The sequence below is a fragment of the Isoptericola cucumis genome (assembly GCF_014635665.1).
In the GTDB taxonomy this organism is placed as follows: domain Bacteria; phylum Actinomycetota; class Actinomycetes; order Actinomycetales; family Cellulomonadaceae; genus Isoptericola; species Isoptericola cucumis.
Window position 1 is genome coordinate 170,157 of record NZ_BMDG01000003.1, and the last position, 56,214, is coordinate 226,370.

Sequence of the window (56,214 nt, forward strand, 5' to 3'; positions counted from 1 at the left end):
ACCATCGCCTGCAGGTACCCGGCCGCCCGGAGGTCGGCCAGGTCGTCCGCGAAGAACGCGTTCTCGCGGTCGTAACCGGCGGCCCGGCCGCGGATCGTGGTGAGCAGGTCGTCGGTGAGGATCTGGCGGGGCACGGCGAACGGCGAGGGCGACATGCCCTCACCGTACGCCGCGCTCCCACCGCCTGCCCCGCACGGTCGTCGCAGGTCAGGCTGCTGCGCTCAGTCGGCGGCCGCCCCGGCCGGGGCCTCGTCGGCGGGCCGCGGCAGCAGCCTCCGCAGCACGTCGGCCAGGGTCACGACGCCCAGCATCCTGTCCCCGTCGCGCACCAGCGCGAGCTGCTCCCCGGCCTCCCGCATGCGGGCCAGGGCGGCGTGCACCGTCGTGCCGGCGTCCAGCACGAACGGCCGGCGTGCCACGTCGGCCACCGGGGCGTCGTCGTCGAGCAACAGGGTGTCGCGCACGTGCACGACGCCCGTCACCTGGCCCTGCACGTGGTCGCCGGTGCCGAGCAGGATCCGCAGGTGTCCCGACGTGACCGACGCGGCCCGCACGTCGGCGGCGGTGGCCCCGGCCGCCACGGCGGTCGGCGCGGACCCCTGCGGGACGAGCGCCTCGACGGTGAGCGTCTCCAGCTCCAGCGCGCCGGCGATCTGCGACGAGTACGACGCGTCGAGCGCGCCGACGTTCGCCGAGTGCTCCACCAGGTGGCGCAGCGTGGCCGGGTCGTGACCGACCTCGACGTGGTCCACCGGCTCGACCCCGACCGCCCGCAGGCACCGGTTCGCGAGCGCGTTGAGCCAGCGCAGCACGGGGCGGGTGAGCCACATGAAGCCGCGCATCGGCAGCGCGAGCAGCGTGGCGGACGTCTCCGGGTGGGCGATGGCCCACGACTTGGGCGCCATCTCGCCCACCACGAGGTGCAGGAACGTGACGATGATCAGGGCCAGCACGAAGCCTGCGACGTCGGCGACCCAGTACGGGGCGCCCCAGGTGGCGAACACCGGCGTGAGCCAGTGGTGGACGGCGGGCTTGGTCACGGCGCCGAGCGCCAGCGTGCACGCGGTGATCCCGAGCTGCGAGCCCGCGAGCAGCAGCGTCAGCTCGGAGGAGCTGCGCAGCGCGGCACGGGCGGAGCGGCTGCTCGGCGCCGCGTCCTCGAGACGGTGGCGCCGGGCGCCCAGCAGGGCGAACTCGACGGCCACGAAGAAGGCGCTGAGGGCGATGATCGCCACCGTCGCGCCCAGCACGACCCAGGGGTTGCTCATCGCTGCTCCTCCTCGCTCGACGTGCCGTCGCCGGCGTCCGCCGGTGCGCCCTCGGCCTCCACCAGCCGGACCCGCACCAGGTGCGGGACGTGCCGCTCGACCGAGAGCACGTCCACCTCCAGGCGCCGGACGACGGGCTCGTCGTGGACGAGGTCCGCCGGGTCGGGCGGCAGCTCGACCGTGATCGTGTCGCCGGCGTGGGGCAGCGCGCCGCGGGCCGCGATGAGCAGCCCCGCGACGGTCTCCTGGTCGGCGCGGGGCAGGTCGTGCCCGATCGCGCGCTCGGCCTCGTCCAGGTGGACGTCGCCGCCCATCACCCAGGCGCCGTCCTCCTCCGCCGTCACCGTGACGGGCAGCCCGGGGTCGTGCTCGTCGGTGATCTCGCCGACGAGCTCCTCCGCCAGGTCCTCGACGGTCAGCACGCCCGTGAAGCCGCCGTACTCGTCGACGACGACGGCGAGCTGGTTGCGCGAGCGCGTCAGCTCGGCCAGCGCGTCGGGCAGGGCCATGACGGTGGGCAGCACCGTGACGGGCCGCATGAGGTCGGTGACCGGCGCGCCGTCGGGCAGGCCGGTGCGCAGCAGGTCGGCGAGCTGGACGACGCCGAGCGCCTGGTCCGCGTCGTCGACCACGGGGTAGCGCGAATGGCCGCCCGCCATGAGGCGGCGCAGCTCGCCGACGGTGACGCCGGGCTCGACGGTGCCGACGCGCGAGCGCGGGATCATCGCGTGCTCGACGTCCTGCTGCGGGAAGTCGAGGATCCGGTCGAGCAGCACCGACAGCTCGTCGGGCAGGTCGCCGCTGGACCGGGACTCGGCCACGATGTGCTCGAGGTCACGGGCGGTCGCGGAGTGCTCGACGTCGTGCACCGGCTCGATGCGCAGCACGCGCAGCAGGGCGTTCGACGCCTTGTCGAAGACGGCGATGAGCCAGCCGGTGATCGTGAGGTAGACGGTCGTCGACCCTGCGAGGCGCAGGGCCGTGGGCTCGGGCCGGGCGATCGCGAGGTTCTTCGGGAACAGCTCGCCGAACAGCATCTGCACCAGCGTCGAGACGACCAGGGCGGCCACCGTGCCGACGGCGACGCCGACCCCGGTCGGGACGCCCACGCCGCCGAGCAGCGTGCCCAGGGAGCTGCCGACGAGCGGCTCGGCCACGTACCCGACCAGCAGGCCGGTGACGGTGATGCCGAGCTGGGCGCCGGACAGCATGAAGGACGTGCGACGGGTCACGGCGAGCGCCCGGCCGGCAGCGGCGTCGCCCGCCTCGGCCCGGGCGGCCAGCCGGGACCGGTCCACCGTCATGTAGGCGAACTCCTGGGCGACGAAGTAGGCCGTCGCGGCGGTGATCACACCGATCACGAGGAGTCCGAGGAGGAGGGTCAGGGCAGCGGTCACCGGTGGTGCACCGCCCTGCGCCGGAGGGCCGGCGACGCTGCTCGTCCCGAACGGGGGAGCGTCGCCGGGCCGGGACTATGACTGGGGTCGTCGGGCGCGGGCGGCTCGTCCGCCGCGGCGACCGGGATCTCGATCGTGGTTTCCACGGACCCATTAACGCACGCCCCGCGCGACGGGTTCCCGGCGCTACGCTCCGGTGGCACACGGTCGACGAGGACCGTGCACCGCACGAGAGGGGCCCTCATGTCCGACAGCAGCGCCGACGCCAGCGTCATCCGCAGCCCGCACCCCGACGTCGAGATCCCGGACGTCAGCCTGTACGACTTCCTCTTCGCCCCGCTCGCCGGCGCCGACCTGGACCGGGTCGCCGTCGTCGACGGCCCGAGCGGCGAGCAGACGACGTATCGCGCGCTGCGCGACCAGGTCGACGCGATCGCCGGCGCGTTCGCGGCCCGCGGCCTCGGCGTCGGCGACGTGGTGGCCCTGCACAGCCCCAACGTGCCGGCGTTCGTGAGCGTGTTCCACGGGCTCCTGCGCGCCGGGGTGACGGTGACCACCGTCAACGCGCTGGCCACGGGGGCGGAGGTCGGCAAGCAGCTGCGGGCCTCGGGAGCCCGGGCGCTCGTCACCGTCTCGCCGCTGCTGGCCGCCGCCGAGGCCGGCGCGGACGCGGCCGGGATCGGGCCCCACGACGTCGTCGTCCTGGACGGCGCCGACGGGCACCCCTCGCTCGGCGAGCTGCTCGCGGGCGGGCACCCGGCCCCCGACGTCGCGTTCGACCCGGCCACGCACCTCGCCGTGCTGCCGTACTCGTCCGGCACCACGGGCCTGCCGAAGGGCGTGATGCTCACGCACCGCAACCTCGTGGCCAACGTGCTGCAGACCGAGGCGTACATCCCCCTCACCCCCGACGACGTGATCCCGGCGGTGCTGCCGTTCTTCCACATCTACGGCATGACGGTGCTGATGAACGGCGCGGTGTACCAGCGCTCGACGCTCGTGACGCTGCCGCGGTTCGACCTCGCCGAGTACCTGCGCGTCGTGGAGCAGCACCGGTCCACGGTGCTGTTCGTCGCCCCGCCGATCGCGCTCGCGCTGGCGAAGCACCCGGCGGCGGCGCAGCGCGACCTGTCGAGCGTGCGGATCCTCATGTCGGGCGCGGCCCCGTTCGACGAGCACCTCGCCGGTGCCGTCGCGGCCCGGCTGCCCGGGGCGCGGGTGATGCAGGGCTACGGCATGTCGGAGATGTCGCCGGTCTCGCACGTCATCCCGGTCGACCGCACGGACGTCTCGTCGGGCTCGGTGGGCATGCTCGTGCCCAACATGACCGCGAAGATCGTCGACCCGGCGACGGGCGCCCCGGTCCCGCTCCCCGCCGAGGGCGTCAGCGCCCCGGGAGAGCTGCTGTGCGCGGGCCCCAACGTCATGGTCGGCTACCTGGCGGACGAGGCGTCCACCCGCGACACCCTCGAGCCCGACGGGTACCTGCACACGGGCGACATCGTGACGGTGGACGCGGACGGCGCGTTCTTCGTCGTCGACCGGCTCAAGGAGCTCATCAAGCACAAGGGCTACCAGGTGGCGCCCGCCGAGCTGGAGGCGCTCCTGCTGACCCACCCGGAGATCGCCGACGCCGCCGTGATCGGGGTGCCCGACCCGGAGTCGGGGGAGGTGCCGAAGGCGTTCGTCGTGCGCGCCGACGGCAGCGCGCTCACGGCCGACGACGTGCAGTCGTTCGTCGCGGAGCAGGTCGCGCCCTACAAGAAGGTGCGTGCCGTCGAGTTCGTCGACGCCGTCCCCAAGTCGGCCGCGGGGAAGATCCTGCGCAAGGAGCTGCGCCAGCGCTGAGCCCGACCGGCGAGGGGTCGATCCTCCGGTAGGTTGGGCGGCGATGTCCGACGCCACCACAGCTCCGTCCACGAGCCCCGTTCCCCTCGTCCCCGCGCCGGACGGCGACGCCCGGCGCAAGACCCGCGTCGCCGTGCTGTTCGGCGGCCGCTCGGGCGAGCACGCCGTCTCCGCCGCCACGGCCGCGGGCGTGCTGCGTGCGATCGACCGCGACCGCTACGAGGTCGTGCCCGTGGGGATCACCCGCGAGGGCCGCTGGGTGCTCGCGGAGGACGACCCCGAGCGCTGGCAGATCGCCGACGGCCGCCTGCCCGAGGTGACGGACGGCTCCGGCGCCGAGGTGGTGCTGTCGCTGGCCCGGGGCGAGCGCACGCTGCGGGTGCTCGAGCCGGGACAGGTGCCGGCCGTGCTCGGCGCCGTGGACGTCGTCTTCCCCGTGCTGCACGGCCCGTTCGGCGAGGACGGGACCGTCCAGGGCCTGCTCGAGCTCGCGGACGTGCACTACGTGGGCGCGGGCGTGCTCGCCTCGGCCGTCGGCATGGACAAGCACTTCATGAAGCTCGTGCTGGCCGGGCAGGGGCTCGCCGTCGGGCCGTACACCGTCATCCGCCCCGCGGACTGGGAGCGGGACCGCGCCGCGTGCGTGGACGCCGTCCGGGCGCTCGGGCTGCCGCTGTTCGTCAAGCCGGCGCGGGCCGGGTCGTCGCTCGGCATCACCCGGGTGGACGACCTCGCGGACCTCGAGGCGGCCCTCGAGGCGGCCCGCGAGCACGACCCGAAGGTGATCGTCGAGGCCGGGATCGACGGGCGCGAGATCGAGTGCGCCGTCCTCGGCGGTCGCGGGGGAGCGGCGCCGCGCGCGTCGCTGCCGGGCGAGATCGTCGTCGACCACGACAGCCACACCTTCTACGACTTCGAGGCCAAGTACCTCGACGAGGCGCACGTCGACCTGCGCTGCCCGGCCGACCTGCCGGAGGCGCTGATCGAGGAGATCCGCGACGTCGCGGTGCGCACCTTCGAGGCGGTCGGCGCGGAGGGCCTGTCCCGGGTGGACGTCTTCGTCACGCCCGACGAGCGCGTCGTGGTCAACGAGATCAACACCATGCCGGGCTTCACGCCGTTCTCGATGTACCCGCGCATGTGGGAGGCGTCGGGCATCACCTACCCCGAGCTGGTGGACGAGCTCGTCCAGCTCGCCCTCGAGCGCCCCACCGGCCTGCGCTGACCGCGCGGCAGTCCCGGTCGCGCCGAGGTCGCGGTCGAGGTCGCGGCTACGGCAGCACGCTCGCGCCGATCTCGCCCGGGTTGTACGCGACCTCCCAGCGGAAGCCGTCCGGGTCCGCGAAGTAGCCCGAGTAGCCGCCCCAGTCGCGCCGGACGGCGTCGTGGACCTTCGGCGCGCCGGCGCGCCGGGCGTCGTCGAGGACCTCGTCGACCTCCGCCGTCGTCGCGACGTTGTGCGCGAGCGTCACCGGCGGGGTCCCGCCGCGCGTGACAGGGCCGATCTCCTGCGTGGCCTCCGCCTCGTCCCACAGGGACAGGACCACGTGCTCGCCCACGCGGAACATCAGCACCTCGCCGGACGCCTCCAGGGCCGGTACCCAGCCGAGGCCGTCCAGGTAGAAGCGCCGGGTGGCCGCGAGGTCGGCGACGACGAGGGTCACGAAGCTCAGCCGTTGATCCATGGGACGACCCTGCCACGGCACGGCCGCGGCGACCTCGGGAAGCGGGTCAGGTGCACTCGGCGGTGGGCTCGACGTTGCCGACCGCCTGCGCGAGGTCGCCGATGAACGACGTCGAGTGACCGGCGGTGACGGCAGGCGGCACGACGACCTCGACGGCGGGCTCGCGCCCGTAGGTGGTGAAGCGCCAGGTGCCGTCGTCGGAGGCCTCGACGATCCAGTCCACGGTGCCGGTGGGCGACTCCACGCGCTGGCAGTCGGGCGACGGGCCGGGCGGGGTGACGCCGCAGCGCAGCGTCACGGCGGCGCCGGGGTCGCCCCAGGCGGTGGTCGCCTGGGCGTTGGTGTCCCGCTGGGGCAGGTCGCCGGCCAGGGTCTCCGGCAGGGCGAGCATCACCGGGGCGCAGGCGGGGTTCGCGGCGTCGTCGGCCGGGACGGCGCCGATCGACGGGGCGCACGCTGCCAGTCCGGCGACGGCGAGCGCGGCGAGGGAGGCGGTCGCGACACGACGCGACGTGGGGCGGCGGAGCACGCGCCCACGGTACCCGGCCGACGAGGGTCGGCGAGGTGCTCGGACCGCCTACAGTCGTCCTCGTGACCGACGCCACGGACCCCGCCGCCGAGCCGACAGCAGCCGACCCGACAGCAGCCGGCCCGACAGCAGCCGACCCGACAGCAGCCGGCCCGAGCCGGATCCGCGTGTGCGACCTGTCCGAGACCGAGCTCCTGGACAGGATCTTCCCCCTCCTGCCCCCGGGCCGGGCGACCCTGCTCGGCCCCGGCGACGACGCGGCGGTGGTCGCGGCGCCGGACGGGCGCTTCGTCGTCACGACCGACGTCCTCGTGGAGGACCGGCACTTCCGGCGGCGCTGGTCGTCCGGGTACGACGTCGGCGTGCGCGCGGCCGTGCAGAACCTCGCGGACGTGGCAGCGATGGGCGCGGTGCCGACCGCGCTGGTGGTGTCCCTGGTCGTGCCGGGGACGGCGGAGCTCTCCTGGGTGACGGGCCTCGCCCGAGGGCTGGCCGAGGCGTGCGCGCCGGTCGGCGCGACGGTCGTCGGCGGGGACCTGTCCGGCGGCGACTCGCTCGTCGTGGCGGTCACGGCGCACGGCGACCTGGAGGGTCGCGACCCGGTGACGCGGTCCGGCGCGCGGGCGGGGGACGTCGTCGCGCACGCGGGGGTGCTGGGGGTCTCGGCCGCCGGGCTGGCGCTGCTCGACGCGGGGGCCGCCGCGCCCGGCGCCGGCGCGCCGGGGGCGGGCGGCCCGACGGCGTCGTTCGTGGCGGGCTACCTGCGGCCGGGCTCGCCGCTGGCGGCCGGGCCGGCAGCGGCGAGCGCCGGGGCCACCGCCATGCTCGACGTCTCCGACGGGCTGCTCCGCGACGCCGGCCGGCTGGCCCGCGCGAGCGGCGTGGTCCTCGACCTGCGGGCCGCGGCGCTGGGCCCGGACCTCGCGGCGCTCGCGCCCGCGGCGCGCGCGCTGGGTGCCGGGGCCGACGGCGGGGGCGACGCCTGGACCGGCATGGAGCGGGCCTGGGTGCTGTCCGGGGGAGAGGACCACGGCCTGCTCGCCACGTTCCCGCCCGACGCCCCGCTCCCGGCGGGGTTCCGGCCGATCGGCACCGTGCGCGCGCCCGACGGCAGCCCGCACGACGACGTGCGGGTCACCGTGGACGGCGCGGCGCCGTCGACCGGGCCGGGCTGGGACCACTTCGGCGGATAGCCGACGAGGCCCGCCGGAACCGGACGCGCCGGGACCTGCCCGAGGGGCCCGCGCTCAGTCGCGCCGGAAGCGCACCTCGGTCACGGGGGTGTCCGCGATGTCGTCCATGCGCTCCACGCCGTCGAGCTGGAACCCGTGACGGCGGTAGAAGTGGTGGGCGTGCTCGTTGTTCGCGAGCACCCACAGCGACATCGGGACGCCCGCGGGCACCTCGGCGAGCACGGTCCGCATCAGGTCGCGGGCCACCCCGCGGCCCCAGGCTTCGGGGTCGAGGTAGATGGCGTACAGCTCGAGGTCGCCGTCCTCGGCGTCCTCGTCGCGCGAGGGCCCGTAGCTCGCGAAGCCCAGCACGCGCTCGTCACCTTCGGCGACGAGCGTGGTGCCGCGGCCGGAGGCGAGGATCTGCTGCCACTGGCTGGTGCGTTCGCCGACGTCGAGGGAGTCGAGATACTCGGCGGGGAGGATGCTCGTGTAGGCGCTCTTCCACGAGATGAGGTGCACCCGAGCGATGCTCGCCGCGTCCGAGACATCGGCGGAACGGATCACCACGTCGTTGTCGGTCTGCACCATCATGGCCTCAGCGTGCCACGGCCGAGGCCGCTCGGCCAAGGTGAATTGGTGAATGCTTCACGAACTCTTTGCGTTTGCCGTCCCTGCGGCCGTGACCCGGGTCGACCCCGGACAGCGCGACGCCCGCCGGGCGGACCCGACGGGCGTCGTCGACTGCGGTGGCACCGGTCGGTCCGGTGCCGGGAGGCTCACGCCTGGCGCGTGACCTTGCCGGCCTTGAGGCACGAGGTGCACACGTTGACACGCTTCGGGGTGCCCGCGACCACGGCACGGACGCGCTGGATGTTCGGGTTCCAGCGGCGCTTCGTGCGGATGTGGGAGTGCGAGATGCTGTGCCCGAAGCTCGGGCCCTTGCCGCAGACGTCGCAGTTGGCAGCCACGGTGTCTCCTGATCGTCGAGCACGTCCCGCGCTTGGGCAGCAGAACGTGGAGGGGTGGTCGGGGGGAGCCCGGAGATTATCCGGGCAACCACACGAGGATAGCCGATCTTCGAGGTGCGCCTCAACGTGTGCCGGGTCACCGCTACCGTGGAGCCCGACCGGCCTGCTGATGGACCCGCGAGATGGAGGTGACGTGGCGCACGACGTGCCCCCCGGCGAGCTGCTCGAGGCCGAGGTGGTGCGCGCGTGGGTGCCGCTCGCCGTCGACGCTCTCGGGGGAGCCCGACAGGCGCTCGACAGCGCGAACGTCTTCCCGGTCCCGGACGGGGACACGGGCACCAACATGTACCTCACCCTCCGCGAGGGAGCCCACGCGGTGCGGGGCGAGCACGAGGGGGCCGACGGCGCGCGGCTGCTGCGCCTGCTCGCGCGCGGCGCGCTGCTGGGGGCGCGGGGCAACTCGGGCGTCATCCTGAGCGAGTGGCTGCGCGGGCTCGCGGCCGCCGCCACCCGGCGCGAGACGCTCGCCGCGGGCCTGGGCACGGCGGCGCGCACCGCCCACCGCGCCGTCGCCAGCCCGGCACCGGGCACGATCCTCACGGCGGCGCAGGCCGCGGCGGACGCGGCCGGTTCGGTGGCCGCCCCGCCCGGCGCCGTCCGCCCGGGCCCGCGCGGTGGTGACCGGCAGAAGGTGCTCGACGCCGCGCGGCGGGGCGCCCGGCAGGCGGCCCTGGACAGCGCCGGGTCGCTGGCGGCCCTGCGCGACGCGGGGGTCCTCGACTCGGGCGCCGGCGGGCTGGTGCTCGTGCTGCAGACGCTGGGCGTCGCGCACCGCGAGGTCACCTCGCGCCGCGCGCGGCCGCCGCTCGCGGGCGCGATGTCGGAGGGGCCGGGCACCATGGCGGCCGTGACGCTGGACATCGACCTGCGCGGCCCGGGCGCCCGCGGCGCCCTCGTCGCGGGCGCGGCCGAGCACGCCGCCCACCGCGCCGGCGACCCCGCGGGCCCCGCCGCCGACGAGCTCGAGCTCATGTTCGTGCTGCACCGTCCGGCGACCGCCGCCGACTACTCGCCGGGCGAGGTCGCGGACGCGCTGCGGCGCGACCTCGCGACCGTCGGCGGGTCGGTGGTGGTCGTGGGCGGGTCGGGCACCGGCGACGAGGACGGCGCGGCCGGCGGCGACCCCGACTCCCTGTGGCAGGCGCACGTGCACACCGCCGACCTCGGCGCCGCGCTCGACGTCCCGCGGAGGTGGGCGGCCCGCGCCCGCGTCTCGCACGTGCACGTGCGGCACCTCGCCACGCACGACGTGGCGGGCTGCTCCTGGGGCGCGGTCGTGGCCACCACGTCCCCCGGTCTCGCGGCCGAGCTCGCCCGTGGCGGGGCCACGGTGCTGGTGGGTCTCGACCGCCCCGTGACGGCCGAGGACCTGGCCGCCGCGGCCGTCGGCGACGCGCACGGCCGGGTCATGGTGCTGCCGGGAGAGGTCGCACGGCGCGAGGTCGAGGCCGCGGTCGACGCGTACCGCGCCGCGGACCCGGACCCTGCGGCCGCCGAGCCGTCGATCGTGGTGCTCGACGCGCCCACCGACGCGCACCTGGTGGTCGCGCTCGGGGTGCTGGCCGAGTCGGCCGGGGCCGGTGCGGACGACGTCCTGGAGGGCGTACGGGCGGTGCTGGGCGCGCTGCGGGTCGCGCGGCACCCGGCGGACCGGGCGTCGGCGGCCCTGGGGTCGCTGCTCGGCCCGGGGCGGGGTGCCGGGGTCGTGACCGTGCTCGCGGACGACGGCGTGGACGCCGCGGTGACCCACGCGCTCGTCGGCGCGGGGGAGGCGGCGGGGTCCGACGTGCTCGTGCTGCCGACGGGCCGGCCCGGGGACGGCGTCGTGCTCGCGGTCGAGCACGAGGCGGGGACGACGGAGGGCGGACCGGAGGTCGAGGGATGAGCACACGGACGGATGCGGCGCCGGGGCGGGAGAGCGAGCTGCTGACCAAGGTGCTGGGCACCCGGAGCGCCACCCCGCTCGCCAAGCTCGGCCTGGAGACGGTGGGCGACCTGCTGCGGCACTACCCGCGCCGGTACGGCGACCCGGGCACGCTGACGGACATGGACCGTCTCGCGCTCGGCGAGCACGTCACGGTGATGGCGCGGGTGTCCCGCGCGACGGTGCGCTCGATGCGCGCCCGCAGCGGGGCGATGCTGCAGGCGGTCGTGACGGACGGCCACCACGAGCTCGCGCTGACGTTCTTCGCCAAGCGCCCCGGCGCGCTGCGGCCCCACGAGGACAAGCTCCGCCCGGGGCGGGTCGGGCTCTTCACCGGGGTGGTCAGCGAGTACCGGGGCACGCGCCAGCTCACGCACCCCGACTACATCATGGTGGGCCTCGACGCGGACGACGCCGAGGAGGCGATGGTCGAGGCGAGCCGTCCGATCCCGATCTACCCGGCGTCGTCCGCGGTGCCGAGCTGGCGCATCCAGCGCGCCGTGCGGACCGTCCTCGACCCGTTGGCGGAGGACGACGTCGTGGACCCCGTGCCCCTCGAGGTGCGGGCCCGGCTCGGGCTGGCGGGGCGCCTCGACACGCTGCGGTCCGTGCACCGGCCCGCCGACGCGCGCGAGTGGCAGCGGGCGCGGGACCGGCTGCGCTTCGAGGAGGCCTTCGTGCTCCAGGCGGCGCTCGCGCAGCGCCGGGCCCGCGCGGCCGAGCAGGAGGCGACCGCACGCCCGCCGGTGGCCGACGGCCGGGCGAGCGTCCTTGCCGACTTCGACGCGGCGCTGCCGTTCACCCTTACCGAGGGCCAGCGCGCGGTGGGCGAGGACATCGCCGCCGAGCTCGCCGAGGCCCGGCCCATGCAGCGCCTGCTGCAGGGCGAGGTCGGCTCGGGCAAGACGGTCGTGGCGCTGCGCGCGATGCTGCAGGTGGTCGACGCCGGCGGGCAGGCCGCGCTGCTCGCGCCCACCGAGGTGCTCGCCGCGCAGCACGCCCGCACGCTGCGCCAGCTCCTCGGGCCGCTCGCCGAGGGCGGCCTGCTCGGCGGGGCGGAGCACGGCACCCGCGTGGCGCTGCTCACCGGCTCGCTGGGGGCGGCGGCGCGCAAGGAGGCGATGCTGCAGGCCGCGAGCGGCGAGGCGGGCATCGTCGTCGGGACGCACGCGCTGCTGTCCGAACGGGTGCAGTTCGCGGACCTCGGCCTCGTCGTCGTCGACGAGCAGCACCGGTTCGGCGTCGAGCAGCGCGACGCGCTGCGGGCCAAGGGACGCGCCGCGCCGCACCTGCTCGTCATGACGGCCACCCCGATCCCGCGCACGGTCGCGATGACCGTCTTCGGCGACCTCGAGACGTCGTCCCTCACCGAGGTGCCGGCCGGGCGCGCGGGCATCACGTCGCACGTCGTGCCGGCCGACAACCCGCGCTGGATGGACCGCACCTGGACCCGCGTGCGCGAGGAGGTCGACGCCGGCCACCGGGTGTACGTCGTGTGCCCGCGGATCCACCCCGACGCCGACCTGCCGTCCGGCGGCGCGGCCGCTAAGGACTTCGACGACGTGCCGGACCTGCTCGAGCTCGTCGACGCGGACGGCGCCGGGGACAAGCCGCCGCTGCGGGCGGTGCTCGAGGTCGCGGAGATGCTGCGCGAGACGCCGCAGCTCGACGGGCTCGAGGTCGCCGTGCTGCACGGCCAGATGGCCCCGGCGGACAAGGAGTCGGCGATGGCCCGCTTCGCGTCCGGCGAGGTGCAGGTGCTCGTCTCGACGACGGTGATCGAGGTCGGGGTCGACGTGCCCGAGGCCACCGTGATGGTCGTCTTCGACGCCGACCGGTTCGGGCTCTCGCAGCTGCACCAGCTGCGGGGGCGCGTGGGGCGCGGCAGCGCGCCGGGGCTGTGCCTGCTGGTCTCCACCGCGCAGCCGGGCTCCCCGGCGGCGACCCGCGTCGAGGCGCTCGCCGAGACGACCGACGGCTTCCGGCTGGCCACGCTCGACCTCGAGCTGCGGTCCGAGGGCGACGTGCTCGGTGCGGCGCAGTCGGGCCGGTCGAGCTCGCTGCGGCTGCTGCGGGTCGTGCAGGACGCCGACGTCATCGCCCAGGCCCGGAAGGAGGCGACGGACGTCGTGGCGTCCGACCCGGGCCTCGACGACCAGCCCGGCCTGCAGGCCGCCATCGCCGCCCAGCTCGACGACGAGCAGGAGGAGTTCCTCGAGCGGGCCTGAGCCACGGCCGGGTCGCCGCCTGCCCGGCCGCCCGGCCGCCCGGCCGCCCGCCCGGCCGCCCGCCCGGCCGCCCGCCCGGCGCCCACCGGAGCAGCGGATACGCTCGGCCGCATGACGAGGATCGTGGCCGGGACCGTCGGCGGGCGCACCCTCGCGGTCCCGCCCCGGGGCACGCGACCGACGAGCGAGCGGGTGCGGGAGGCGATCTTCTCCCGGCTCGAGCACCTGGACGTCCTCGAGGGCGCGCGCGTGCTCGACCTGTACGCGGGGTCCGGCGCGCTCGGCCTCGAGGCGGCGAGCCGCGGCGCGACGGAGGTCGTGCTGGTGGACTCGTCGCGCAGGGCGGCCGACGTCGCACGCAAGAACGTCGCGGCGCTCGGCATGGGGCGCACGGTGCGCGTCGTCGCCGACGCGGCCGAGCGGTTCGCGGCGCAGGCCGGCGGCGGGCCGTGGGACCTCGTCCTCCTCGACCCGCCGTACGACCTGACGGACGCGCAGCTCGCCACGGTGCTCGAGAGCCTCGCCGCGCCGGGGGTGCTGGGCGCCGACGCGGTGGTCGTCGTGGAGCGCTCGACGCGCAGCCCGGAGCCCGGATGGCCCGCGGGCCTGGCCGCGTTCGCCCGCAAGGACTACGGCGAGACGGCCGTGCACTACGCCGAGCCGGCCGACCCCGGGGCGTAGCGCTCCGCACCCTCCAGCACCCCGGCCGGCACGGTGCCGAACGCCTCGGCGTCGGCAGGGTCGACGAGGCGGACGGTGTCGCGCGACGCCGCGGCGAGCAGGCGGCGGGTCGCGCCGTCGTCGGCGAGCGTGCCCTCGCACGCCACCAGGTGGTCCGTGAGGAACGCGCGCACCGGCGCCGCCGGGACACGGTCCGCGCCCGCGCCGGCGGTCTGCGCGGCGAGGGCGACCAGCAGGAGGGCGGGGACGCGCGGCGAGCCGGGGCCCGTCATGCCGGGCTGGAAGTAGGGCAGGTCCAGCACGCGCCCGCCGTGGCGGGCGTAGAAGCGCAGCCGCGCCGCCGGGTCGCCGTGCCGCTCGCTCGCCTCGTGGTGGGCGGGATGCTCGACCTCGGCGACGACGAGCGCGGGGTCGAGCCCGTCGCCCCACCGGCGGACGGCCTCGGTCAGCAGCCGGCCGCCGGTGCCGCCGCCGCGGCCGCCGGGCGCGATCGCGAGGTAGTCGACGAGCAGCACCCGGCTCGCCGGCGACCACGACCCGACGATGCCGGCGACGACCCGGCCGTCGCGCACCACCCCGAGGGCCGCGTGCCGTCCGTCGCTCCCGTCCGCCAGGAGGACGTCGAGGGGCACCAGCTCCGCCGGTGGGAACGACGGGGCGAGGACGTCGTGCCACAACGACGTGAGCAGCGCGGGCGTGTCCAGCGGGACGACGGCCGTCTGCTCGGTGCTCGGGTCGGCCATGGCCCCATCGTCCCGCGGGGTCGGCGGTGCGGCACCCGCGACGGGCCGGGCCAAATCCCCGGCGCCGGCGACCCGGCGTCCTACGGTGGGGCCCGTGAGCATCGCCGTCTGCCCCGGGTCGTTCGACCCGATCACCCTCGGCCACCTCGACATCGTCCGGCGTGCGCGCCGGATGTTCGACGTCGTGGTGGTCGGCGTCGCCCGCAACGCGTCCAAGAACGCGCTGCTGACGCCCGCGGAGCGGGTCGAGCTGGCCCGGACCGCGCTCGCCGAGGACCCCGCGACGGCGGACGTGCAGGTGGCGGAGGTCCCGGGGCTGCTCGTGGACTTCTGCCGGCAGGTGCGCGCCGTCGCCGTGGTCAAGGGGCTGCGCGGCGGTGCGGACTTCGACTCCGAGCTGCCGATGGCGCTGATGAACCGGCACCTGACCGGCGGCTCGACGGGGATCGAGACGGTCTTCGTCCCCGGGGACCCCGCCTACGCGCACGTGGCGTCGTCGCTGGTCAAGGACGTGGCCCGCTTCGGCGGGCCGATCGACGACCTCGTGCCGCCCGGGGTCGCGGACGCGGTGCACGCGGCACTGGCACGCTGAAGGAGCGAACGATGAGCGAGACGACTGCCCACCACCCCCAGGCAGGAGCGTCCGTGGGGGAGAACCCGACGGCGGGGCTGCTGGAGATCCTCGACGACCTGGCGGCCCTCGTGGAGAACGCGCGGTCCACGCCGCTGTCCACGAACGTCAAGGTCGACCGGGACCAGGCGCTCGGGCTGGTGGACGAGCTGCGCGACGCGCTGCCCACCCAGGTGGCCCGCGCCGACGAGGTGCTCGCCGAGGCGCAGGAGTCGCTGGAGGCGGCGCACCGCCGGTCGGAGGAGATCGTCGCGTCCGCGCGGGCGCGGGCGATCGAGCTGGTGCAGGCGGAGCAGGTGGTGGTGCAGGCCGAGTCCCGTGCCGCCGAGATCGTGGCGGAGGCGGAGCAGAAGGCCGCCGCGCTGCGCAACGACGCCGACGAGTACTGCGACCGGCGGCTCGCGGACTTCGGCCAGGACCTCGAGGCGCTGGGCGCCCAGGTGCAGGCCGGGCGCGACAAGCTCGCCGAGCGCCTCGACCGCGCCGCGCCGCGCGTGCGGTGGGACGCGGTGCAGGACCCGGCCTGGCCGCAGCAGGAGCCGCAGCAGGCGCGCTGAGACCACCGCGGGCGCCCTCGGCCGGACGCCGTCCCGGGGCGGGCCGGTGTAGCCGGGGTGCGACGGATGAGAGACGGGTCACTGTGCGGTGTCGTGCGCACGGCCCTGGCGATGGCCTAGACTGGACCGCTGGCCCCGAGTCCGGGCCGCCACCCCTTAGCACCGTTCAGACCTGGAGCCTGCCATCAGTACCGAGAAGCGTTCGCCGCTCGTGCTCGACACGCACGAGCTCACGCGGCGACCCGGCACGATGGCGGAGGTCGCGCGAGTGGTCCCCGCCCCGGCGGACCTGGGCACCGTCGTCATCGGCATCCCCGAGGGCGCCGACCTCACGCTGGGCCTGCGTCTGGAGTCCGTGCTCGAGGGCGTGCTCGTGACGGGCGTCGTGCGCGGCACGGCGGTCGGCGAGTGCGTCCGTTGCCTCGACGAGGTCTCGGAGCAGGTGACGGTGCGGATCCAGGAGCTCTTCGCGTATCCTGAGCGCGCCCAGGCGGCCGAGGAGTCCGGTGACGAGGACGCCGAGGACGAGTCGGTGCTGGTCGACGACCAGGCCGACATCGAGCCGGCGGTTCGGGATTCGCTGGTCACTGCACTACCATTTCAACCGCTGTGCCGTCCGGACTGCCCCGGCCTGTGCTCCGTCTGCGGGGCGCGGCTGGCGGACGACCCGGACCACCATCATGACGTTGTCGACCCTCGTTGGTCGGCGCTGCAGACCATGCTCGAGCAGTCGAGCGTGTCCGACGAGACGAAAGAGAGCTAGCCGTGGCTGTTCCGAAGCGCAAGATGTCGCGCAGCAACACCCGTGCGCGCCGTTCGCAGTGGAAGACCTCCGCGGCGACCCTCACGACGTGCCCCAGCTGCAAGGGACAGAAGCTGTCCCACGCCGCGTGCCCCACCTGCGGCGCGTACAAGGGCCGCCAGTACGCCGAGGCGCTGCGCACCGAGCACGCGGGCTGACATGTCCGCACGCGGCACCCGGGAACGCCCGGAGCCGACGGCTCTACTCGAGAAGCTCGGGGTCCACCTGGACCCCGAGCTTCTCGTGCTAGCGCTGACGCACCGCTCGTTCGCCCACGAGGCCGGCGGGATCCCCACCAACGAGCGGCTCGAGTTCCTCGGCGACACCGTCCTGGGGCTGGTCGTGACGGAGGCGCTGTACCGGCGTCATCCCGACCAGCCGGAGGGCGAGCTGGCGAAGATGCGCGCCGCGACCGTGTCGCAGCGCGCCCTCGCCGCGATCGCGCGCCGCCTCGAGCTCGGCGGCTACGTCCTGCTCGGCAAGGGGGAGCTGCGGACGCGGGGGTTCGAGAAGGACTCGATCCTGTCGGACACCGTGGAGGCGCTGATCGGCGCCACCTACCTGTCGCACGGTCTGGAGCCCGCCCGCGAGCTGGTGCACCGTCTCGTCGACACCACGCTCGAGGCCGCGGCGGGCCTCGGCGCCGGCCTCGACTGGAAGACGTCGCTCCAGGAGGCGGCGGCCGAGCGGGGCTTCGGCGCGCCCGTCTACGAGGTCACCGGCGAGGGCCCGGAGCACGCCCGCGTCTTCCACGCCCAGGTGCACGTCGGCCCGGTGCTGGGGATCGGCACGGGCTCGGCGAAGAAGCACGCGGAGCAGGCCGCGGCCGAGGAGGCCTACCGGGCGCTGCAGTCGCTGCCCGGCACGACCTCGGCGGACGAGGCGGTCGAGTCGCCGGCAGACGGGCGGCCCACGGCCGACGACGTCGCCGATGCCTGAGCTGCCCGAGGTCGAGACCGTCCGGGACGGTCTCGAGAGGCTCGTCGTGGGCGCCGTCGTGCGCGAGGTCGAGGTCTTCCGCGACTACTCGGTGCGCCGGCACGAGGGCGGTCCGGCAGGGTTCGCCGACCAGCTGCGCGGCCGGCGGCTGGTCGCCGCCGCCCGCCGGGGCAAGTACCTGTGGCTCCCGCTCGCCGGCGAGCGCGCCGGCGTCGAGGACGCGGCGCTGCTCGCCCACCTGGGCATGTCGGGACAGCTGCTGGTGCGCGACCCGGCGGTCGCGGGGGACTGGGCGCACCCGCACCTGCGCGTGCGCCTGCATCTCGACGACGCCCCCAGCGGAGCGCGGTACCTCGACTTCGTCGACCAGCGCACGTTCGGGCACCTGTCGGTCACCGACCTCGTCCCGACGTCCGACGGCGCGCCCGGCGGCCGGGGGAGCGACCTCGCGGCCGTCCCGGAGCCGGTGGCGCACATCGGCCGTGACCTGCTGGACCCGGCGTTCGACGCCGCCGCCACGGTCGCCGTGCTCCGTCGTCGTCGCACCGGGATCAAGCGGGCCCTGCTCGACCAGACCGTCACGTCGGGCGTCGGCAACATCTACGCCGACGAGGCCCTGTGGCGGGCGCGCCTGCACTACGCGCGGGCCACCGACCGCCTGCGGCCGGTCGAGGTGCGCCGCGCGCTCGAGGCCGCAACCGAGGTCATGACGGAGTCCCTGGCCCAGGGCGGCACGAGCTTCGACGACCTGTACGTGAACGTCAACGGCGAGTCCGGCTACTTCGCGCGCGGTCTCGCCGTCTACGGCCGCGAGGGCGAGCCGTGCCCGCGGTGCGGGACGCCGGTGCGCCGGGACGTGTTCATGAACCGCTCGTCGTTCACCTGCCCCGTCTGCCAGCCGCGGCCCCGCCAGGGGCGCTGGTAGCCCGCGTCGACCGGGTGCTCAGCGCTCGACGACGTTGCGCAGCCCGGAGGGGCCGTCCGCCAGCCACGCCCGCACCTGCTCGGTGACGAACCGGGCGGCGCCCTGCGGGCGCCCGCCCGCGACGTGCGGCGTGAGGACGAGGTGCGGCGCGTCCCACAGCGGGGACCCGGCAGGCAGCGGCTCGGTCTCGGTGACGTCGAGCGCGGCCCCCGCGATCGTGCCCTCGCGCAGCGCCGCGACCAGCGCGCCCTCGTCCACCGTGGCGCCGCGCCCCGCGTTCACGAAGCGCGCGTGGCGCGGCAGCAGGCCCAGCACCCGCGCGTCGAGCGAGTGCGTCGTGGCGGGCGTCGCGGGCAGCAGCGAGATCAGCAGGTCCGTGGTCGGCAGGATCTCGTCGAGCTGCGACGACGCGACCACGGGGAACCCGTAGCGCTCGCCCGCCGACGACGCCACCCCGGTCACCTGCGCGCCGAGCGCCGCCAGCAGCGGCGCGAGCACCGCGGCGATCGACCCGAACCCCCAGACCGTCACGCGGGCACCGTGCAGGGTGAAACGGCCCTCGTCGTTCGCCTGCTCGCGGCCCAGGTCACGGTCCCAGACGTGGTCCCGCTGCGCGGCGAGCGTCCGGTCCAGCCGGCGCACCGACGCGAGGACCAGCGCCAGCGTGTGCTCGGCCACGGTCGCGTCGTGCAGGGACCGGCCGGAGGAGATCACGACGTCCGGCGCGAACCCGGACGCGAGTGCCTGGTCGGGCCCGGCGTTGAGCGTCTGCACCCAGCGCAGCCGGGTGAGCCGGCGTGCCGCGTCGTCCAGCACCCGCTGCGGGCTGGACCAGGTGACCAGCGCGTCGGCGTCGACGTGCTCCTCGGGGATCTCGTCGCGCATGACGTAGCGCGCCACCTCCACCCCGGGGACGTCGATCGTGAGGTCGAAGGGCACGTTGCCAGGCGCGAGGATCTTCACGGCTCGGGACGCTACCAGCGGCACCGTCGCCGCGGCAGGATGTGCCCATGACGACGACGTCCCCGGCACCGCTCGCCGCCCGCTACGACGCCGTGGTCGTGGGCGGCGGCCACAACGGCCTCACGGCCGCCGCCTACCTCGCGAGGGCGGGCCGCAGCGTGCTGGTCCTGGAGCGGCTCGACCACGTGGGCGGGGCAGCGGTCTCCGCGCGGGTGTTCCCCGGCGTCGATGCGCGGCTGTCCCGGTACTCCTACCTGGTGAGCCTGCTGCCGCGCCGGGTGGTCGACGAGCTCGGCCTCCGTCTCACCCTGCGCCGGCGGCGCTTCTCGTCCTACACCCCGGTCGGCGACGCCGGGCTCCTGGTGGACGCCGGGACCGAGCCGGCGGCCGCGGACGCCACCCGCGCGTCCTTCGCCGCGGTCGGGGCGCCCGCGGTGGACCACGAGGCCTGGGCGCGGCTGGGCGCGGCGACGGGCCGCCTCGCGCGACGCCTGTTCCCGACGACGACCGAGCCGCTGCTGTCGCGGTCCGACGCCCGCGCCCTCGTGGACGACGACGAGACGTGGCGCGACGTCGTCGAGCGTCCGCTCGGCGCGATGCTGCGCGACCGGTTCGCCTCGGACGTGGTGCGCGGCGTCGTCGCCACGGACGGGCTCATCGGCACCTTCGCGGACCTCGACGACCCGTCGCTCGTGGCGAACCGGTGCTTCCTCTACCACGTGATCGGCGGCGGGACGGGGGACTGGGACGTGCCCGTAGGCGGGATGGGCGCGGTGTCCGGGGCGCTGCGCGACGCGGCGCTCGCGGCCGGCGCGACCCTCGTGACCCGCGCGGAGGTGACCGCGGTCGAGCCGGGGGCCGAGGGGTGGGACGCGGAGGTGTCGTGGACCGACGACGACGGACGCCCCCGCGGGGTGCGGGCCGGGGCGGTGCTGTCCGGGGCGGCGCCCGCGACGCTCGACCGCCTGCTGGTCGCCGGCGGCGGCGCGCCGTCGGGGCGCGCGACCCCGGCGGCGCCCGAGGGCGCCCAGCTCAAGGTCAACATGCTGCTGCGCCGGCTCCCCAGGCTGCGCGACGGCGTCGACCCGGTCGCCGCCTTCAGCGGCACCTTCCACGTCAACGAGTCGTTCAGGCAGCTCCAGGCGGCGCATGCGCAGGCCGCGGCGGGACGGGTCCCCGACCTGCCGCCGTGCGAGATCTACTGCCACTCGCTGAGCGACCCCTCGATCCTCGGCGCGTCGCTGCGGGAGGCGGGGGCGCACACGCTCACGCTGTTCGGCCTGCACATGCCGGCCCGGCTCTTCCGCGACGACCCGGACCGCTCGCGGGAGGAGGCCCTGCGCGCGACGCTCGCGTCGCTCGACTCCGTGCTCGCCGAGCCGGTCGCCGACGTCCTGCTGCGCGACCCGGACGGCCGCCCGTGCCTCGAGGCCCGCACCCCGGTGGACCTGGAGGGCGACGTCGGCCTGCCGGGCGGGCACATCTTCCACCGCGACCTGTCGTGGCCGTGGGCCGCGGACCCCGGCGCGGACGGAGACGGCGTGCCCGACGGTCTCGACGCCCCGGGGTCGTGGGGCGTCGAGACCGTGCACCCCCGCGTCCTGGTGGCGGGAGCGGGAGCCCGGCGCGGGGGCGGCGTGAGCGGCATCCCCGGCCGGGCGGCGGCGATCGCCGCGCTGGACGCGCGCCCGGCCGGACGTCGCTAGCGGATCTCGACCCGCAGCAGCCGGCGCACCCCGAGGACGAACGGGAGCACGAGCCACAGCAGCGACGCGGTGCCGAGCTGGGCCCACTGCTCCGCGGTCATCACGTCGCCGTAGAGCTCGTACTGCGCGGAGGTGAGCTCCACCCACGGCCCGGCGTCCCGGTACCAGTCCAGGCTCGCCGCCAGCGCGCTGGACAAGGACGGGACGACGAGCACGAACAGCAAGTAGGCGACGAGTGCGGCGGGCGAGCTGCGCAGCACCACCCCGACGACGAAGCCGACGGCCATGGAGAGCAGGCTGAAGGCCAGCATGCGCAGGTGCTCGTCGAGGGACATGTCCCACACCGCGTCGACGCCGCCGGTCGCGGCGCCCACGAGGGTGGCCACGACCCCGCACGCGAAGGTGAGGAGCATCGTCGCGACGGCCACGCCGGCCAGGGGGAGCGCCTTGGCGGCGAGCACCCGCCCGCGCCGGGGGACCAGCGCGAACGTGGTGAGCGCTCCGCGCTGGCTCCACTCGCTCGTCACGGCGAGCACCCCGAGCATCGGCATCAGCAGGTGCACGGGGTAGTCGATGCTGTGCACGAAGAACTGGTACGAGAAGCTCTCCGGGCTCTCCAGGGCGACGAGCAGCGCCGCGGAGCCGACGGCGACGACGGCGACGCTCACCGCCAGCCAGAGTCCCGACCTCGTGTCGAAGATCTTGCGGAGCTCGACGCCGGCCAGTCGGCCGAGCGGGACGGGCACGGTCGGCCGGGGCCGGCTCGCGCCCCGCGGCGCGGCGGGGGCGGTGACGGCGGTCATGCTGCCGCTCCGGTCATGGCGGGGGTGGCGGGGGAGGAGGCGTCGCGCGCGGTGGCGGCCGTGAGCTCGAGGAACATGTCCTCCAGGCCGGCGCCGTCGGAGGCGCGCAGCTCGGTGACGGGGAGCCCGGCAGCGAACATCACGCGCCCGGCGGTGGCGGGGTCGGCATCGGTGAGGACGGCGTCGCCGGACGGGGTGACCTGGTGGCCGGCGGCAGCGAGCGCGGCCCCGGCGGCGACGACGTCGTCGGCCCGCACGAGCGTGCCCGCGCCGCGCAGCAGCTCGTCCTTCGTCCCCTGGGCGACGACGCGGCCGGAGCCGATCATGACGATGTCGTCGGCGATCATCTCGATCTCGGCGAGCAGGTGGCTGGACAGCAGCACGGTGCCGCCGTCGTCGGCGAAGGTGCGCAGCAGGTCGCGCATCCAGCGGATGCCGGCCGGGTCGAGGCCGTTGGCGGGCTCGTCGAGCACGAGGACGCGGGGGTCGCCGAGGAGCGCGGTGGCGATGCCGAGACGCTGGCGCATGCCCAGCGAGTAGTCGCGCACGCGGCGCCGGGCCTCTGCCGGGGTGAGGCCGACGAGCTCGAGCGACTCGTCGACGCGGGCGGCCGGCAGGCCCATCGTGCGCTGGGCGAGCACGAGGGTCTCGCGGCCGGTGCGGCCGCCGTGCTGGGCCGACGCGTCGAGCAGCACCCCGACCTCCAGTCCCGGGTTCGGCAGGTCGGCGTACCGCGCGCCGAGCACGGTCGCGGACCCGGACGTCGGTGCGGCGAGCCCGGCGAGGACCCGCAGCGTCGTCGACTTCCCGGCTCCGTTGGGGCCGAGGAAGCCGGTGACGCGGCCGGCCGCCGCGGTGAACGACACCTCGTCCACGGCCGTGAAGGGGCCGTAGCGCTTCGTCAGCGACGTGATGGTGATCATGCCCGCGACGCTAGGGCGGCGGGGCACCCGCGCGGATCCGGCATCGCCCCGGTTCCGACCCTGAACGGCGGTCGGGGTGGCTACCCGGCCGGGTCGGGGTGCGCCGCCTGCTCCTCGGCCTGGTCCTCGGCGCGCTCCTGGGCCTGTTCCTGGGCCGCGGACCACGCGTACCCGGCGTCGCGCGCCAGCAGCTCGGCGTGGGTGCCGCGCGCCACGACGCGCGCCGGCGCGAGGGCGGCACCGTCGGCGGCGTCGCCCGGCCCGAGCAGGAGGACCTCGTCGGCGACGCCCAGCGGGGTGAGCCGGTGCGAGGCGACGACGACGGCCCGGCCGGTGGCGCGGGTGCGCTCGGCCAGGGTGCGCACCAGCTCGTCCGCGGTCGTCGCGTCCAGGTGCTCGGCGGGCTCGTCGACCAGCAGCACCGGTGCCGGGGCGAGCAGCGCGCGGGCGACGAGCAGGCGTCGCCGCTCGCCGCCGGAGACGTCGGCCCCGTCGGTGCCGAGCAGGGTCTCCAGGCCGTCGGGCAGGCCGGCGAGCCAGGTGTCGAGCCCGACGGCGCCCAGCGCGGTGCGGGCGTCGTCCTCGGAGACGTCGGCGCGCGCCACGCGCAGGTTCTCCAGCACGGTGGTGCCGAACAGGTGGCCGTCCTCGGCGACGAAGAGCGCGCCCGTGTCGCGGGCCGGGCCCCGCACCGAGCCGGCGCGCGGGGGCAGGAGCCCGGCGGCCGTGAGCAGCAGCGTCGTCTTGCCCACGCCCGACGGCCCGGCGACGGCGACGACGGAGCCCGCTCGCAGGTCGACGTCGACCCCCGCCACGACCGCGCGGTCCGGCCAGCCCGCGGTCGCACCGCGCAGGCTCAGCAGGACGCCGGGCTCCGGGGCCGGCCCCGCGGCGGGCTCGGGGGCGAGGTCCGGGGCGGGCGCGGCCGCGGGCCCGTCCGGCGTGCCCGGCAGCAGCGCGACGAGGCGCCCGGCGGCCACCCGCGAGCGCCGCAGCTGGACGGCGGCGGCCGGCAGCGTGGACGTCGCCTCGAACACCGCGAGCGGCGTGAGCACGACGACGGCGAGCTCGACCGGAGCGAGGGTGCCCGCCGCGACGGCGGGGATGCCGAGCAGGAGCGAGCAGAGCACGGCGAGGGTCTGCGCCCCGGCGTCGATGGCGGCGGACGTCCCCGAGATGCGCGCGCCGTCGTCGGTGCTGCGGGTGAGGCGGGCGTCGGCGGCGCGCAGCGCACCCAGCCGCTCGGCGGTGCGGCCGGCGACGCGCAGCTGCTGCCCGTCGTCGAGCAGCTCGAGCGTGCGCGTGGTCACCTCGGCCCGCGCCTGCGCCCCGCGGGCCTCCACCGACGCCGCCGAGCGGGAGGCGAGCCACGGGGCGAGCACCCCCGTCAGCAGCAGGCAGCCGAGCAGGGTGAGTCCGGCCGCGGGCAGGAAGACGCCGACGAGCACGACGGACCCGAGCCCGACGCAGACGGCGACGCCGGCGGGGATCAGCGCGCGCACCACGACGTCGCCGACGGCGTCCACGTCGGCGCCGACGCGGGCGAGCAGGTCGCCGCGCCGCAGCGCGATCACGCGGGTCACGGGGCCGCGGGCCAGCGCGTCGTAGAGGTTCGCCCGCAGCGCGGCCATGCCTCGCAGCGCGACGTCGTGCGACGCCAGGCGCTCGAGGTAGCGCAGCACGCCGCGCCCGGTGCCGAAGGCGCGCACGGCCACGACGGCGACCGAGAGCTGCAGCACCGGCGGCATCTGCGACGCGCGGGCGATGAGCCAGGCCGCGGTGGCAGAGAGGCCCACGGCGAAGCCGAGGGCCAGCGTGCCCAGCGCCACCGCCCGCACGACGCGCGACCAGCGCACCTCCAGCAGCGGCAGCACCCGGCGCAGGGGGTCGGGGGAGCTCATGCCGCCACCTGGGGGGTCTCGATCTCGCGGGAGACGACGTCCACGACCTGGTCGGCGAGCGCCAGCAACGACGCGCGGTGGGCGATGACGACGACGGTGCGCCCGGCGTCGCGCCAGGCGCGCACGGTGTCGAGCACGGTCTGCTCCCCGCGGGCGTCGAGGTGGGCGGTGGGCTCGTCCAGCAGCACCACGGGCGGGGGAGCGGCGCCGCCGTCGGTCCCGTCGTCGTGCGCCGCGCCGTCGAGCAGCGCCGCGGTCAGCGCGACCCGCTGCCGCTGCCCGACGCTCAGGCCGGTGCCGCCGAGCCCGACCGGAGTGTCCCACCCGGCGGGGAGGTCGGCGACGACGGCGTCCAGGCCGGTCGTGCGGGCGGCCGCGGCGAGCGCGTCGTCGGTCACCCGGCGGCCGTCGGCCACGACGTGGCGCAGCGGTCCCGGCGCGAGGGTCGGCCGCTGGGGGACCCAGGTGAGCTGTGGCCACCAGGTCTGCGGGTCGACGTCCGCGAGGTCGACGACGGCGGGGTCCGTGCCCGGGGGCCCGGGAGGTTCGACGAGCACCCGTCCGGAGTCGGGCCGCAGCAGGCCGAGCAGCACCAGGGCGGTCGTCGACTTGCCGGACCCGCTCGGCCCGCGCAGCGCGACGACGCGGCCGCCGCCGGGCCGTCCGGTGCCCAGCGGGACTCGGACGGACAGGTCCGCGGGGGCGGCGAGTCCGCGGTCGCCGGCCCGGACGCTCACGCCGTCCAGCACGAGCGTCGCGCCCGCCAGGGCGGGGGCCGGCAGCGTGCCCCCGGCGGGCAGGGGCCGCTCGAGGACGTCGAAGGCGCGCTGGGCCGCGGCGAGACCGTCGGTCGACGCGTGGAACTCCGCACCGACGCGGCGCAGCGGCAGGTAGACCTCGGGGGCGAGCACGAGGACGGCGATCGCGGGGACCAGGTCGATCATCCCCTCCACGAGCCGCAGGCCCACGCCGACGGCAATGATCGCCACCGACAGCGTCGTGAGCAGCTCGAGGACCATCCCGGACAGGAAGGCGATGCGCAGCGTGCCCATCGTGGCGCGGCGTGACGCGTCGCCGAGGGCGCGGACCCGGGCCCCCGGCCCGATCTCGCGGCCGAAGGCCCGCAGGGTGGGCAGGCCGGCCAGCAGGTCGAGCACCTGGTCCCCGAGCCGCGAGATGGTGCGCAGCCGGCGTTCGGAGGTTCCCGCGGTCATGACGCCCACGAGCCACATGAACAGCGGGACGAGCGGCAGCGTCACCACGGCGATCACGGCCGACACCCAGTCCAGCCCGAGCACGACGAGCACGAGCGCCGGCGTCACGATCGCCGTGAGCAGCAGCTGCGGGAGGTAGCGCACCAGGTACGGCTGGAGGTCGTCGAGACCGCGGGTCGCCAGCGTGGCGGTCGCGGCCGGACCGCCGTCCGACCCGCCGCTCGAGCCGGGGCGGGGCCCGAGCGCCACGGTGTGGGCCACGACCTGCTCCCGCAGCTCCGCCACGACCTGTGCCGCGGCCTTCTGCGCGTACCGCTCCTGCGCCCAGGCGACGGCGACTCGGACCACGACGACGCCCGCCAGGACGGCCAGCCACGGCGCGACGTCGCCGAGCCCGATCGGTGTGCCGGCGCTCCCGGCCGTGACGGCCGGCCCGAGCGCGTGCCCGACGGCGAACGCCTGGACGACGATCGCCGCGGCCGCGGCGACGCCCAGCCCGGCGGTGAGGACGACGTACCACCGGGCGGCGCGGGCGCGGCGCAGCAGGCGCGGGTCGAGGGGTCTCACGGGATGCAGGCTAGAACGCCGCGTCCTTGATCTTCTGCCAGCTCAGCCCCGCGGGCGCGGGGATGTCCTTGGTGGACAGGCGGCGGCGGAAGACCCAGTACGTCCATGCCTGGTAGGCGATGACCAGCGGGGTGAGGACCACCGCGACCCACGACATCACCGTGAGCGTGTACGGCGTCGACGCGGCCTCCGCGACGGTCAGCGACTCGCCCCCGTCCACGGCAGGGATGACGTCGGGGTACATGGAGCCGAAGATCAGCACGACCGCGCTCACGATCGCCACGGCCGAGAGCGTGAACGCGACCCCTTCGCGGCGCACCCGCGTGGCGGCCACGACGCCGACCAGCGCGAGCGCGGCGACGGCGACCGCCGCCCAGGTCCAGGGGACGGAGTACGCGAGCTGGGCCCAGACCGCCCACCCGCCGGCCACGAGCAGCGCGGCGACCGCGAGGCCGGACGCGAGGCGCTGGGCGCGGAGCCGGACGTCGCCGTCGGTCTTGAGGGCGAGGAAGACGCTGCCGTGCAGCAGGAACAGCACGAGGGTCGTGAGGCCGCCGAGCAGCGCGAACGGGTTGAGGAGCGCCCAGAACCCGCCGACGTACTGGTGACCGGAGTCGAGGAGCAGCCCGCGCACGAGGTTGCCGAACGCGACGCCCCACATCACCGCCGGGATCCAGGAGCCGGCCTGGATGGCGAGGTCGCAGCGCCGCACCCACCGGGCGTCGGCGATCTTGCCGCGGTACTCGAACGCGACGCCGCGGGCGACCAGGCCCACGAGGATGATCAGCAGCGGCAGGTAGAAGCCGGAGAACATCGTGGCGTACCACTCGGGGAACGCCGCGAAGGTGGCGGCGCCGGCGGTGATCAGCCACACCTCGTTGCCGTCCCAGAGCGGGCCGATCGTGTTGACGAGGACCCGGCGTTCGGTCTCCTTCTGCTCCTTGCTGCCGCGCGGCAGGATCGACAGCAGCATGCCGACGCCGAAGTCGAAGCCCTCGAGCACGAGGTAGCCGGTCCACATCACGGCGATGATGACGAACCAGAGGATGGTGAGGTCCACGGCAGGTTCTCCTGGTCTCGGGCGCTCAGTACGCGAAGGACAGCGGTCGGTCGGCGTCGTCCGGGTCGTCGTCGCGGGCCTCGGGAGACTCGTCGCGCACCGACCCCGGGGCGCCCTCGATCGTGTAGCGGTGCATGAGGCGGTACCAGACGACCGCCAGCACCGCGTAGATCAGGGTGAGGACGATCATCGAGGTGAGGATCACCCCCGGCGGGACGGCCGTGGACACGCCGCGCTCGGTGAGCAGCCGGACCTGGTCGATGCCCGTCGGGTTGGGCGCCACCACCCACGGCTGGCGGCCCACCTCCGTGAAGATCCAGCCGAAGGAGCTGGCGGCGAACGGCATCGGGATCGCGAGGATTCCCAGGCGCGAGAGCCAGACGTTGTCGCTCACCCTGCCCTTGCGCGTGAGCCACAGCGCCGCCAGGGCGAGGGCGACGGAGAACGCGGCGAAGCCGATCATGAGCCGGAACGACCAGTAGGTGATGGCCAGCGGCGGCGTGTAGGTGACCGCCTCGCCCGAGGCGGTGGTGTCGCCGTACCGCTCGGTGTACTGCTCCTGGACGTCGTACACGCCCGGCAGGTACGACTCGGGGCCGGAGAAGTGCCCGGTCCCGAGGAAGCTGGTGATTCCGGGGATGGAGATGAGGTGGTCGACGTCCTCGCACCCGGCGTAGAGGGGCCCGACGGCGAGGATGGAGAACTCGGCGGCCTCGGTGCCCTCGCACAGGGCCTCGGCCGACGACATCTTGCCGGGCTGCTGCTCGTACATGAGCTTGCCCTGCAGGTCGCCCGACCAGATGACGCCGATGCCGGAGACGATCATCACCCAGACCCCGAGCCGCACGGCGGGCCGGTACACGGTGCGCGCGGTCTCGAGGTGCTCCGGCTTCTTGGACCGGGCCAGGCGCACCATCCACCACGCGGCGATACCGCAGACGAAGGTGCCTGCGGTGAGGAACGCGGCGGAGATGGTGTGCGGGAAGGCGGCCAGGAGCGTGTTGTTGGTGAGCACGGCCCCGATGTCGACCATCTCGGCCCGCCCGGTCTCCGGGTTGTAGATCGCTCCCACGGGGTGCTGCATCCACGAGTTGGCCGCGAGGATGAAGAAGGCCGAGAGGTTCGTGGCGATGGCGAACAGCCAGATGGAGGCGAGGTGGACCTTCTTGGACACCCGGTCCCAGCCGAAGATCCACAGGCCGATGAAGACGGACTCGACGAAGAACGCGGCGAGCGTCTCCATGGCCAGCGGGGCACCGAAGACGTCGCCGACGAACCGGGAGTACTCGCTCCAGGCCATCCCGAACTGGAACTCCTGCCAGATGCCGGTCACGACGCCGAGGGCGAAGTTGATGAGCAGCAGCTTGCCGAAGAACTTCGTCAGCCGCAGCCATCGCTCCTTCTTGGTGACGACCCAGGCCGTCTGCATCCCGGCGACGAGCGGGGCGAGCCCGATCGTCAGAGGGACGAAGATGAAGTGGTACACGGTGGTGATGGCGAACTGCCACCGTGCCAGGTCGAGAGCGTCCACGGGGTCTCCTGGGTTCTCGGGCGTGGCCGTACCGGCGCTGCACGAGCGCCGCCGACGGCCCGTCCTGCCGACGGTAGGACCGTTTCTCCACCCGCGCACCACCAGGGACATCGTCCTGACGAGTGCCGCTCGTGAAGATGTTCACGATCTTGCTCGTGAACGTCTTCACAAGTCAAACCGGGTCGGCGGCGGCGTGTCGCCGGACGCTCGGGCCACGGTGACGTCCCCGGGGTGCGATACTGGACGCGGCCGCCGGGACCACATCCCCGGGCGGCCACGAGCTCGCAGCACTCGCGATCCGCACGCGATGCCGCGGCCGGGCCCATCAGCCCGCGACCGCAGGCGTCCGCGAAGATCGCCGATGCCGCAGCCGCGACCGAGACTTCCGTCCGGCCGGTGCGCTGAGCAGCGCCGCCGTCCGACGACGAACAGCCGGCAGCCCGTAGTTGTGGGCGGGCCGCCGGGGCAGGAGCGCACTACGTGACGTCCGACATTCCTACCGGGGCCGAGAACACCGCCGAGCAGGCGAACGATGCCGCCGGGACGGCTCCCCGCAAGCCCGCACGCCGCCGGGCCACCCGCCCGGCAGCGGCACCCGTGGCGCCCCCGTCGGCGCCGTCGTCGGCCCCGGCCGGGCTGACCGACATCGTCCTCCCCGAGCGGGCCACGGCTCCCGCCGAGCCGGCCGCCCCCGCCGCCGGGGCGGGGACCCGCTCCCTCGCGGACATCGTGCTCCCCGAGGGGCCCGGCGACGCCGGCGGCGAGCCGCAGAAGCCGGCCCGCGCCCGCCGCCGTGCCACCCGCGCCGCGTCGACGCCGTCGCCCGAGCCGGCCGCCGAGCCCACCGCTCCGGCCGAGGGCGAGGCGGAGCTCCGGCGCACGGAGCCGAAGAGCACCGCGACCACCAGCACCGAGCCCAAGAGCACCCGGTCGAGGAGCGGCCGCGCCAAGGCAGCGACGTCCGAGGCCGCCGCCTCGGGGGACACCACGTCGGAGGACGCCCCCGCCCCGAAGGCCGAGGCGGCCGAGGAGACCCCCAAGGCCAAGCGCGCGCCCAGGACGCGGGCGGCCAAGACCAAGGCGCCCGCCGCCGAGGCCACGGAGTCCACCACCGAGCCGTCGACCACCCAGTCGTCCTCCACCGAGGCGCCGACCGAGGCCGCCGCGACCACGGACGCCCCGCCGAAGGCGCGCCGGTCGACCTCGAAGACCACCGCCGCGAAGACGGGCAAGAAGACCGCGTCCGCGAAGAAGGAGGCGGCCGCGCCGGCCGGGACCGCCGCTCAGGACGCCCCTGCCCAGGACGCCACCGCCGCGGCGCCGGCGAAGGGCTCCGCGGCGTCCGAGGCCACGGCCTCGACCGCGGCGCGCGCGGGCGGGACCTCGACCCCCCGGCTCGCCACCACCGCGCTGCTCTTCCAGGCGCCCGACCTGTCCACGTCGCGGCGCTCCCGCCGGGCGCAGGCGCCGGCGGGCCCGCCGCGCCCGCACGACGAGCCCACGTGGGGCGCTCCGGCGCCCGCCGCGCCGTCCGAGCCCGAGGCCGAGGCCGCGCAGCCGACGGAGCAGCCGCAGCAGGCGGAACCCGCCACCGAGCAGCCCGCGGAGCAGAAGTCGTCCGGCCGCCCGGCGCGCAAGCGTGCGACCCGCCGGTCCGGCTCGCCGGCTCCGGAGGCCGCCGACGCCGGCGTCGAGGCGCCCCCGGCCGAGAAGCCCGCGCCCGCGGCCGAGCAGCCCGCACCGGCCGTCGAGCCGGAGGCGCCCGCCGCGCCGACGGAGCTCAGCGAGGACGACGCGGCCGCCGTGCAGGAGATCGGCGCGATCGAGTCCGAGCTGGTCGCCGAGGGCCTGGAGCTGGTGGACCTCGGCCCCGAGGACCTCGTGGACGACGACGGGGACGAGGACGACATCCGCCCGCGGCGTCGGCGTCGTCGGGGTGGCCGCGGCCGCCGCGGTGGGCGGCGCGACGACGACGGCTCGCCCGCCGACGACGAGACCGACGGCGAGCACGACGACGACACCGAGCAGGACGGCACCGACGGCCGCGCGGACCAGGGCCGCGCGGACCGGGACGGCTCCGGGCGCGACGCCGACGCAGCGGCCGAGGACGACGAGGACGCCTCGACCGACGGCACGGAGGGCGGGGACTCGTCCTCGGGCCGTCGTCGCCGCCGTCGTCGCCGGGGCACCCGTGCCGAGCGCGCCGAGCGTGCCGAGGCGACGACCCGTGGCCGTGGCAGCGACGAGGTCACGGCGCTCAAGGGTTCGACGCGCCTGGAGGCCAAGCGCCAGCGTCGTCGCGAGGGTCGTGACGCCGGCCGTCGTCGCCAGATCATCACCGAGGCCGAGTTCCTCGCGCGCCGCGAGTCGGTGAGCCGGTCGATGGTCGTGCGCGAGCAGGACGGCCGCACGCAGATCGCCGTGCTCGAGGACGGGGTGCTCACGGAGCACTACGTCTCCCAGCAGTCACAGGCGTCGATGGTGGGCAACGTCTACCTCGGCCGGGTGCAGAACGTGCTGCCCAGCATGGAGGCCGCGTTCGTCGACGTCGGCAAGGGCCGCAACGCCGTGCTCTACGCCGGCGAGGTCAACTGGGACGCCGCCGGGATCGAGGGGCAGCCCCGCCGCATCGAGGAGGCGCTGAAGTCGGGCGACTCCGTCCTCGTGCAGGTCACGAAGGACCCCATCGGCCACAAGGGCGCCCGTCTGACCTCGCAGGTCACGCTGGCGGGCCGGTTCCTGGTCTTCGTGCCGGGCGGCGGCATGACCGGCATCAGCCGCAAGCTGCCCGACACCGAGCGCAGCCGTCTGAAGAAGATCCTGCGCGAGGTCGTGCCGGACGGGGCGGGCGTCATCGTGCGCACCGCCGCCGAGGGCGCCAGCGAGGACGAGCTCCGCGCCGACGTCGAGCGCCTGCAGGCCCAGTGGTCCGCGATCACCGCGAAGGCCGAGAAGTCGTCGACGTCCGCCCCGGCCCTGCTGCAGGGCGAGCCGGACATGGCGATCCGGGTGGTGCGCGACATCTTCAACGACGACTTCTCGTCGCTCGTGGTGCAGGGCACCAGCGCGTGGGACGAGATCTCGACGTACGTCTCCGAGCTCGCCCCCGACCTGCGCGAGCGGGTGTCGAAGTGGACCGAGACGACGGACGTCTTCACGGTGCACCGGGTCGACGAGCAGCTCGCCAAGGGCATGGACCGCAAGGTCTGGCTGCCGTCGGGCGGCTCGCTGGTCATCGACCGCACCGAGGCGATGACCGTCATCGACGTCAACACCGGCAAGTTCACCGGTGCCGGCGGCACCCTCGAGGAGACCGTCACCCGCAACAACCTCGAGGCCGCCGAGGAGATCGTGCGGCAGCTGCGGCTGCGGGACATCGGCGGCATCATCGTCATCGACTTCATCGACATGGTGCTCGAGTCGAACCGCGACCTGGTGCTGCGGCGCCTGGTCGAGTGCCTGGGCCGGGACCGGACCAAGCACCAGGTGGCCGAGGTGACCTCGCTGGGCCTCGTGCAGATGACGCGCAAGCGCGTCGGGCAGGGCCTGGTCGAGGCGTTCTCCACGACCTGCGAGCACTGCAAGGGCCGCGGCTTCATCGTCCACGACCACCCGCTCGAGAAGGGCGGCTCCGGCCCGCAGCCGGCGGCGGAGGAGGCCGGCGACGGCGGTGCGAAGCGCTCGCGACGCAAGCGGTCGGGCACCAAGCAGGCCGACGCGCCCGCGGCCGAGTCGCACGCGGACGTCCCGAAGCTCCCGGACGACAAGTCCGAGGCGCGCGAGGCGGTCAAGGCCACCCTCGCGACGATCGCGGCCGCGGCGGCGCACGCCCACGACCACAAGGACGAGGACGCCGCCCCGTCCGACGACGGGGCAGCGTCCGCGCCGACCCAGCCGACCAAGCCGGAGCTGGTCATCGACCTGCCCGAGCGTGCGAAGCCCGAGCCCGAGCCGGTCGATCAGCACCCGGAGCCGGTCGAGCAGGAGCCCGAGGCCACCGGGGCCGCGCCGAAAGCAGCCGGAACCGAAGAGGTTCCTGAGCAGGGTGCTGGCGAGGCTCCGGACGAGGGACTGACCGCCACGGAGTGACGTGACCCGCCACGGCCGCGTCCGACCTCAGGGTCGGGCGCGGCCGTCGTCGTCCCCGGCGCCGATCCGCCGGTAGAACTCCCCGATCGTGGTGGAGAACAGCTCGGGCTGCTGGACGTTCCACGGGTGCCCGGCGCCGGGCACCACCTGCAGCTCGGCGCCGGCGACCTGGGCCGCGAGGAGGCGAGCGGCGGGGAGGTTCGCCGCGTCCCGGCTCCCGCACAGCACGAGCGTCGGCACGGCGATCTCGCCGAGCCGGTCGACGACGTCCACGTCGGCGACGCTGCGCAGCACGGCGAGCCAGTCCGGCTTGGTCATCCCCATGCCGGCGGCGACGCGCCGCGGCAGCGACCGGACGACGACGCGCTGGACCCCCATGAGCATCCGGTTCGGCCGCACCTGGCTGCCCGACAGCACGAGCGACGCGACGCGCCCGGGGTGGTCGAGCGCGAGCTGGGTGGCCGTCATCGCGCCGAGCGACAGGCCGCAGACGTGCACGCGGTCGAGGCCGCGCGCGTCGAGCTCGGCGACCAGCGCGTCGGCCGCGGCGTCGAAGGTGAAGGGCGCCCGCGCCGCGCCGTCGATCCCCGCGATCCGAGGGGCGAGACCGGTGAGCCCGCCGCCGAGGGAACGCACCTGGGCGTCCCAGGACTCGGGGCCCGCTCCGAGCCCGTGCAGGAAGAGGACGGTCCTGGCGGCGTCGGTCACGCCGCCACGCTAGCGGGTGGGTGCGCCGGCCGCCCCGCGTGCCGACGGCCGTGCTTCACTGACGAGCATGGACGAGCCGACCATGGACGAGCCGCGGCGCACCGGCCGGATCGAGGTCGTCGCCGGACCGATGTTCGCCGGCAAGACGGAGGAGCTCGTGCGCCGCGTGCACCGGGCGCAGATCGCGCGGCGCGAGGTGGTCGTCGTAGCGCACGAGCTCGACACGCGCAGCGGCGTCGGGCGCGTGGCGTCGCACTCCGGGCTGGAGGTGGCCTCCGCGACGGCGGGCGAGGCCGGGGAGATCCCCGGCCTGGTCGGCGCAGGCACCGAGCTGCTCGCGGTGGACGAGGCGCAGTTCTTCGGCGCGGAGCTCGTCCCGGTGCTCGTGCGGCTCGCGGACGCGGGGCTGGTCGTCGTGGTGGCGGGCCTGTCGGTGACGTTCGACGGCCGGCCGTTCTCGCCGCTGCCGGAGCTGATGGCCGTGGCGGAGTCCGTCACCAAGCTCACCGCCGTGTGCACGGTGTGCGGGCGCGACGCCGCCTATCACGTGCGGGTCCCGGGGGCGGTGCCCGACGAGGGTGACGCGCTGGTGCCGGTCGCCTCGCACGTGGGCGGCGCGGAGTCGTACGAGGCGCGCTGCCGGCGGCACCGCTCTCGGTGACGCCCGACGGCGTGCCGGTGAGATCGCCTCAGTAGCCGCGCATCTCGCGCCGCATGGGGCAGTCGAACGGGTCGCGGGCGGCGAGGCCGACGCGGTTGAGGTACGCGATCACGATGGCGTACGACCGGACCAGGCTCGTCTCCGTGTACGGCAGGTCGTGGGCGGCGCAGTGCTCGCGCACGAGCACCCGGGCGCGGGCCAGGTGCGGCCGCGGCATGCTCGGGAACAGGTGGTGCTCGATCTGGTGGTTGAGCCCGCCCATGAGCACGTTCATCGACCAGCCGCCGCGGATGTTGCGGGACGTCAGCACCTGCTTGGACAGGAAGTCGATGCGGCTCCCCTCGGGGATCATCGCCATGCCCTTGTGGTTCGGTGCGAACGACGCGCCCATGTAGACGCCGAACACGGCGAGCTGGACGCCGAGGAACGCGAACGCCATGCCCAGCGGCAGCCAGGCGAACACGACGGCGAGGTAGATGCCGAGCCGCAGCCCGATCGTCACGAGCTCGCGCATGCGGGCGCGACGGTCGTCGCGGGTGCCCTGCAGCAGCGACCGCACCGCCGTCACGTGCAGGTTGAGCCCTTCGAGGGTGAGCAGGGGAAAGAACAGCCAGCCCTGGCGGCGGGTGATCGCGCCCAGGAAACCGGTGTGGTCGTGCGCCGCCTCCTCCGTGAAGGAGATGACCCCCGGCGCGACGTCGGGGTCCTTGCCGACGTGGTTGGGGTTCGCGTGGTGGCGCGTGTGCTTGTTCATCCACCAGGAGTAGCTGATGCCGACGACGGCGTTGGCGAGGATGCGCCCCACCCGGTCGTTGACGGGGCCCGACGCGAAGACCTGCCGGTGCGCCGCCTCGTGGGCGAGGAACGCCAACTGGGTGAAGATCACCCCGAGGGCGCCCGCGACGAGCAGCTGGAACCACGAGTCGCCGAGGAGCACGAACGCCGCCACCGTCCCGCCGAGCGCCAGGGTCAGCGCGACACCCACGGCCAGGTAGTACCCGTACGCCCGCCGCAGGAGGCCGGCCTCGCGCACCGCGCGGGACAGCGCGCTGTACGAGCTGGTGTGGGGTGCGGTGGCGATCCGGTCGGCCGGTGAGGGGTTGTCGACGACGGTGGCTGAGGTCATGCGGGCCTCGCAAGGGTCGTGGTCGGCTTCCCAGCCGGGGAGGTGAGCAGGTGCTCGGTCGTGCGGATGCTTCGACCCTACGGGTGCGTAGGTTGGGTCCGACAAGGGGGACAGCCCCCGACCTGGCCCGGTGCGGCCCCGGTGCGGCTCGGTGCGGCCGGGCGCGGCGGACGACCGCTCAGGCGTCGATCAGCGCCAGGATCCGGTGCGCCGTCGCGGTGTCGGCGGCGGCGACCAGCCCGCGGCCACCACGGACCGGGCCGCCGTCGAGATCGACGAGCACGCAGCCCGCGGCCTCGCACACCGCGAGGGCGGCGGCGAAGTGCACGCTGCCGTCGAACGACCCGTCCGTGACGTATGCCGCCTGCTTCCCGGCGGCGACCCACGCGAGCGCAAGCGTCGAGGAGGAGACGCGCACGCCGAACGCCGCGCGGAAGGCGGGCGACGCGACGAGCCGGGGCCCCACGAGCGCGCCCGAGCCGTCGACGTTCACGGTGACGAGCCTGCTGACCGCCGAGGGCTGCAGCGGCAGGTCCGGTCCGCCGGCCGGACGGCGCAGCCACGCGCCGGTGCCGTCGGTCCACGACACCTCGCCGGTCTGCGGGTCGGCGACCGCTGCCGCGGTGAACCGTTCGGACGAGTCCGCCCCCTCGCCCGGGGTTGTGACCCCGAGAGCGACGTTGACGCAGAACGGCGGTGTCCCGGCGGCGAAGTTGAGCGTGCCGCACAACGGGTCCACGTACCAGCGGCGCCCTGCGTCGAGGGGGCCGGTGCCGCCGAGCTCCTCGCCGAGGATCCTGTCGCGGGGCCGCGCCGCGGAGATCACGCCGCGGACGGCGCGCTCGCTCGCCAGGTCGGCATCGGTGGCGAAGTCGAGGCCGGACTTGGCCTGCCGCGACAGCGGACCGCCGAAAGCATCCGCCACCTCGGCCGCGCCGGCCATGGCCGCCCTGACCGCCAGCTCGGCGTCGGACCGGGTGCCGGGGGCGTCGTCGCTGGTCATGGCGCGATCCTGCCAGACGCCGACCGGCCACGACCGGCAGCCAGCCCTCCGGCCCGGCCGGCTCCCGTCAGTCCTCGACGAGCGGCACGAACGAGTAGGTCCCGTGCTCGCTGACCAGCACGTGGCCGTCGGTGTCCCGTTCGACCAGGGTCATCACGTGCCGCACCGGGACCACCATGCGGCCGCCGGGCGCGACCAGGTCCACGAGGGCCTCGGGCATCGTGTCGGCCGCGGCCGACACCAGCACCCGGTCCCAGCCGCCGGGCCGGGGGACGCCGAGCTCGTCGGGCAGCGAGCGGACCACCCGCGCCCACGGCATCCGGGCGCGGCGCACGTTCGCCGCCCCCCAGGCGGCGAGGTCGGGGAGCCGCTCGACGCCGAGCACCTCGCCCTCCGGCCCGACCAGGCGGGCCAGGATCGCCGTCGTCCACCCCGAGCCGGCGCCGACGTCGAGCACGCTCGCCCCGGCCGGCACCTGCAGCAGGCGCAGCATGGCCGCGACCGTCGAGGGCTGGGAGCACGTCTGTGCGTGCCCGATCTCGAGCGGGCGGTCCTCGTGCGCCCAGCGCAGCCGGTTGCGGGGCAGGAACCCGCGCCGGTCGACGTCGCGCATCGCTCGCACGACGTCGTCGGCGCGGCCGCCGCCGGGCTCGCCGGCCGGGGCTCCGTCCTGGTCGGGTCGGGACTCCATGGGACCATCGTCACGCGCGCGGCGTCTCCTCACCCGAGGGGGCGAGTGGGCGACGTCACGGGTCTCGTCGGGCGACGGGTTTGTCCCGCCTGGCAGCGTCGCGTAAAGTAGGGCGTCGGCGCGCTCTCGGTGCGCCAGTCCCGCGTGCCCAGGACGCACCGCACTCGACCGCCGCGGCGGAGCGAGTTGCAGACCAAGTCGGTGACGAACGTCGTGCGGCACGCCCAGACCAGAAGAGATGAGCAGCAACGTGGTGTACGCGATCGTCAAGGCCGGTGGCCGTCAGGAAAAGGTGTCCGTCGGGGACATCGTCGTCATGGACCGGGTCCAGGCCCAGGCCGGCGACACGGTGGAGCTGCCCGCGCTGCTGCTGGTGGACGGGGAGAAGGTGACCTCCGACGCCGAGAAGCTCGCGAAGGTCAAGGTCACCGCTGAGGTCGTGCGGGACGCCAAGGGCCCCAAGATCACGATCCTCAAGTACAAGAACAAGACCGGCTACCGCAAGCGCCAGGGTCACCGTCAGCAGCTGACCCGCCTCAAGGTCACCGGTATCAAGTGACTTCCCCGCGGCCGACGGTGACGTCGACCGCCTCGGATCCACTTCGTTCTTCGTAGAAAGCAGGACTGACAGATGGCACACAAGAAGGGCGCGAGCTCCTCGCGCAACGGTCGTGACTCGAACTCGCAGCGCCTCGGCGTGAAGCGCTACGGCGGCCAGGTCGTCAAGGCCGGCGAGATCATCGTCCGCCAGCGTGGCACGCACTTCCACCCCGGCGACAACGTCGGCCGTGGCGGCGACGACACGCTGTTCGCGCTGACCGCCGGCTCGGTCGCCTTCGGCACCCGCCGTGGCCGCAAGGTCATCGACATCGTCGCGGCCGAGGTCTGAGCCTCGTCGTAACCTCCCGCACGAGAGGGGCGCACCGGTGCGGTGCGCCCCTCTCGCGTGTTCCGTCCCGTCAGGGACCACCCCCGCGCAGTCCTGAGAGGATCTGACCATGGCCAGCTTCGTCGATCGCGTGGTGCTGCACGCCTCAGGTGGTGACGGCGGGCACGGTGTCGCATCGATCCGCCGCGAGAAGTTCAAGCCGCTCGCCGGCCCCGACGGGGGCAACGGCGGCGACGGGGGCACCGTCCGGCTCGTCGTCGACCCGCAGACGACCACGCTGCTGGAGTACCACCACTCGCCCCACCGGCACGCCACCAACGGCACGCAGGGCATGGGCGACGACCGCGACGGCGCCAACGGGCCCGACCTCGTGCTGCGCGTCCCGGACGGGACCGTGGTCAAGGACACCGACGGCACCGTGCTCGCGGACCTCGTCGGGGCCGGCGCCGAGTACGTCGTGGCACACGGCGGGCGCGGCGGCCTGGGCAACCGTGCCCTGTCGTCCCCGAAGCGCAAGGCCCCGGGCTTCGCGCTGCTGGGCGAGCCCGGCGAGCAGGCCGACGTCGTGCTCGAGGTCAAGACGATCGCGGACGTCGCGCTCGTCGGCTACCCGAGCGCCGGCAAGTCGTCGCTGGTCGCCGCCGTCTCGGCCGCGCGACCCAAGATCGCCGACTACCCGTTCACGACGCTCGTGCCCAACCTGGGCGTCGTGCAGGCGGGCGACTCGCGCTTCACCGTGGCCGACGTGCCGGGCCTCATCCCGGGCGCCAGCGAGGGCCGCGGGCTCGGGCTGGAGTTCCTGCGCCACATCGAGCGCACCGCCGTCATCGTGCACGTGCTGGACTGCGCGACCCTCGAGCCGGGCCGCGACCCCGTCAGCGACCTCGACGTCATCGAGGCCGAGCTCGCCGCCTACTCACAGGACCCGGGCATCTCGGGCGGGCGCGTGCCGCTCGCCGAGCGGCCCCGGCTGGTGGTGCTCAACAAGATCGACGTGCCGGAGGCGCGCGAGCTCGCGGACCTCGTGAAGCCCGACCTGGAGGCGCGCGGCCTGCAGGTCTTCGAGATCTCGACGGCCAGCCACGAGGGCCTGCGCCCGCTGACGTTCGCGCTCGCCGAGCTCGTCGAGCGCGCGCGGGCGGCCGCGCCCGCACCCGAGCCGGAGCGCATCGTGCTGCGGCCGCGAGCCGTCGACGAGGCGGGCTTCACCGTCACCGCGAAGCGGGACCACGAGGGCACCTACTACGAGGTGCGCGGCTCCAAGCCGGAACGCTGGGTGCGCCAGACCGACTTCAACAACGACGAGGCCGTCGGCTTCCTCGCGGACCGGCTCGCCAAGCTCGGCGTGGAGGACCGGCTCTTCAAGGCCGGCGCCGTCGCGGGCGACGAGGTGCGGATCGGCGACCCGCGCAACGCCGTCGTCTTCGACTGGGAGCCCACCCTGATCACGGGGCCCGAGCTCCTCGGCGCGCGCGGCACGGACCTCCGGTTCGACGAGAGCTCGCGGCCCACGCGCGCCGCCAAGCGGCGCGAGTTCACCGAGCGCATGGACGCCAAGTCCGAGGCGCGCCGCGAGCTGTGGACCGAGCGCGAGTCCGGGCACTGGACCGACCCCGACGAAGACTGACCGGCGCGGGATGATGTGGGGGTGAACGCCGCCACCTCCCGCGCCAGTCTCCCGGGCGCGCGCCGCGTCGTCGTCAAGATCGGCTCGTCCTCGCTGACGGGGCCGGACGGTCACCTCGACCTCGACGCGCTGCGCGCGCTGGTCGACGTGCTCGCCGAGCGGGTCGCCGCGGGCGGCCAGGTCGTCCTGGTCACGTCGGGGGCGATCTCGGCGGGCATCGGGCCGCTCGGCCTGACGCACCGCCCGCGCGACCTCGCGACCATGCAGGCCGCGGCCATGATCGGCCAGAGCCAGCTCGTGGCCCGCTACACCGAGGCCTTCGCCGTCCACGGCCTGCGGGTGGGCCAGGTGCTGCTGACGGCGGAGGACACGGTGCGCCGGTGGCGCTACCGCAACGCGCAGCGCTCCCTCGAGCGCCTGCTCGCGCTCGGCGTCGTGCCGGTCGTCAACGAGAACGACGCCGTCACCACCGACGAGCTCAAGTTCGGGGACAACGACCGGCTCGCGGCCCTCGTCTCGCACCTGGTGCGGGCGGACGCGCTCGTGCTCCTCACCGACGTGGACGGCCTGCACGACGCGCCCCCGTCCCGCCCCGGCGCCCGCCGGATCCCGCACGTGTCCCGCCTGGACGAGGTCGCCGGCGTCGAGGTGACGGCCCGTGGCAGCTCGGTGGGCACCGGGGGGATGGTCACCAAGCTCGAGTCGGTGCGCATCGCGACGGGGGCGGGCGTGCCCGCCGTGCTCACGGCCGCGCCGCAGGCCCGCGCCGCCCTCGCCGGCGACGACGTGGGCACCTTCTTCGCGGCCACCGGGCGGCGGACGTCGGCGCGCCGGCTCTGGATCGCGCACGCCGCCCGCTCCCGCGGCCGGCTGCACCTGGACGACGGCGCGGCGCGGGCGGTGCTCGGGGGGCGGGCGTCGCTGCTGCCCGCAGGCGTGACCCGGGTCGAGGGCGCGTTCGACGCGGGCGACACGGTCGAGCTGGTCGCCCCGGGCGGCGCGGTCGTGGCGCGGGGGCTTGTCGCGTTCGACTCCAGGGAGCTGCCGGGGCTGCTCGGCCGGTCGACCTACGACCTGCGCGCCGAGCGGGGGGAGGGGTACGACCGGGAGGTCGTGCACCGCGACGACCTCGTGCTCGAGCACCGCTGAGGCCCGCCGCCGCGCACCGTCCCTCCAGGTGAGAGGGGCCTGCCGCCGCGCGCCGCAGCGTCGTACCCTCGGGGGATGACGACGACCCTCACCGAGGACCAGACCTCCGGCGCGGGCGGCCTGGACGTCACGGCCGCCGTGCACGACGTCGCCCGCCGTGCCCAGGTCGCGTCGCGCGCGCTGGCGACGGCGACGCGGTCCACCAAGGACGCCGCCCTGCACGCGATCGCCGACGCGCTCGTCGCGTCGTCCGCCGCGATCGTCGAGGCCAACGCCGAGGACGTCGCCCGCGGCCGCGAGCGCGGGCTGAGCGACGGCCTGCTGGACCGGCTCGCGCTCACCCCGGGACGGGTCGGGGGGATCGCGGACGCGCTGCGCGAGCTCGCCGGGCTGCCGGACCCGGTGGGGGAGGTGGTGCGCGGGCAGACGCTGCCCAACGGCCTGCGGCTGCGCCAGCTGCGCGTGCCGATGGGCGTGGTCGGGATGATCTACGAGGCCCGGCCGAACGTCACGGTCGACGCCGCGGGCCTCGCGCTGAAGTCGGGCAACGCCGTGATCCTGCGTGGCGGGAGCGCCGCGGCGTCGTCGAACGCCGTCGTCGTGGACACCCTGCGGGGCGCGCTCGAGGGCCAGGGGCTGCCGGCCGACCTCGTGCAGACCATCGACGCGTACGGTCGCGAGGGCGGTGTCGCGCTCATGCGGGCGCGTGGGCTGGTCGACGTGCTCGTCCCGCGCGGCGGGGCCGACCTGATCCGCACCGTCGTGGAGTCCTCGACGGTGCCGGTCATCGAGACGGGCGTGGGCAACGTGCACGTGTACGTCGACGCCACCGCGGACGTCGCGGACGCCACCCGGATCGTCCTGAACGCCAAGACCCAGCGCGTCGGGGTCTGCAACGCGGCCGAGACGCTGCTGGTGCACGCCGACGCCGCGCCGGCGTTCCTGCCGGACGCCCTCGCGGCGCTCGCCGAGGCCGGCGTGCTGCTGCACGCCGACGAGCGGGCGGCGGCGCTCGCGCCCTCCGGCGCCCGGGTCGTGCCGGCGACGGACGCCGACTGGGCGACGGAGTACCTCGCCCTCGAGCTCGCCGTCCGCGTGGTGGACTCGCTCGACGAGGCGATCGACCACATCCGCACCTGGTCGTCGGGCCACACCGAGGCGATCCTCACCCGTGACCTCACGGCCTCCGAGCGGTTCGTGGCGGAGGTGGACTCGGCCGCCGTGATGGTCAACGCCTCGACCCGGTTCACCGACGGCGGGCAGCTGGGGCTCGGCGCGGAGATCGGCATCTCCACCCAGAAGCTGCACGCGCGAGGGCCGATGGGGCTCGCGGAGCTCACCACCACCAAGTGGGTCGTGACGGGCGACGGGCACGTGCGGCCCTGACGTACGCGCGTGAGAGACTGACCACCGACCACACCGCTTCACGCATGACGCACAGGAGGAACCGTGCTGCACACCGCCGTCCAGGTCGCCCAGGAGGCCGCCGAGCACAGCGCCGGGGGGATCCCGCCGGTCGTCCTCGGCGCCCTCGCCTTCGGTGGGCTCGTCGCCGCGCTCCTGGTGACGTACGCCTTCCGCAACGTCAACAACCGCCACTGACGGCCACCGTACGGCCAGAGTGAGCCACGCGCCTGACGGTCAGCGACGCCCACGCCTGGGGGTGATGGGCGGCACGTTCGACCCGATCCACCACGGTCACCTCGTCGCCGCCTCCGAGGCGGCGGCGCTTCTCGGCCTCGACGAGGTCGTCTTCGTCCCGACGGGCAAGCCGACGTTCAAGCAGGACCAGCACGTGTCGGCGGCCGAGCACCGCTACCTCATGACGGTGATCGCGACGGCCTCCAACCCGCGCTTCACCGTGAGCCGGGTGGACATCGACCGGCCGGGTCTCACCTACACCGTCGACACGCTGCGCGACCTGCACGGCGCGCGCCCGGACGCCGACCTGTACTTCATCAGCGGCGCGGACGCCATCGAGCAGATCCTCACCTGGAAGGATGCCGCGGAGCTGTGGAAGATGGCACACTTCGTGGCTGTCACGCGGCCGGGGCACCAGCTCACGGTTGACGGACTGCCGACGGACGGGGTGACCACGCTCGAGGTCCCCGCGCTCGCCATCTCGTCCAGCGACTGTCGCCGACGGGCGCAGGCAGGTCAGCCGGTGTGGTACCTGGTGCCGGACGGCGTGGTCCAGTACATCGCCAAGCACGGTCTGTATCGAGGTCTCGATGAGTGACAACAACCCGTCCCGCCCGCTGACGCGTCGTGAGATCCGTGAGCGTGAGCAGGCGGCCGCCGCCCGGCTCGGGGGAGACGGCCAGAGCGCCGCTCCCGCCCCGCACCACGCCCCGGCACCGGCACCGGCGCCCGCGCCGTCGCGGGCGCAGGGCTCGTACGGGGCCCCGAGCGGGTACTCCGGCGGCTACCGACCGGACGCGCGCCCGGCCCCGGCGCCGGCACCCGCTCCGCAGGCGGCGCCGCCGTCGCGCCGGTCGATGCGCGACCAGGCACAGCCGGCGGCCCCGGGCTACCCGACCTCCGCTCCGGTGGTGCGGCCGCCGTCCTCGTCGGGCGGTATGCGTGGTCTCGACGAGACCGGGCGCCTCACGCCCATCCAGCGCACGTCGGAGCAGACCGGCGTCCGCAGCGCGCGGCCGGCCGCCGCGAGCGCCCCCTCCGACTCCGGTCACGCCGCCCCGGGCTGGCGCACCCAGGGTGCCGGTGCGCCGGCGCCGCAGGCCTCGCGCCCCGCCCCGGCCTCGGTGCCGCCGTCCGCACGCCCGTCGCAGCCCTCCGCGCGGGCGGGCTCCGCCGCACCGGCGCCGGCCCCGTCGGCGGCGGCCGCCACGCAGGCGCCCGACGCCGGCGCCCCGCCGCGCCGCTCCCCGTTCGAGTCGCCCCGCTCCTCGTCCTCGCCGTTCGGCAGCACCGGCTCGGCCCCGACCGGCCTGAGTGCGGGAGCGGGCCTGGCCGGCCTCGGCGCGGGCACGGCCGCGGCGTCCTCGTCGACGGCGAGCGCTGCGCCCGCGGCCACGTCGTCGTCCGCCCCGGCGCTGCCCTGGGCGAGCCCCGTCGGCGACCGGCCGACCTCCGTCGCCCCGGCGGCGGTGCCGCCTGCCGGGTCGGGGGAGCAGTCCCGCGCCGCCGCGTCGCCGTTCGACGCCCTCGTGGGGGCGGAGCAGCCCGTGCGGGCTCGTGCCGCCGCCCCGCAGGAGGACGACGAGGACGACGAGGACTGGGACGAGCCCGAGGCGTCGTACACCTGGCTGCACTACATCGTGCTCGTCGTGGTCGCGTTCGTCCTCGGCCTGCTGCTGTGGAAGCTGCTGCTCGAGGGGCCCGACCAGTCGTTCACCACGGACGCGGCACCGGCCGCGCCGGTCTCTCTCGACGTCCGGTCCTCGGGTGTCGCACTTCCCGAAGGAGCTGCATGACCGCCACCGACCGTGCCGTGGGGCTGGCGGTCGCGGCCGCCCGCGCCGCCTCGGACCGCAAGGCCCAGGAGATCATCGCCCTCGACGTGAGCGAGCAGCTCGTCCTCACGGACGTCTTCCTCATCGCGTCCGGTACCAACGAGCGCCAGGTCTCCGCGATCGTGGACGCCGTCGAGGAGGCGATGTTCCGCGAGGGGGTCAAGGCGATCCGCCGCGAGGGCAAGGCGCAGGCGCGCTGGGTGCTGCTCGACTTCGGCGACGTGGTGGTGCACGTGCAGCACGCGGAGGACCGCGTCTACTACGCGCTCGAGCGGCTCTGGAAGGACTGCCCCGCCGTCGACCTGCCCGAGGACGCCCGCGGTGGCTCCGGCGAGGCGGCCGCGGCCGAGTACGGCGGCGGGACGCCGGACGGCACGATCCGGCTCGCCGGCGACGACCTGTGACAGCAGGCACCGTCGTCCTGCTGCGGCACGCCCGGACCGCCTACAACGCGTCGCTGCGGCTGCAGGGCCAGATCGACATCCCGCTCGACGAGGTCGGGCGCTGGCAGGCGACCGAGGGTGGCGCGGCGCTGGCCTCGTCCCATCGGGCCACCCGGGTCGTGTCCTCCGACCTCGGCCGGGCGCTCGACACGGCCGCCGCGTACGCGGACGCCCTGGGCGGCGTGCCCGTGACCACCGACGCACGGCTGCGCGAGCGGGCCTTCGGCGAGTGGGAAGGGCTGACGGGCGAGGAGATCTCCGCCGGCTGGCCGGAGGAGTACGTCGCGTGGCGGCGCGGCGCCGACCCGGTGGGCGCCGGTGCGGAGACGAAGACGGCCGTCGCGGCCCGGACGGCCGCCGCCGTCCAGGAGCACGCCGACGACCTTCCCGACGACGCGACCCTCGTGGTCGTCTCGCACGGCGCCGCCATCTCGCTGGCCGTGACCGCGCTGCTCGGGCTCGACGCGGCCACGTGGCGCGGGCTCGTCGGGATGCACAACGTGCACTGGTCGCACCTGCACCGCGCGGGCGAGGGTGCCGTGCCGGCCTGGCGGCTCGTGGCCCACAACGTGGGCGCCGGCTACCCGCTGGACCAGTGGCAGGCAGGGCCCGACTGGAATTTGGAACCTGGCGCGAAGTCTGTCTAAGATATCGACGTTCCCGCGGGGGTCTCACCCGCAGGAACACACCGGATCAGACGAATCGTACGGCTCGTGCCGCCGCGAGGGTCAGGTTCTCGGGGCTGTGGCGCAGCTGGTAGCGCACCTGCATGGCATGCAGGGGGTCAGGGGTTCGAGTCCCCTCAGCTCCACCGAGCAAGACCACGAAGGCCCCCGTCCTCAGACGGGGGCCTTCGTGCGTCAGAGCCGGTCGAACGGCGCCGCGTAGGCGAACCGGCCCGTGAGCCCGTCGTCCCACGCGCTCAGCGCACGCGCCTGGAAGTAGTCGCCCCACGCCGGGTCGGGCGCATCGATCCCGAGCGTGCCGGCGGGCACGAACCCGAACCGCGAGTAGTACGCCGGGTCGCCCAGCAGGACCACCACCGGCTCGCCCATGGCGTCGGCCGCCCCGAGCAGCGCGTGCATCAGGGCTGATCCGGTACCGAGGCGCTGGTGCGAGGGGTGGACGCTGAGCGGCCCGAGACCGAGCGCCGGCCGCCCGGCGAGGAGCCCGCGGGAGGCCACCACGTGCCCGACGACCGTGGGGCCGGCGGTGTCGGAGGTGTCGGAGCCGGCGGGGCCGGGGGCGGACTCGGCGACGAGCGACAGCTCGGGCACCCACCCGGGGTCGTCCCGCAGCCACCCGACCAGCGTGGCCTCACCGGGCGCACCGTCGGGATCGACCGGCGCCGCGGAGTGCGGGACCTCTCGGAAGGCGGCCGTGGTGACGGCCCGGATCGCCGGGGCGTCGGACGGGTGCTCGCGTCGGATCAGCATCCCGGCAGTCTCGGGAGATGTCCGCCGCCCTGCAAGACCTTTACGGTGCCCACGTGCCGGACCGCTCGTGCGGACCGCGCCGGGTCCCCTACGCTCGGACCGGCAGCCCGTGCGGCTGCGACATCTGAAGACACCCATGACAGGGGAGCGCCGTCGAAGGGGCGCTGAGAGTGCGGGCACCAGCCGCAGACCCTTGGAACCTGCTCCGGTTAGCACCGGCGAAGGGAGTTACCTGGAATGTCCGTGCTCAACGCACCCCGGCGGGCCCTCGGGGGCCTGCGGTACCGCACCGTCGACCTGGTCACGGTCGCGATGCTCGGCGTCGCCGTCGGCGTCGTCTTCTGGGGCTGGACCCAGCTCTACCACCTGGTCAGCGCCGGGCTGGCGGTCGCCTTCCCGCCCGCGACGGGGCTCCTGGGCGGCGGGTGGCTGCTCGGCGGGGTCCTCGGTGGCCTCGTCGTGCGCAAGCCCGGCGCGGCGGTCCTCACCGAGGTCGTCGCGGCCTCCGTGGAGGCGTTGCTCGGCACCGGCTGGGGCTTCTCCGCGGTGGTGTCCGGCGTCGTGCAGGGCCTCGGCGCCGAGCTGGTGCTCGCCCTGCTGCTCTACCGGCGCTTCGGCACCGTCGTCGCCGTCCTGGCGGGGACGGCGGCCGGGGCGGCCGGCGCCGTGTACGAGTGGTTCGCCTACTACCCCGACTGGGCCTGGGGCTTCCGGCTGGCCTACCTGGGCTGCTTCGCGCTCTCCGGCGCGGTGCTCGCCGGCCTCGGGGGAGCGGCGCTCGTGCGCGCCCTCGCGCGCACCGGCGTGCTCGACGCGTTCGGGCCGGGCCGCGAGCTCGCCGACCGCGAGCAGCCCGCGCCCGCCGCACGCGCCTGACCGGCGTGACGGGCACGAGCGGCGCGCCCCGGGCGCGCCTGAGCGGGCTGTGCTGGCGTCCCGTGGGCCGACGCCGGCCCGTCCTCGACGGCCTGGACCTCGCGGTCGCGCCGGGAGAGCGGGTCGGCATCGTCGGGCCGAGCGGCGCCGGCAAGTCGACGATCCTGCACGCCCTGGCCGGCGTGCTCGGCGACCCGCTGCCGGGGGAGCTGACCGGGACGGTCCACGTCGACGGGGTCGTCGGCCTGGTGATGCAGGACCCGGGGGCGGCCGTCGTCGCCGGCCGGATCGGGCGGGACGTCGCGTTCGGCCCGGAGAACGCCGCGCTGCCGCGCGACGAGATCTGGCGCCGCACCCGCGACGCGGTGTCGCGGGTCGGGCTGGCCTACCCGCTCGACCGGCCCACCGGGGCGCTGTCGGGCGGCGAGCTGCAGCGCCTCGCCCTGGCCGGGGCGCTGGCCTGCGAGCCGGGGCTGCTGCTGCTCGACGAGCCGACGTCGATGCTCGACCCGGACGCGGCCGCCGTCGTCCGGCGAGCGGTCGTCGACGCCGTCACGACCACGAGCACGTCCCTCGTGGTCGTCGACCACCACCTCGGCCCGTGGCTGGACCACCTGCACCGGGTGGTCGTCCTGGGGGCCGACGGGACGGTCACGCACGACGTCGATCCCGCCGTGCTGCGCGGAGACCGGCGCACGGGCCCGGCCGCCGAGCTGGTGCGCGCGGGCGTCTGGCTGCCCGGCGCCCCGGTGCCCGAGCCGCTCGACGTCCCGGCGCGGCTCGTGGCGCCGGACGGCCCCGGCCCGGCGATCGACCTCGACGGGCTGGGCGTCGACGTGACCGTCCGAGGGCTGCGGGGACGCGTCACCACCCGCGCCCTCGACGGCGTCGTCGCCCGCCTGCCGGCGAGCCGCACGACCGCCGTCACCGGCCCGTCCGGCTCGGGGAAGTCGACGCTGGTCGCGACGCTCGCCGGGCACCTGCGCCCCGCGCGCGGGCACGTCTCGGGGCTGCCCGGGCGGGTGCGCTCGCGCCCGCTCGCCCGGGCCGTCGGATGGGTGCCGCAGCACCCCGAGCACGGCCTGCTCACCCACCGTGTCGCCGACGAGGTCGCGGCCACCGGGCGACGCCTGGGGGTCGCCGTCGACGTCGACGAGCTGCTCGGACTGCTGCGCCTGGACCACCTCGCGGACGCCAACCCCTACCGGCTGTCCGGCGGGGAGAAGCGGCGCCTGGCGCTCGCGGCCGCGCTGGCGCACCGTCCCGGCCTGGTGCTCCTCGACGAGCCGACGGTGGGCCAGGACCGGCACACGTGGGCGGCGGTCGCGGGGTGGTTCGGGGCGGCCGCCCGGCACGGGGCGACCGCCGTCGTCAGCACCCACGACCCGCACCTGGTCGACCTCGCCGACCACCGGCTCGACCTCGGTGCCCGGCCGGCCGCCGTGGCGGGGACGGTGACCGCGTGACCGGCGTGCTCGGGCGGGCCAACCCGCTCGTGCTCGTCGCCCTCGGGCTCGGTGGCCTGGTCGGCTCGCTCGCCGTGCGGGACGTCACGACGGGGGTCGTGACGCTCGGCGCCTACCTCGCGGCCGGGACGCTGCTCCTGCCGAGGGGCGCCGGCCCGGCGGCGCGCTACCTCACGGTCGTGGTGGGCGGCCTGTCGGTGGCGTGGTCCGCGTGGTTGCTGGGCGGCCACGACCTCGCCGTCGCGCTCGTGGCTGGCCTGCGCGTCGCCGTCCTCGCCCTGCCCGGGGTCGCGGTGGCGCCGCTCGTCGACCCGAGCGCGCTCGCCGACCAGCTCGGCCAGCGGCTCCGGCTGCCGGCGCGGTTCGTCGTGGGCGTGGCCGCCGCGCTGCACCGGTTCGAGAGCCTCGGGCAGGTCTGGGAGCAGGCCGACCGTGCCCGCCGGTCGCGCGGCTTCGGTCCCGGGCCGGGCCCTCTCGAGCGCGGCCGGCACGCCGCGTCGGTGACGTTCGCGGTGCTGGTGGCGACGCTGCGCGACGCCACCTCGATGGCCGTCGCCATGGACGCCCGGGGTTTCGCCGGCGCGCACGCCAGGACCTGGGCCGAGCCCGCCCCCTGGACCCGGCTCGACGGCGGGGTGCTCGCGCTGGGCGTCGTCGGGACGGTGCTGCCGTACGCCCTCGCGGTCCTGGTCTGACGGCCCGACCGCGGGCCGGGACCCGGCGACGGCGCTCCGTCGCGGTGCGGTAGGAAGGAGGCGTGCCGTCGTCCGCGCCCCTGTTCCCGCTCCGCAGCGTCGTCCTGGGGGCGTTCCTCCCGACGCTCGTCCTGGAGATCGGCATCGGCGCGATGCTGCCGGTCGTGGCGGTCTCCGCCACCGGTCGCGGTGCGAGCCTCACGGTCGCGGGCCTCGTCGCCGCGCTGCTGCCGATCGGCAAGATCGCCTTCGACCTGCCCGCGGGGGCCCTCGCCCAGCGGTTCGGCGACCGGGCGGCCATGCTGCTCGCCGGGTCGGTCGCCGTCGCCGCGTTCGCGACCGTCGCGCTCACGACGACCCTCTGGGGCCTCGCGGCCGGCGTGCTCACGCTGGGCGCCGCGAACGCGGTCTTCAACCTGGCGCGGCAGGCCTACCTCACGGAGATCACCCCGCCGCTGCGGCGGGCTCGCGTCCTGTCGACGCTCGCGGGCGTGCACCGGATCGGGCTGTTCGTCGGCCCGTTCGCCGGTGCCGCGGTCATCGCCGCCACGTCGCTGCGCGGGGCGTTCTGGCTCGGGACGGGCTCCGCCCTGGTGGCCGTGCTCGTGCTCGCAGTCGTCCGCCCGGAGCCCCGCGACGACGCGCGCGAGACCGGCCCCGCGCCGCCGCGCGGCGCCGTGCCGCGCGCCTCGATCCGCCAGGTGGCGCGGAACCACCGCCGGCTCTTCGCGACCCTCGGGGTGGCGATCCTGCTCGTCAGCGCCGTCCGGGGTGCGCGGCAGACCGTGATCCCGCTGTGGGGCGAGCACCTGGGCCTCGACGCCGAGGTCACGTCCCTGATCTTCGGCGTCTCGGGGGCGCTCGACATGCTGCTGTTCTACCCGGCCGGCAAGGTCATGGACCGCTACGGGCGGCTGTGGGTCGCGGTGCCGTCCATGCTCACGATGGCGGCCGCCCTCGCCCTGCTGCCGGCAGCCGGCACCGTCGCGGGCGTCACCGCGGTGGCGGCGCTCCTCGGCGTCGGCAACGGCATGGGCTCGGGCATCGTCATGACGCTCGGGGCCGACGTGGCGCCGGCCGAGACGCGGCAGACGTTCCTCAGCGTCTGGCGGCTCTTCCAGGACACCGGCGACGCCCTGGGACCGCTGGTGCTGTCGGCCGGGGCCGCGCTCGGCTCGCTCGCGGCCGGGGTGTGGGCCGCCGCCGCCCTCGGGGCGGGCTCCGCCGGCGCCCTGGCGCGCTGGGTGCCGCGCTACTCACCCCTCGCGAACCTCGTGCGGCGCGGGCGCGGTTCCGGCTGACGAAGGCGGCCCCGGAGTCGGCGGGCGCCGTCAGGCCGGGCCGGGGAGCGTGTCGACCACGACCTTCGTCGCCTCGGCCAGGAGCTCGCCGTCCCCCGCCGCGTCCGCGTCGTCGTGCGAGCTCATCACCACGACGACCCAGGGTGCACGGCCGGGCGGGCGCACGACGGCGACGTCGTTGCGGGTGCCGTAGGTGGCGGAACCGGACTTGTCCCCGACCTCCCAGCCCCGGGGCACGCCGGCGCGGACGAGGTCGTAGCCGGTGGCGCTGTCCGCGAGGTCCTCGTCGAGCAGGTCGCGATCCCGGGGCTCGAGCACGTCGCCCAGCGCGTAGCGACGGAAGCTGTCGGCCAGCGCGCGCGGGGTGCTCGTGTCGCGGACCTCGCCGGGCCGCCAGTCGTTGAGCTCGGGCTCGATGCGGTCGAGCGAGGTCACGTGGTCGCCCAGGTCGGCGAGCCGGTCGTCGACGGCACCGGGGCCGCCGACGAGGTCGAGCAGGAGGTTGACGGCGGTGTTGTCGCTCATGGTGAGGGCGGCGTCGATCAGCTGTCGCACGGTCATGCCGTGCCCGACGTACAGCTCCGTCACCGGCGAGTGGGAGACGAGGTCGTCCTCGGACCAGCGGACGCGACGCTCCAGCTCGTCGTCCGTGTACCGCTCGAGGACCAGGCCGGCCACGAAGACCTTCATGGTCGAGGCGACGGCGAAGCGTTCGTCGGCCCGGTAGTCGACGCGCTGACCGGTGCCGGTGTCGATCGCGACGACGCCGAGGCGTGCGTCGTGGTCTCTCTCGAGCGCGGCCAGCCGGCGGGCGGCGTGGTCGTGGAGCCCGGACGGCTCGTGGGGCGCGGCGGCCGGGTCGGAGGCCGCGGTGGCCCGGGCGCCGGGGGCGTGAGCGCCCGCCGGCTGTGCCGGGCCGGGTGCCGGGCCGAGGGCCGTACCGAGGACGGTCACCAGGACGGTGGCGGCTCCCAGGGCGTGCAGACGACGTCTCGTTCGAGTCATGCGGACAGCGTGTCGCAGCGACCCGGTCGGCGCACGTGCGCCCCGAGCCCGGACGCACCGGGGGCGACGTCCGCCCGCAGCTCGCCGCGGGTGTCGTAGTCCCCGCCGTCCTGGCGGCGGTAGGGCACGAACGGTCCGGTGGGCAGCGTGAGCAGCCGCTCGCGCAGGGTCTTCGCCGCCTGCTCGTAGCCCTCGTCGTCGAGCCGGTTCGCGCCGCGGACCGCGACCGGCTCGGCGACCTGCATGCCCGTGTACCAGAAGGTGCCGTGCAGCAGGGGGAACAGGACCTCGGTGAGGTCGCCGTGCAGCCCGCGGGGCCCCAGCCCGGTGCCGGCGCCCACCGTGACGACCGCGAGCGCCCGGCGTCCGGCCAGTCCGCCGTCCCCGTACCGGCGGGTGCGCCCGGTCCGCGGGTCGCGGACCCCGTAGGCGTAGCCCTGGACGAAGACCCGGTCGAGCCAGCCCTTCATGATCGCCGGCACCCCGTGCCACCAGAGCGGGAACTGCAGGACGACGGTGTCCGCCCACGCGAGTTTGTCGTGCTCGGCGCGGACGTCGGCGGCGAGCGTCCCGGAGCGCAGCGCGCGCTCCGAGGCCGCGGCGACGTCGAGCCGGTCGCCGGCAGGCCGGTCCGCGCTGGCCGGGCCGGCCGGGCCGTCGACGGCGGCGCCGAAGTCGGCGGCGGTCACCACCGGGTTCCAGCCCATCGCGTACAGGTCGGACTCGACCACCTCGTGCCCGCCCGCCCGCAGCGCACGGACGCCGTCGTCGCGCAGCCGTCCCGTCAGCGACCGGGGTTCCGGGTGGGCCAGCACCCACAGCACCTTCATCGTCGGCTCCTCGTCTCGTCGTGCTCCCGCCGCGGACCTGTCCGCAGCCGGCCCACGACCCAGGCTGTCGGGCCGGGCGCACCATCGGCCAGTGGCCGGTGGGCCATGATGTGCAAGGATCGAGCCATGACCACGGCTCCGCGACGGCACCGTGTCGCCGTCCTCGTGCGCAGCGGCGTGATGCCGCTCGAGCTCGGCGCCGTCCACCAGCTCTTCGGCGTGGCCCGCGACGCGGACGGCCGCCGCCTGTACGACGTGCGCACCTGCGCGGCGCGGCCGGGCCCGGTGCGCACGGACGCGGACTTCGGCCTGGACGTGCCGCACGGGCTCGCGGCGCTCGCGAGCGCGGACACGGTCGTCGTGCCGGCCTCGCACGAGCTGGACGAGTCGACCGACGAGGCGACCGACCGGACACCGGACGAGGCCCCGCCCGGCGAGGAACGCCTGCTGGCCGGCGTGCGGCCGGACGCCCGCATCGCGTCGATCTGCACGGGCGCCTTCGTGCTGGCCCGTGCCGGGCTGCTCGACGGGCGGCGCGCCACCACCCACTGGCTGTCCGCGGAGCGGTTCCGGCGTGCGTTCCCGCGCGTGCGGCTCGACCCGGACGTGCTGTTCACGCAGGACGGGCGGATCTTCACCTCCGCGGGCGAGGCCGCGGGCATCGACCTGTGCCTGCACCTCATCCGCTCCGACCACGGGGCGGCCGTCGCGAACGACGTCGCGCGCCGCACGGTCGTGCCGCCGTTCCGCGAGGGCGGGCAGGCGCAGTACGTCGACGTCCCCGTGCCCGAGCCGGCCGGGGAGCACACGGGCGCGGCGCGGGCGTGGGCGCTGGAGAACCTGCACGAACCGCTGACCCTGGAGCGCCTCGCGCGCCGCGCGGCGATGAGCACGCGGACGTTCACCCGCCGGTTCCGGCAGGAGGTCGGCCTCTCGCCGGGCGCCTGGCTCGCGCAGCAGCGCCTCGTCCGGGCCCGTGACCTGTTGGAACGCACCGACCTGCCCGTCGACGCGGTCGCCCGTCGCGCGGGGTTCGGGACCGGGGCGTCGCTGCGCCAGCACTTCGCGCGCACCCTGGGCGTGTCGCCCGCCGGGTACCGCGCGACGTTCGGGCCCGGCACACGACACCAGAAAGTTACGAGGCCTCACCCGCGAGTTCCTTGACGGGGCCCGGTCCGGGCACCTACATCTTGGAGATGGAGGTCTTCGAGAAGTGGGAATCAGAGATCCGCGGCTACAGCCGGACCTACCCCACGGTGTTCGCGTCGGCGTCGAACGCGCGCCAGGTGGACGAGGGCGGGCGTAGCTACATCGACTTCTTCGCGGGGGCCGGGGTGCTCAACTTCGGGCACAACAACCCGCGCATGAAACGCGCCATGATCGAGTTCCTCGAGGCCGACGGCGTCGCGCACAGCCTCGACATGGCGACCACGACCAAGCGCGACTTCATCTCGTCGTTCGTGTCCACCGTGCTCGAGCCCCGCGGCATGACGATGAAGCTGCAGTTCATGGGGCCCACCGGCACCAACGCGGTCGAGGCCGCCCTGAAGCTCGCGCGGCGGGTCACCGGGCGGCGCGAGGTGGTCGCGTTCACCCACGGCTTCCACGGCATGACCCTCGGGTCGCTCGCTCTCACGGGCAACGACGCCTTCCGGAGGGCCGCGGGCGTCCCGCTGGAGCACGTGCACCGCCTCCCGTTCGAGACGGCGCCCGGCGGCGGCCTGCCGTCGCTCGACGCGTACCGCGCGCAGCTCGAGGACGTCTCGAGCGGGCTGCGCCCGCCCGCCGCCTTCGTCGTCGAGACCATCCAGGCCGAGGGCGGGGTCAACGTCGCCGGTGCCGAGTGGCTGCAGGCCGTGCAGCAGCTCGCGCACGACGTCGGCGCGCTGTTCGTCATCGACGAGATCCAGGTCGGGTGCGGGCGCACCGGCAGCTACTTCAGCTTCGACGGCATGGGCCTCGACCCCGACATCGTCTGCCTGGCGAAGGGCATCGGCGGGTACGGCACCCCGCTCGCGATGAACCTCAACCGTCCCGAGCTGGACGCGCAGTGGGCGCCCGGCGAGCACACCGGGACGTTCCGGGGCCAGGGGCTGTCGTTCGTCGCCGGGCGCGAGGCGCTGACCTACTTCGCCGACGACACGCTGATGACCGACGTCCGGGCCAAGGGCGCGCGGATCGAGGCCGCCCTGCGGGGCATCGCCGACGCGCACCCGGGGCGCGGGTTCGAGGCGCGGGGCCGCGGCATGATCCAGGGCCTCGACGTCGTCGACGGCGCGCTGGCCAAGGCGATCACCCAGGAGTGCTTCGCCCGCGGCCTGCTCATCGGCCCGTGCGGCAGCGGCGGCCGCGTGCTCAAGGCGATCCCGCCGCTCACGATTCCCGACGCCGACCTGACCGAGGGCCTGGAGATCCTCGCGGAGGCGGTGCGTAGCTCGCTCTAGCGACCCCGACCGGGGGCGATCAGCAGAAGGAGGCCGGCCATGCGGCAGCGCGACGACATGACGTTCCCGTTCGAGGAGTACAGCAGGCGTCTGGGCGACCTGCGCCGCCGCATGGCGGACCGGTTGCTGGACGCGGTGGTCATCACCGACCCCGAGAACCTCATGTACCTGACGGACTACCAGACCACCGGGTACTCGTTCTTCCAGGCGCTCGTGGTCCCGCTCGAGGACGAGCCGTTCATGATCACGCGCGCGATGGAGGAGTCCAACGTCCACGCCCGCACCTGGGTCGAGCTCACCCGGCCCTACCCGGACACCGGTGACGCGATCCAGAGCCTCATGCAGTCGCTGCGCGAGTTCGGGCTGCACACCAAGGACGTGGGCTACGAGCGCAACAGCTACTACTTCCCGGCCTACCACCAGGACTACATCCACAGCGCGTTCCGTGAGGGGCGGCTGCTGGACTGCTTCGGGATCGTCGAGGAGGGGCGGGTCACCAAGTCGCCCGCCGAGATCGACATCATGCGCAAGGCCGCCCGCGCGACCGAGGTCGGCATGCAGGCCGGGATCGAGGCGAGCGCCGCGGGCGTGACCGAGAACGAGATCGCCGCCGAGATCAGTGCCGCCATGTTCCGGGCGGGCGGGGAGTTCCCCGCCGTCATGCCCTACGTGACGTCCGGGCCGCGGTCCATGATCGGCCACGCCACGTGGGAGGGCCGCGTCGTGCAGCCCGGGGAGCACGTGTTCCTGGAGGTGGGCGGCTGCTTCCGGCGCTACCACACGGCGATGATGCGCACCATCGTGCTCGACGACCTGTCCCGCTCGATGATCGTGGCCCAGGAGCGCATGAAGCTGGCGCTCGCCGAGGTCGAGGCCGCCATCCGCCCCGGCCTGACCGTCTCGGACGCGGACAACATCGTGCGGGGCATCATCACCGACAACGGGGTCCAGGGGCAGCTCATCACCCGCTCCGGCTACTCGATCGGCATCGCCTTCCCGCCGAGCTGGGACGAGGGCTACATCCTGAGCCTCAACCAGGGGAACCCGGCGATCCTGCGCGAGGGCATGACGTTCCACATCATCCCGTGGATGTGGGGCGTCGACGGCGACAAGACGGTGGGGATCTCCGACACCATCCACGTCACCGCCGACGGCTGCGAGTCGTTCTTCACCCTGGACCAGGACTTCACGCGCAAGCCGCAGCACGCGGCCGAGCGCGCGCCCGACGACCTCGAGGACGAGCCCACGCCCATCCGCCCCGAGGTCGCCTG

The 56,214-nt window shown here is 75.4% G+C and carries 54 protein-coding genes, 1 tRNA gene and 1 riboswitch (2 of these 56 running past the window's edge); of the genes, 33 read left to right on the forward strand and 22 right to left on the reverse strand.

Annotation, left to right across the window (positions count from 1 at the left end; genetic code table 11):
• The 3 genes from IEW03_RS05015 to IEW03_RS05025 all read right to left on the reverse strand — a co-directional run.
• Window positions 1-155: the 5' end (the start) of an acyl-CoA dehydrogenase family protein gene (locus IEW03_RS05015; protein ID WP_188522562.1), read on the reverse strand. 1,033 nt of this gene lie to the left of the window's left edge; only the first 155 of its 1,188 coding nucleotides appear in the window; it begins with the start codon at window positions 153-155; its stop codon lies off the left edge, out of view.
• A gap of 66 nt (window positions 156-221) precedes the next feature.
• A complete protein-coding gene (locus IEW03_RS05020; RefSeq protein ID WP_188522563.1) occupies window positions 222-1,268 on the reverse strand; it encodes a CNNM domain-containing protein in 1,047 nt (348 codons plus the stop codon).
• Window positions 1,265-2,665, reverse strand: coding sequence for a hemolysin family protein (locus tag IEW03_RS05025; protein ID WP_188522564.1), 1,401 nt, complete (start codon window positions 2,663-2,665; stop codon window positions 1,265-1,267). Before IEW03_RS05025 ends, IEW03_RS05020 begins: the two co-directional genes overlap by 4 nt.
• Window positions 2,666-2,908: 243 nt before the next feature.
• Here IEW03_RS05025 and IEW03_RS05030 point away from each other — a divergent pair, with 243 nt between their 5' ends.
• Both IEW03_RS05030 and IEW03_RS05035 read left to right on the forward strand, forming a co-directional pair.
• The gene (locus IEW03_RS05030; protein WP_188522565.1) at window positions 2,909-4,513 is read left to right on the forward strand and encodes an AMP-binding protein; all 1,605 of its coding nucleotides are present in this window, start codon (window positions 2,909-2,911) and stop codon (window positions 4,511-4,513) included.
• A 43-nt stretch (window positions 4,514-4,556) separates the two neighbouring features.
• A complete protein-coding gene (locus IEW03_RS05035) occupies window positions 4,557-5,738 on the forward strand; it encodes a D-alanine--D-alanine ligase family protein (RefSeq protein WP_188522566.1) in 1,182 nt (393 codons plus the stop codon).
• A 46-nt stretch (window positions 5,739-5,784) separates the two neighbouring features.
• Here the strand turns inward: IEW03_RS05035 and IEW03_RS05040 are convergent, their stop codons facing one another.
• Both IEW03_RS05040 and IEW03_RS05045 read right to left on the reverse strand, forming a co-directional pair.
• Window positions 5,785-6,198, reverse strand: a complete 414-nt coding sequence (locus IEW03_RS05040; RefSeq protein ID WP_188522567.1) for a VOC family protein — start codon at window positions 6,196-6,198, stop codon at window positions 5,785-5,787.
• 46 nt (window positions 6,199-6,244) lie between these two features.
• Window positions 6,245-6,727: a DUF3515 family protein gene (locus IEW03_RS05045; RefSeq protein WP_188522568.1), complete on the reverse strand. Its 483-nt coding sequence runs from the start codon at window positions 6,725-6,727 to the stop codon at window positions 6,245-6,247.
• A gap of 161 nt (window positions 6,728-6,888) precedes the next feature.
• On the opposite strand from IEW03_RS05045, the gene IEW03_RS05050 reads away from it, so the two are divergent.
• Window positions 6,889-7,920: a thiamine-phosphate kinase gene (locus IEW03_RS05050; protein ID WP_188522780.1), complete on the forward strand. Its 1,032-nt coding sequence runs from the start codon at window positions 6,889-6,891 to the stop codon at window positions 7,918-7,920.
• A gap of 54 nt (window positions 7,921-7,974) precedes the next feature.
• Here IEW03_RS05050 and IEW03_RS05055 read toward each other — a convergent pair whose 3' ends face one another.
• Window positions 7,975-8,493, reverse strand: coding sequence for a GNAT family N-acetyltransferase (locus IEW03_RS05055; RefSeq protein ID WP_188522569.1), 519 nt, complete (start codon window positions 8,491-8,493; stop codon window positions 7,975-7,977).
• Between the two features lie 185 nt (window positions 8,494-8,678).
• Window positions 8,679-8,870 carry a 50S ribosomal protein L28 gene (gene rpmB / locus IEW03_RS05060; protein WP_188522570.1) on the reverse strand — a complete coding sequence of 64 codons (192 nt, stop codon included), beginning with the start codon at window positions 8,868-8,870 and terminating at the stop codon, window positions 8,679-8,681.
• Window positions 8,871-9,063: 193 nt separating this feature from the next.
• Between rpmB and IEW03_RS05065 the strand changes: the two genes are divergently transcribed.
• The 3 genes from IEW03_RS05065 (at window position 9,064) to rsmD (ending at window position 13,763) form a co-directional block, all read left to right on the forward strand.
• A complete protein-coding gene (locus tag IEW03_RS05065) occupies window positions 9,064-10,815 on the forward strand; it encodes a DAK2 domain-containing protein (RefSeq protein WP_229737495.1) in 1,752 nt (583 codons plus the stop codon).
• Entirely contained in the window at window positions 10,812-13,082 is a 2,271-nt protein-coding gene (locus IEW03_RS05070; RefSeq protein WP_188522572.1) for an ATP-dependent DNA helicase RecG, read from the forward strand. Before IEW03_RS05065 ends, IEW03_RS05070 begins: the two co-directional genes overlap by 4 nt.
• A gap of 111 nt (window positions 13,083-13,193) precedes the next feature.
• Window positions 13,194-13,763, forward strand: coding sequence for a 16S rRNA (guanine(966)-N(2))-methyltransferase RsmD (gene rsmD / locus IEW03_RS05075; protein WP_188522573.1), 570 nt, complete (start codon window positions 13,194-13,196; stop codon window positions 13,761-13,763).
• Here the strand turns inward: rsmD and IEW03_RS05080 are convergent.
• Complete coding sequence (locus tag IEW03_RS05080) at window positions 13,733-14,506, reverse strand: N-acetyltransferase (RefSeq protein WP_188522574.1); 774 nt, start codon at window positions 14,504-14,506, stop codon at window positions 13,733-13,735. The two genes, rsmD and IEW03_RS05080, sit on opposite strands and share 31 nt — an antisense overlap.
• A gap of 94 nt (window positions 14,507-14,600) precedes the next feature.
• Here IEW03_RS05080 and coaD point away from each other — a divergent pair, with 94 nt between their 5' ends.
• The 6 genes from coaD (at window position 14,601) to mutM (ending at window position 18,360) form a co-directional block, all read left to right on the forward strand.
• Window positions 14,601-15,098 carry a pantetheine-phosphate adenylyltransferase gene (gene coaD / locus IEW03_RS05085; protein WP_188522575.1) on the forward strand — a complete coding sequence of 166 codons (498 nt, stop codon included), beginning with the start codon at window positions 14,601-14,603 and terminating at the stop codon, window positions 15,096-15,098.
• An 11-nt stretch (window positions 15,099-15,109) separates the two neighbouring features.
• The gene (locus IEW03_RS05090; protein WP_188522576.1) at window positions 15,110-15,694 is read left to right on the forward strand and encodes a hypothetical protein; all 585 of its coding nucleotides are present in this window, start codon (window positions 15,110-15,112) and stop codon (window positions 15,692-15,694) included.
• 211 nt (window positions 15,695-15,905) lie between these two features.
• A complete protein-coding gene (locus tag IEW03_RS05095) occupies window positions 15,906-16,457 on the forward strand; it encodes a YceD family protein (protein ID WP_229737497.1) in 552 nt (183 codons plus the stop codon).
• A 2-nt stretch (window positions 16,458-16,459) separates the two neighbouring features.
• Window positions 16,460-16,654, forward strand: coding sequence for a 50S ribosomal protein L32 (gene rpmF / locus IEW03_RS05100; RefSeq protein WP_188522577.1), 195 nt, complete (start codon window positions 16,460-16,462; stop codon window positions 16,652-16,654).
• 1 nt (window position 16,655) lies between these two features.
• Window positions 16,656-17,435 carry a ribonuclease III gene (rnc, locus tag IEW03_RS05105; protein ID WP_188522578.1) on the forward strand — a complete coding sequence of 260 codons (780 nt, stop codon included), beginning with the start codon at window positions 16,656-16,658 and terminating at the stop codon, window positions 17,433-17,435.
• Complete coding sequence (gene mutM / locus IEW03_RS05110) at window positions 17,428-18,360, forward strand: bifunctional DNA-formamidopyrimidine glycosylase/DNA-(apurinic or apyrimidinic site) lyase (RefSeq protein WP_188522579.1); 933 nt, start codon at window positions 17,428-17,430, stop codon at window positions 18,358-18,360. Before rnc ends, mutM begins: the two co-directional genes overlap by 8 nt.
• 18 nt (window positions 18,361-18,378) lie before the next feature.
• On the opposite strand, the gene IEW03_RS05115 is transcribed toward mutM, so the two are convergent.
• Complete coding sequence (locus IEW03_RS05115; RefSeq protein ID WP_188522580.1) at window positions 18,379-19,323, reverse strand: NAD(P)-dependent oxidoreductase; 945 nt, start codon at window positions 19,321-19,323, stop codon at window positions 18,379-18,381.
• 47 nt (window positions 19,324-19,370) lie between these two features.
• On the opposite strand from IEW03_RS05115, the gene IEW03_RS05120 reads away from it, so the two are divergent.
• On the forward strand, window positions 19,371-21,029 hold the full coding sequence (locus IEW03_RS05120) for a phytoene desaturase family protein (protein ID WP_188522581.1): 1,659 nt from the start codon (window positions 19,371-19,373) through the stop codon (window positions 21,027-21,029).
• Here the strand turns inward: IEW03_RS05120 and IEW03_RS05125 are convergent.
• The 6 genes from IEW03_RS05125 to IEW03_RS05150 form a co-directional block, all read right to left on the reverse strand.
• On the reverse strand, window positions 21,026-21,832 hold the full coding sequence (locus IEW03_RS05125) for an ABC transporter permease (RefSeq protein ID WP_188522582.1): 807 nt from the start codon (window positions 21,830-21,832) through the stop codon (window positions 21,026-21,028). The genes IEW03_RS05120 and IEW03_RS05125 overlap by 4 nt on opposite strands.
• Window positions 21,829-22,755, reverse strand: coding sequence for an ABC transporter ATP-binding protein (locus IEW03_RS05130; protein WP_188522583.1), 927 nt, complete (start codon window positions 22,753-22,755; stop codon window positions 21,829-21,831). Before IEW03_RS05130 ends, IEW03_RS05125 begins: the two co-directional genes overlap by 4 nt.
• Before the next feature lie 80 nt (window positions 22,756-22,835).
• Window positions 22,836-24,656 carry a thiol reductant ABC exporter subunit CydC gene (cydC, locus tag IEW03_RS05135; RefSeq protein ID WP_188522584.1) on the reverse strand — a complete coding sequence of 607 codons (1,821 nt, stop codon included), beginning with the start codon at window positions 24,654-24,656 and terminating at the stop codon, window positions 22,836-22,838.
• Window positions 24,653-26,437: a thiol reductant ABC exporter subunit CydD gene (gene cydD / locus IEW03_RS05140; RefSeq protein WP_188522585.1), complete on the reverse strand. Its 1,785-nt coding sequence runs from the start codon at window positions 26,435-26,437 to the stop codon at window positions 24,653-24,655. The genes cydC and cydD overlap by 4 nt, the downstream gene beginning before the upstream one ends.
• A 10-nt stretch (window positions 26,438-26,447) precedes the next feature.
• Window positions 26,448-27,497, reverse strand: a complete 1,050-nt coding sequence (gene cydB / locus IEW03_RS05145; protein ID WP_188522586.1) for a cytochrome d ubiquinol oxidase subunit II — start codon at window positions 27,495-27,497, stop codon at window positions 26,448-26,450.
• 25 nt (window positions 27,498-27,522) lie between these two features.
• A complete protein-coding gene (locus IEW03_RS05150) occupies window positions 27,523-29,028 on the reverse strand; it encodes a cytochrome ubiquinol oxidase subunit I (RefSeq protein ID WP_188522587.1) in 1,506 nt (501 codons plus the stop codon).
• 480 nt (window positions 29,029-29,508) lie between these two features.
• Between IEW03_RS05150 and IEW03_RS05155 the strand changes: the two genes are divergently transcribed.
• On the forward strand, window positions 29,509-33,117 hold the full coding sequence (locus tag IEW03_RS05155) for an Rne/Rng family ribonuclease (protein WP_229737498.1): 3,609 nt from the start codon (window positions 29,509-29,511) through the stop codon (window positions 33,115-33,117).
• Between the two features lie 27 nt (window positions 33,118-33,144).
• Here IEW03_RS05155 and IEW03_RS05160 read toward each other — a convergent pair whose 3' ends face one another.
• Window positions 33,145-33,825, reverse strand: a complete 681-nt coding sequence (locus IEW03_RS05160; protein ID WP_188522588.1) for an alpha/beta fold hydrolase — start codon at window positions 33,823-33,825, stop codon at window positions 33,145-33,147.
• A gap of 67 nt (window positions 33,826-33,892) precedes the next feature.
• Between IEW03_RS05160 and IEW03_RS05165 the strand changes: the two genes are divergently transcribed.
• Complete coding sequence (locus tag IEW03_RS05165; protein ID WP_229737500.1) at window positions 33,893-34,486, forward strand: thymidine kinase; 594 nt, start codon at window positions 33,893-33,895, stop codon at window positions 34,484-34,486.
• Window positions 34,487-34,514: 28 nt separating this feature from the next.
• Here IEW03_RS05165 and IEW03_RS05170 read toward each other — a convergent pair whose 3' ends face one another.
• The 3 genes from IEW03_RS05170 to IEW03_RS05180 all read right to left on the reverse strand — a co-directional run bounded on the left by IEW03_RS05170 (window position 34,515) and on the right by IEW03_RS05180 (window position 37,306).
• Window positions 34,515-35,612 (reverse strand): fatty acid desaturase family protein, encoded by a 1,098-nt coding sequence (locus tag IEW03_RS05170; RefSeq protein ID WP_188522589.1) that lies wholly within the window; start codon window positions 35,610-35,612, stop codon window positions 34,515-34,517.
• Window positions 35,613-35,790: 178 nt separating this feature from the next.
• Window positions 35,791-36,615, reverse strand: a complete 825-nt coding sequence (locus IEW03_RS05175) for an inositol monophosphatase family protein (RefSeq protein WP_188522590.1) — start codon at window positions 36,613-36,615, stop codon at window positions 35,791-35,793.
• A gap of 67 nt (window positions 36,616-36,682) precedes the next feature.
• Entirely contained in the window at window positions 36,683-37,306 is a 624-nt protein-coding gene (locus IEW03_RS05180) for a protein-L-isoaspartate O-methyltransferase family protein (protein WP_188522591.1), read from the reverse strand.
• 250 nt (window positions 37,307-37,556) lie between these two features.
• Here IEW03_RS05180 and rplU point away from each other — a divergent pair, with 250 nt between their 5' ends.
• The 11 genes from rplU (at window position 37,557) to IEW03_RS05235 (ending at window position 45,701) form a co-directional block, all read left to right on the forward strand.
• Window positions 37,557-37,865 carry a 50S ribosomal protein L21 gene (gene rplU, locus IEW03_RS05185; protein WP_188522784.1) on the forward strand — a complete coding sequence of 103 codons (309 nt, stop codon included), beginning with the start codon at window positions 37,557-37,559 and terminating at the stop codon, window positions 37,863-37,865.
• Between the two features lie 72 nt (window positions 37,866-37,937).
• Window positions 37,938-38,195, forward strand: a complete 258-nt coding sequence (gene rpmA / locus IEW03_RS05190) for a 50S ribosomal protein L27 (RefSeq protein ID WP_188522592.1) — start codon at window positions 37,938-37,940, stop codon at window positions 38,193-38,195.
• A gap of 109 nt (window positions 38,196-38,304) precedes the next feature.
• Window positions 38,305-39,822 carry a GTPase ObgE gene (gene obgE, locus IEW03_RS05195; RefSeq protein WP_188522593.1) on the forward strand — a complete coding sequence of 506 codons (1,518 nt, stop codon included), beginning with the start codon at window positions 38,305-38,307 and terminating at the stop codon, window positions 39,820-39,822.
• 15 nt (window positions 39,823-39,837) lie between these two features.
• Window positions 39,838-40,971, forward strand: coding sequence for a glutamate 5-kinase (proB, locus tag IEW03_RS05200; protein WP_188522594.1), 1,134 nt, complete (start codon window positions 39,838-39,840; stop codon window positions 40,969-40,971).
• Window positions 40,972-41,046: 75 nt separating this feature from the next.
• On the forward strand, window positions 41,047-42,357 hold the full coding sequence (locus IEW03_RS05205) for a glutamate-5-semialdehyde dehydrogenase (protein ID WP_188522595.1): 1,311 nt from the start codon (window positions 41,047-41,049) through the stop codon (window positions 42,355-42,357).
• Window positions 42,358-42,420: 63 nt separating this feature from the next.
• Window positions 42,421-42,573, forward strand: coding sequence for a hypothetical protein (locus IEW03_RS05210; protein ID WP_188522596.1), 153 nt, complete (start codon window positions 42,421-42,423; stop codon window positions 42,571-42,573).
• A 19-nt stretch (window positions 42,574-42,592) separates the two neighbouring features.
• Window positions 42,593-43,210, forward strand: coding sequence for a nicotinate-nucleotide adenylyltransferase (gene nadD, locus IEW03_RS05215; protein ID WP_188522597.1), 618 nt, complete (start codon window positions 42,593-42,595; stop codon window positions 43,208-43,210).
• Window positions 43,203-44,408, forward strand: a complete 1,206-nt coding sequence (locus IEW03_RS05220; protein ID WP_188522598.1) for a hypothetical protein — start codon at window positions 43,203-43,205, stop codon at window positions 44,406-44,408. Before nadD ends, IEW03_RS05220 begins: the two co-directional genes overlap by 8 nt.
• Window positions 44,405-44,851 (forward strand): ribosome silencing factor, encoded by a 447-nt coding sequence (gene rsfS / locus IEW03_RS05225; protein ID WP_188522599.1) that lies wholly within the window; start codon window positions 44,405-44,407, stop codon window positions 44,849-44,851. The genes IEW03_RS05220 and rsfS overlap by 4 nt, the downstream gene beginning before the upstream one ends.
• On the forward strand, window positions 44,848-45,537 hold the full coding sequence (locus IEW03_RS05230) for a histidine phosphatase family protein (protein ID WP_188522600.1): 690 nt from the start codon (window positions 44,848-44,850) through the stop codon (window positions 45,535-45,537). The genes rsfS and IEW03_RS05230 overlap by 4 nt, the downstream gene beginning before the upstream one ends.
• 91 nt (window positions 45,538-45,628) lie before the next feature.
• A tRNA-Ala gene (locus IEW03_RS05235) sits at window positions 45,629-45,701 on the forward strand.
• Window positions 45,702-45,750: 49 nt separating this feature from the next.
• On the opposite strand, the gene IEW03_RS05240 is transcribed toward IEW03_RS05235, so the two are convergent.
• A complete protein-coding gene (locus tag IEW03_RS05240; RefSeq protein ID WP_188522601.1) occupies window positions 45,751-46,326 on the reverse strand; it encodes a GNAT family N-acetyltransferase in 576 nt (191 codons plus the stop codon).
• Between the two features lie 131 nt (window positions 46,327-46,457).
• A riboswitch (TPP riboswitch) is annotated at window positions 46,458-46,570 on the forward strand.
• On the opposite strand from IEW03_RS05240, the gene IEW03_RS05245 reads away from it, so the two are divergent.
• The 4 genes from IEW03_RS05245 (at window position 46,564) to IEW03_RS05260 (ending at window position 50,664) form a co-directional block, all read left to right on the forward strand.
• Complete coding sequence (locus IEW03_RS05245; RefSeq protein ID WP_188522602.1) at window positions 46,564-47,202, forward strand: ECF transporter S component; 639 nt, start codon at window positions 46,564-46,566, stop codon at window positions 47,200-47,202. Its footprint overlaps the riboswitch before it by 7 nt.
• Window positions 47,203-47,207: 5 nt before the next feature.
• On the forward strand, window positions 47,208-48,668 hold the full coding sequence (locus tag IEW03_RS05250) for an ABC transporter ATP-binding protein (RefSeq protein WP_188522603.1): 1,461 nt from the start codon (window positions 47,208-47,210) through the stop codon (window positions 48,666-48,668).
• Window positions 48,665-49,363 (forward strand): energy-coupling factor transporter transmembrane component T, encoded by a 699-nt coding sequence (locus IEW03_RS05255; protein ID WP_188522604.1) that lies wholly within the window; start codon window positions 48,665-48,667, stop codon window positions 49,361-49,363. Before IEW03_RS05250 ends, IEW03_RS05255 begins: the two co-directional genes overlap by 4 nt.
• Before the next feature lie 62 nt (window positions 49,364-49,425).
• Entirely contained in the window at window positions 49,426-50,664 is a 1,239-nt protein-coding gene (locus IEW03_RS05260; protein WP_188522605.1) for an MFS transporter, read from the forward strand.
• A gap of 30 nt (window positions 50,665-50,694) precedes the next feature.
• Here the strand turns inward: IEW03_RS05260 and bla are convergent, their stop codons facing one another.
• On the reverse strand, window positions 50,695-51,669 hold the full coding sequence (gene bla, locus IEW03_RS05265; protein ID WP_188522606.1) for a class A beta-lactamase: 975 nt from the start codon (window positions 51,667-51,669) through the stop codon (window positions 50,695-50,697).
• Complete coding sequence (locus tag IEW03_RS05270; RefSeq protein WP_188522607.1) at window positions 51,666-52,499, reverse strand: NAD(P)H-dependent oxidoreductase; 834 nt, start codon at window positions 52,497-52,499, stop codon at window positions 51,666-51,668. Before IEW03_RS05270 ends, bla begins: the two co-directional genes overlap by 4 nt.
• Window positions 52,500-52,625: 126 nt before the next feature.
• Between IEW03_RS05270 and IEW03_RS05275 the strand changes: the two genes are divergently transcribed.
• The 3 genes in view from IEW03_RS05275 to doeA are tightly spaced (at most 39 nt apart) and all read left to right on the forward strand, a layout consistent with a single transcriptional unit that may run on beyond the window.
• Window positions 52,626-53,663: a GlxA family transcriptional regulator gene (locus tag IEW03_RS05275; protein ID WP_188522608.1), complete on the forward strand. Its 1,038-nt coding sequence runs from the start codon at window positions 52,626-52,628 to the stop codon at window positions 53,661-53,663.
• A gap of 32 nt (window positions 53,664-53,695) precedes the next feature.
• On the forward strand, window positions 53,696-54,943 hold the full coding sequence (locus IEW03_RS05280) for an aspartate aminotransferase family protein (RefSeq protein WP_188522609.1): 1,248 nt from the start codon (window positions 53,696-53,698) through the stop codon (window positions 54,941-54,943).
• A gap of 39 nt (window positions 54,944-54,982) precedes the next feature.
• Window positions 54,983-56,214, forward strand: partial view of an ectoine hydrolase gene (gene doeA, locus IEW03_RS05285; RefSeq protein WP_188522610.1) — the 5' portion only. It continues 1 nt past the right edge of the window; only the first 1,232 of its 1,233 coding nucleotides appear in the window; the start codon lies at window positions 54,983-54,985; only part of the stop codon is in view: it crosses the right edge, with 2 bases visible at window positions 56,213-56,214.

Coding starts and splice junctions, on each gene's coding strand:
- IEW03_RS05020 (WP_188522563.1), bottom strand. CDS start 1,268: ATGAGCAACCCCTGGGTCGTGCTGGGCGCGACGGTGGCGATCATCGCC.
- IEW03_RS05030 (WP_188522565.1), top strand. CDS start 2,909: ATGTCCGACAGCAGCGCCGACGCCAGCGTCATCCGCAGCCCGCACCCC.
- IEW03_RS05035 (WP_188522566.1), top strand. CDS start 4,557: ATGTCCGACGCCACCACAGCTCCGTCCACGAGCCCCGTTCCCCTCGTC.
- IEW03_RS05040 (WP_188522567.1), bottom strand. CDS start 6,198: ATGGATCAACGGCTGAGCTTCGTGACCCTCGTCGTCGCCGACCTCGCG.
- IEW03_RS05055 (WP_188522569.1), bottom strand. CDS start 8,493: ATGATGGTGCAGACCGACAACGACGTGGTGATCCGTTCCGCCGATGTC.
- IEW03_RS05070 (WP_188522572.1), top strand. CDS start 10,812: ATGAGCACACGGACGGATGCGGCGCCGGGGCGGGAGAGCGAGCTGCTG.
- rsmD (WP_188522573.1), top strand. CDS start 13,194: ATGACGAGGATCGTGGCCGGGACCGTCGGCGGGCGCACCCTCGCGGTC.
- IEW03_RS05080 (WP_188522574.1), bottom strand. CDS start 14,506: ATGGCCGACCCGAGCACCGAGCAGACGGCCGTCGTCCCGCTGGACACG.
- IEW03_RS05090 (WP_188522576.1), top strand. CDS start 15,110: ATGAGCGAGACGACTGCCCACCACCCCCAGGCAGGAGCGTCCGTGGGG.
- rnc (WP_188522578.1), top strand. CDS start 16,656: ATGTCCGCACGCGGCACCCGGGAACGCCCGGAGCCGACGGCTCTACTC.
- mutM (WP_188522579.1), top strand. CDS start 17,428: ATGCCTGAGCTGCCCGAGGTCGAGACCGTCCGGGACGGTCTCGAGAGG.
- IEW03_RS05120 (WP_188522581.1), top strand. CDS start 19,371: ATGACGACGACGTCCCCGGCACCGCTCGCCGCCCGCTACGACGCCGTG.
- IEW03_RS05125 (WP_188522582.1), bottom strand. CDS start 21,832: ATGACCGCCGTCACCGCCCCCGCCGCGCCGCGGGGCGCGAGCCGGCCC.
- IEW03_RS05130 (WP_188522583.1), bottom strand. CDS start 22,755: ATGATCACCATCACGTCGCTGACGAAGCGCTACGGCCCCTTCACGGCC.
- cydC (WP_188522584.1), bottom strand. CDS start 24,656: ATGAGCTCCCCCGACCCCCTGCGCCGGGTGCTGCCGCTGCTGGAGGTG.
- IEW03_RS05165 (WP_229737500.1), top strand. CDS start 33,893: ATGGACGAGCCGACCATGGACGAGCCGCGGCGCACCGGCCGGATCGAG.
- IEW03_RS05170 (WP_188522589.1), bottom strand. CDS start 35,612: ATGACCTCAGCCACCGTCGTCGACAACCCCTCACCGGCCGACCGGATC.
- IEW03_RS05175 (WP_188522590.1), bottom strand. CDS start 36,615: ATGACCAGCGACGACGCCCCCGGCACCCGGTCCGACGCCGAGCTGGCG.
- IEW03_RS05180 (WP_188522591.1), bottom strand. CDS start 37,306: ATGGAGTCCCGACCCGACCAGGACGGAGCCCCGGCCGGCGAGCCCGGC.
- rpmA (WP_188522592.1), top strand. CDS start 37,938: ATGGCACACAAGAAGGGCGCGAGCTCCTCGCGCAACGGTCGTGACTCG.
- obgE (WP_188522593.1), top strand. CDS start 38,305: ATGGCCAGCTTCGTCGATCGCGTGGTGCTGCACGCCTCAGGTGGTGAC.
- IEW03_RS05205 (WP_188522595.1), top strand. CDS start 41,047: ATGACGACGACCCTCACCGAGGACCAGACCTCCGGCGCGGGCGGCCTG.
- IEW03_RS05220 (WP_188522598.1), top strand. CDS start 43,203: ATGAGTGACAACAACCCGTCCCGCCCGCTGACGCGTCGTGAGATCCGT.
- rsfS (WP_188522599.1), top strand. CDS start 44,405: ATGACCGCCACCGACCGTGCCGTGGGGCTGGCGGTCGCGGCCGCCCGC.
- IEW03_RS05240 (WP_188522601.1), bottom strand. CDS start 46,326: ATGCTGATCCGACGCGAGCACCCGTCCGACGCCCCGGCGATCCGGGCC.
- IEW03_RS05245 (WP_188522602.1), top strand. CDS start 46,564: ATGTCCGTGCTCAACGCACCCCGGCGGGCCCTCGGGGGCCTGCGGTAC.
- bla (WP_188522606.1), bottom strand. CDS start 51,669: ATGACTCGAACGAGACGTCGTCTGCACGCCCTGGGAGCCGCCACCGTC.
- IEW03_RS05270 (WP_188522607.1), bottom strand. CDS start 52,499: ATGAAGGTGCTGTGGGTGCTGGCCCACCCGGAACCCCGGTCGCTGACG.
- IEW03_RS05275 (WP_188522608.1), top strand. CDS start 52,626: ATGACCACGGCTCCGCGACGGCACCGTGTCGCCGTCCTCGTGCGCAGC.
- IEW03_RS05280 (WP_188522609.1), top strand. CDS start 53,696: ATGGAGGTCTTCGAGAAGTGGGAATCAGAGATCCGCGGCTACAGCCGG.